Origin of the sequence: Enterococcus lactis (assembly GCF_015751045.1) — a bacterium.
Taxonomy (GTDB): domain Bacteria; phylum Bacillota; class Bacilli; order Lactobacillales; family Enterococcaceae; genus Enterococcus_B; species Enterococcus_B lactis.
Map to the genome: position 1 here is coordinate 1 of NZ_BNJW01000018.1, position 57,671 is coordinate 57,671.

Sequence of the window (57,671 nt, forward strand, 5' to 3'; positions counted from 1 at the left end):
GACAGTAAAGAAGTTCGGTTTTTGATAGGGACTCGTAGTCCTCAAGGCTTTGTTCGAACTTTCTTTCACTCTTCACTATAATCTAAAAATAGAAAATAGAGGAGAACATCATTCGTCAATGATGTTCCCCTCTAATCTTAGTATGTTTGTGTGGAATAGAATTTTTGGATAAGTGAAAATAAAAATAACTATTTAAACCCGAACAAAAAGGAGTAATGCATTAAAAATCATTAGATTTTACAAAAAAATAAGTAAACCACGTTGTCAGTTTCAGAAAGTAGTGTTAGACTATTTTCAATATTTGAAACAACATTCTTTATTCAAATATGTCAAACTGCCTTCACGTGCAAAACAGTTGCAAGAAAATGATTTTACACTATTATTAGTTTTACATACCTACTTATATATCGTCATAATATGGATGACAGTTTCTAGCCAGTACCGTAAATGCTGGACTATAAGTAAAAGATTGGCTATTTCACCCTTCTTTTCTTATGATAAAGTGGAGGGTGTTTTTCTTTAACAGAAACATAGTAGGTTTTTGCACAAAAGCGGTTTTTTGGTATTAATAAATGATAAAGGAGCAAATAAAGTGAAAGAATTAGTTGAACGTATTCAAAAAGACGGACGTATATTAGGCGAGGGCGTACTAAAAGTCGACAGTTTCGTCACTCACCAAGTAGACCCTGTATTGATGGAACAAATGGGACAACGGTTTGCAGAAGTATTTAAAGAACAAGGGATCACGAAAGTTGTGACCATTGAAGCTTCTGGGATCGCACCAGCTTTATTTGCTGCAAAAGAATTAGGTGTTCCAATGATCTTCGCCAGAAAAGCAAAAAGCTTGACGATGGATGAAGAATTATTGACGGCTTCTGTTTATTCTTTTACGAAACAAGTGACAAGTACGATTTCTATTTCTCGTAAATTCTTATCTTCAGAAGATAAAGTATTGATTATTGACGATTTCTTGGCAAACGGACAAGCGGCAAAAGGATTGATTGAATTATGCCAGCAAGCTGGAGCTCAAGTAGAAGGAATCGGGATCGTCATTGAAAAGTCTTTCCAAGATGGACGTCAGTTGCTTGAAGAAATGGGATTGAGAGTCGTTTCTCTTGCACGTATCGCTTCCTTGACGAATGGACAAGTTGAGTTTCTTGAGGAGGACGCATAAACGTGGAAAAAGAAACACAAAATGGAAAAGCCGCGGTTTTAGGGCTGCAGCATCTATTAGCGATGTATGCAGGAGCAGTAGCGGTGCCTCTTTTGATCGGTACAGGACTAGGCTTTAATCAAGAACAGATGACTTACTTGATTTCAATTGATATCTTTATGTGTGGATTAGCAACATTATTGCAATTGACCGTTAACCGATTTTTCGGAATTGGCTTGCCTGTTGTTTTAGGATGTGCGATCCAAGCAGTAGCGCCGCTGATCTTGATCGGAACTAATGAAGGAGTAGGAGCTATTTACGGATCTATTATCGCTTCAGGTATCTTTGTTGTGTTAGTTTCAGGTATCTTTTCTAAAATCAAGAAATTATTCCCGCCTTTAGTAACAGGAACGGTTATCACCGTTATTGGTTTGACATTGATTCCAGTAGCAATTGAAAAAATGGGTGGCGGTAATGCAACAGCGGCTGATTTTGGTGACAAAACAAATCTACTACTTGCATTTGTGACGATTCTCCTCATTGTAGGTGTGCAAATGTTGGCAAAAGGGTTCATTCGTTCCATCGCGGTATTGATTGGTTTAGTCGGTGGAAGCATCTTAGCTGCTTTCATGGGAATGATCGATCTGAGTGCGATTGGAGATGCACCGTTGTTCCATGTCCCACAACCCTTTTATTTTGGTAAGCCAACTTTTGATGTATGGTCGATTTTACTGATGATCATCATTTCTATGGTCAGCATGGTAGAATCAACGGGTGTATATTTTGCGCTTGGTGACATTACTGGAAAGAATGTTGGAGAAGAAGAATTGAAAAAAGGATATCGTGCAGAAGGACTTGCCGTTATCTTAGGCGGTATTTTCAATACATTCCCTTACACAGGCTTTTCTCAAAATGTCGGATTGGTTCAACTTTCGGGTATCAAAACGAGAAAACCTATCTACTTCTCTGCGTTCTTCTTGATTGTTTTAGGATTATTCCCTAAAATCGGTGCGTTAGCACAAATCATTCCTGAGCCGGTACTTGGTGGAGGAATGTTAGTCATGTTCGGGATGGTGGCAGTCCAAGGAATCCGTATGCTGTTGGAAGTTGATTTCAGCAATGATAAAAATCTATTGATTGTTGCTGTTTCTGTTGGATTTGGGCTAGGTTTCAATATTACGCCGACATTATTCAGTCAAATGCCTCAAACATTGCAAATGTTCACTGGCAATGGCATCGTAATGAGTAGTATTACGGCGATCATATTGAATCTGATCTTTAATGGTTTAAAAAAAGATGAAGAAATAGTAGAAGAAGCCTTCAAAAAATAATGAAGTAAAAGAAAAGTTGTGAAACCAGCGTTTTGAGTGAATAGCGAGGATCAGCTGATTGAATACCATTTATATTAAAAAAGGATGTGACATCACTTTTGTCACATTCTTTTTTTATGCCTTCGACAAACACGAACAATAAAATGGTTTTCTTTATCAATATTCGAAATTTCTTTGACATCAAAAAATACGATTGTTAAAATATGGGTGTAGAAAAACTGGGAGGAAAAACAATGACAGCAAAAATCTCTGTGATTATGGGGAGTACTTCAGATTGGGAAACAATGAAAGAAGCATGTCAAATATTGGAAGAATTCGGTGTGTCTTATGAAAAAAAAGTCGTTTCTGCTCATCGCACACCAGATTTGATGTTTGAATATGCACAAAGCGCTCGAGAAAAAGGAATCAAAATCATTATTGCAGGAGCAGGTGGAGCCGCCCATCTACCGGGGATGGTTGCGGCAAAAACAACTTTGCCGGTTATCGGCGTACCGGTCCAATCACGAACATTAAATGGTTTAGATTCGCTTCTGTCGATTGTTCAAATGCCTGGAGGCGTGCCTGTGGCTACTACGGCAATCGGAAAAGCTGGAGCAATTAATGCTGGACTACTTGCGATACAGATGCTTTCCATGTATGATTTAGAATTGGAGGCTAAATTGGCTGAAAGACGTTCAATGTTGGCTAAAACTGTTATAGAAAGTAGTGATCAACTTGGTTAAACCTTTGTTGCCTGGTTCAACGATCGGGATCGTCGGCGGCGGTCAATTAGGTCGTATGATGGCGATTAGTGCAAAAGAAATGGGCTTTAAAGTAGGTGTGCTGGATCCTGTAAGTGATTGTCCAGCCGCACAAGTTGCAGATTGGCACATTGAAAGTGTCTATGATGACACCTTTGCGCTGAAAGAGCTTGCTAGAAGAACAGATGTCATTACCTATGAATTTGAAAATGTCAGTGTAGAGGCGCTAAATGCGATCTTACCCATGTCATTTATTCCTCAAGGGACAGACTTGCTTGCGATTACGCAAGACCGCCTATTGGAAAAATCTTTTTTGGAAACGAACAACATCGTGATTGCTCCTTATGCAACGATCGTCAGTCCGACAGATATCCAAGATGCGATTGACGGGATCGGTTATCCTTGCGTTTTGAAAACCACTCGAGGCGGTTATGATGGCAAAGGGCAGTATGTTTTGAAAAGTCGGGCAGACTTGGCCCCTGCAATGGATCTTTTAAGAGAAGGAACCTGTGTTTTAGAAGCTTGGATCCCATTTGAAAAAGAGATTTCGATCATGGTGGCAGGAAATGGACAAGGAGATTTCACAACTTTTCCGGTCGTGGAAAACATCCATCGAAACAACATTCTGCACGAAACGATTGCTCCAGCCGCGATTGCTCAGGATGTGATCGAGGAGGCTGAGCGTATTGCCCGTGTGATTGCAGAAGCAGTAAGCCTTTCAGGTGCTCTAGGGGTAGAAATGTTTTTAACAAAAACAGGCGGGTTATATGTGAATGAATTAGCCCCTCGTCCTCACAATTCTGGGCATTATTCTATCGAAGCTTGTTCTATGAGTCAGTTCGATGCCCATATTCGAGGGATTTGCGGCTGGCCATTAGGAGAAAAAGTGCGTCTGACAAGCAATGCAGTGATGGTCAATGTTTTGGGAGAACAACTGTTGGAAAGCTATCGCTTGATTGAGAATAAGCCAGACTGGCAATTCCATTTCTATGGAAAAAAACAAGCGAAAAAAGGTCGCAAGATGGGACATATCACTATCTTGACAGAAGACATCCAGCAAACGCTGGAAGAAATCAAACAAACGAATATTTGGGATTAGAGGAGAAAAAACATGTTAGAACGTTATACACGCCCTGAAATGGGGAATATCTGGACGGAAGAGAACAAATACCGTGCGTGGCTCGAAGTCGAGATTTTAGCAGATGAAGCTTGGGCAGAACTTGGTGAAATCCCGCAAGAAGATGTGAAAAAAATCCGCGAGCATGCATCATTTGATATCGATCGGATCTTGGAAATCGAAAAATCAACACGCCATGATGTCGTTGCTTTTACACGAGCAGTTTCTGAAACATTGGGAGAAGAAAGAAAATGGGTCCATTATGGTCTAACAAGTACGGATGTCGTAGATACTGCTTATGGCTATCTCATCAAGCAAGCAAATGATATTTTACGGGAAGACTTGAAACGTTTTACGGAAATCATTGGCGAAAAAGCAAAAGAACACAAATATACAGTGATGATGGGTCGAACACACGGTGTCCATGCTGAACCAACTACTTTTGGATTGAAACTTGCCACATGGTATTCAGAAATGAAACGGAACATCGAACGATTCGAACATGCGGCAAAAGGAGTAGAAGCAGGAAAAATCTCAGGAGCAGTGGGGACGTTCGCAAATATCCCGCCATTTATTGAAGAGTATGTATGTAAACAATTGGGGATCCGTCCGCAAGAAATCTCTACTCAAGTTCTCCCTCGGGATCTCCATGCTGAATATTTCTCAGCGATGGCGCTTATTGCTACAAGTATTGAACGCTTTGCAACAGAGATACGCGGATTGCAAAAGTCTGAAACACGTGAAGTAGAAGAGTTTTTTGCGAAAGGTCAAAAAGGTTCTTCTGCTATGCCGCACAAAAGGAATCCGATCGGTTCAGAAAATATGGCTGGTCTAGCCAGAGTGGTGCGCGGACACATGGTCACTGCCTATGAAAATGTCACATTATGGCATGAAAGAGATATCTCTCATTCTTCAGCCGAACGAATCATCTTGCCTGATACCACGATTTTATTGAATTACATGTTAAATCGTTTTGGCAATATCGTTAAAAATCTAACGGTCTTTCCTGAAAACATGAAGCGGAATATGTCTGCAACATTTGGTTTGATTTATAGCCAGCGCGTTATGCTGAAATTGATCGATAAGGGAATGACAAGAGAAGAAGCTTATGATCTTGTTCAGCCAAAAACTGCGTATGCTTGGGACAACCAAGTTCAGTTCCGCCCACTGTTAGAAGAAGATCCGACCATCACATCGGTATTATCTAAAGAAGAAATAGATGATGCCTTTGATTATCATCATCATTTGAAAAACGTTGACGTGATATTCAAACGAGTAGGTTTGGAATAAAGAAGAGTGAGTTGCAAAGTTCAATTAAAATAGAATAGCAAAAATAACCAAAAAAGAAGCAGATCCGTTAGCGGTTCTGCTTCTTTTAGTTTATTATGTTTTCTTATCAATGATAGGAACCTGATTTTAAAAGCGACTACCTCTTTACCGTGCCTCTTTACATACAAAAAAATAGAGGAATTAAGCGTAAATGGCTTGGCTATTATAACTAAAATGCTGGTTATGGAGATATTGCAGCAAATTTTCGAGAAAAGTATATTCCATCTCTTGTCCATTAAATAAGATTTGGATACGATAGTGATTTTTGAAACGTTTCTGCTCGTGGATCTGACTGATTAAAAGTTCGCCTTTGTGTTCTGTCCGATAGCTAAAAGTCCTTTTACGGCATTCAGCGCAACGCTTAGCTGCTCGGCGGATTTTCCGAAAGGTATAAAAACTAGTATCTTTATTGCATAAATAAACGTCTTTGATCGACAACAAATCATTATATAGACAGGAACGTTCTTCAGCCGTTAATTCTGATAAAAAAAGCTGACCTTGTTTTATTGTATCTTCCATCGGCAAGTGCCTCCTCGATCCAGTTATCCAAATTTTTAGTTAATTTTAATATACCATCATTATATATAAATGTAAACGCTTGTTGATGAGGGGATTTTTGTACTTATAACAAAACACGAACATTAAAAGAATCTAATGCCTTTAATGTACATATTTATATTGATTTCTAAAAAGATGATTGTTAAAATTCAAAGTGAAAACACGAACAAAAATCGATGTATTTGCTTTCAATGTAAATAAAAAAGGAGAGTCAGACATGGAGAAAAAAGAACTTCTGTACGAAGGAAAAGCCAAAAAATTATATCTTACCTCTGATGAAAACTTGATTTGGGTAGAATACTTAGATCAGGCGACTGCGTTGAATGGCGCGAGGAAAGATCAGATAAGTGGGAAAGGAGAATTGAATAATCAAATCACAAGTACGATTTTCCGCTATCTGACCCATCGAGGAATAAAAAACCATTTTATTGAACAATTATCTAAAACCGAACAATTAGCAAAAAAAGTACAAATCATCCCTCTGGAAGTGGTTATCCGAAATATTGCAGCAGGAAGTTTCTCAAAACGTCTAGGTGTTCCTGAAGGCAAAAAATTAATCGAGCCAATCGTTGAATTCTACTATAAGGATGATCAGTTGGATGATCCTTTTGTCAATGAAGACCATATCTATTACTTGCAACTGGCAAAACCGGAAGAAATCAGTGAGCTGAAAACCCAAGCATTAGCTATCAATAAAATTTTGATCGAATTATTTGCTAAGGTTGGTCTGGTTTTAGTGGATTTCAAGCTTGAGTTTGGTCGGTCGAATGGAAAAATGTTGCTTGCGGACGAAGTAACACCGGATACTTGCCGATTATGGGATGAACGTACGAATGAACATATGGACAAAGACGTTTACCGCAGAGGCTTAGGTGATCTGATTCCAGTCTATCAAGAAGTATATAACCGTCTATCGGAACTAACTGAAGAAAAGGAGCGAGTATGATGTATTTCGTAAAAGTTTATGTAACCTATAAAGATTCAGTGTTAGATCCTCAAGGAGAGGCAGTAAAAAAAGCAGTCCATCGTATGGGATATGAAACAATCGAAGATATCCGTATCGGAAAATACTTTGAGATACAACTTGCTGATACAGAAGAACCAATCGATACAGTGATTGAAACGATTTGTGACAAGTTGCTTGCAAATGTAAATATGGAAACATACCGATATGAAATCAAAAAAATGGAGGAAGTATAACATGAAATTTGCGGTCATCGTTTTTCCAGGTTCAAATTGTGACGCAGATATGTTATGGGCAGTTCGCGAGATCATGGGCGCTGATGCCGAATTTGTACGGCATGATGAGTCCTCTTTAGAAGGATTTGATGGGGTTTTACTGCCGGGAGGATTCTCCTATGGTGACTATTTGAGATGCGGTGCGATTGCTCGGTTTTCTACAATCATGGAAGAAGTGATTCGTTTTGCTGAAGAAGGGAAACCCGTATTCGGTACATGTAATGGATTCCAGATATTGACAGAAGCTGGACTGTTGCCAGGTGTACTGAGACGAAATGAGTCTTTGCATTTTATTTGTAAAACTGTACCATTGAAAGTCAACCCTAAGACAGCCTTTACTTCAGAATATGAAGCAGATGAAATAATCTCTCTTCCAGTTGCTCACGGGGAAGGAAATTATTTCTGTGACGAAGAAACACTTGAAGAGCTGAAGGAAAATAATCAGATCGTCTTTACTTATAATGACAACATCAACGGCAGCGTGGAAAACATTGCAGGGATTACGAATAAAGCGGGGAATGTGTTAGGAATGATGCCTCATCCAGAACGTGCAGTAGAAGACTTGCTAGGATCAGAAGATGGGAAACGGTTCTTTGCTTCCATTTTAAAAAACTTCGGAAAGGTGACCGTATAGATGAAAACATTGAATGAACCGACAGCTGAAGAGATCAAGAAAAAAAGAATCTATGCCGAATGGGGATTGACTGATGAAGAATATCGAATGATCGAAGAAGATGTCTTAGGAAGAATGCCTAATTATACGGAAACTGGACTGTTTTCTGTTATGTGGAGCGAACATTGTTCCTATAAAAATTCTAAACCGGTTCTACGCAAATTTCCTACTAGTGGACCTCATGTCTTGCAAGGCCCTGGAGAAGGCGCAGGTATCGTCGACATCGGTGATGGACTAGCAGTTGTCTTCAAAGCAGAAAGTCACAACCATCCCTCAGCCGTGGAGCCTTATGAAGGAGCTGCGACAGGAGTTGGCGGAATCATCAGAGATATTTTCAGCATGGGGGCTCGTCCAATTGCGCTGCTAGATTCATTGAGATTCGGCGAATTAGATAATCCAAGAACAAAATATTTACTAGAAGAAGTAGTTGCAGGTATCGGCGGATACGGCAATTGTATCGGTATACCGACTGTAGGTGGCGAAATTGCATTTGATCCTTGTTATGAAGGAAATCCATTAGTCAATGCAATGTGTGTAGGTTTGATTGAACACAAAGATATCCAGAAAGGGCAAGCCGCTGGTGTCGGCAATTCGATCATGTATGTAGGAGCAAAAACAGGTCGCGACGGCATCCACGGCGCAACTTTTGCCTCAGAAGAATTTAGCCAAGAAGAAGAACAGCAACGTTCTGCTGTACAAGTAGGCGATCCTTTTATGGAAAAGCTGCTGCTTGAAGCGTGTTTGGAATTAATCTTGCATCATTCGGATTCTCTAGTAGGTATACAGGATATGGGAGCAGCAGGACTTGTTTCATCTAGTGCGGAAATGGCTTCAAAAGCTGGTTCAGGACTTATATTGACATTAGACGAAGTCCCACAAAGAGAAACTGGAATGACGCCTTATGAAATGATGCTATCCGAATCACAAGAACGGATGTTGATTTGTGTCAAATCAGGAGAGGAGGAAAAAATCCAAGAACTATTTCAGAAGTATGATCTAGATGCAGTCACTATCGGTAAAGTAACAGACGACGGGCAATATCGTCTATATCATCAAAGGAAAGAAGTAGCGAATCTGCCAGTCGATGCGCTGGCTGAAGATGCGCCAGTCTATCATAAAGAGATGAAAGAACCAGCTCGAATCGCAGATTTTCAGCGGTTGGCTCCTTATCAGCCGGTTATTGAAGAACCTGGACAAGTATTGCTTGATCTGCTGCAACAACCGACGATTGCTTCGAAACGTTCAATCTACGAAACTTATGATTCACAAGTACAAACCAATACAGTTGTCTGTCCAGGAAGCGATGCGGCTGTGATAAGAGTCAGAGGGACGAACAAAGCATTAGCGATGACCACAGACTGCAACGCTCGTTATCTCTATTTGGATCCAAAAGTCGGAGGACAAATAGCAGTGGCAGAAGCAGCTAGAAATATCATTGCTAGCGGTGGCAGACCCTTGGCGATCACCGACTGCCTGAACTATGGTTCTCCTGATAAACCAGAAGTTTTTTGGGAATTATCGACTTCAGCTGACGGCATTGCTGCTGCGTGTGAAACGTTAGGAACTCCTGTTATTTCAGGAAATGTCTCTTTATATAATGAAACGGACGGTCAAGCAATCTATCCAACACCGATGATCGGTATGGTCGGATTGATCGAGGATCATGAACATATCACTACTCAGGAATTCAAAAAATCAGGGGATCTAATCTATATATTAGGCAAGACGTTTGCAGATTTTGATGGCAGTGAATTACAAAAGATGCAGCTTGGAAGAATCGAAGGGGTGATTCGAAACTTTGATCTAGCCGTTGAAAAGAAAAACCAGGAGTTAGTATTGACAGCCATCCAAAACGGATTGATCGAAAGTGCCCATGACTGTTCAGAAGGTGGCTTGGCAATTGCACTGGCAGAATCAGCTTTCAAATATCAGTTAGGTTTATCTGTGCAGTTTGGCTTGCCCTCTGCTCAATTGTTTGCAGAAACTCAATCAAGATTTGTATTGACAGTTGCACCGGAAAACCAGACACGATTCGAAGAAATGATGGGAGATGCTGCTGTTTTAGCAGGTAAGGTGACGGATGAAGCGATAATCGAAATTTCAGCAACTGACGGTCAAATCAAAATAGAAACAGCAGTAGCAAGAAAGTGCTGGGAGGATGCAATCGTATGTCTTATGAAGTGAAGAGTTTAAATGAAGAATGCGGGATCTTCGGTGTTTGGGGTCATCCAGACGCCGCTAGTGTGGCATACTTCGGGCTCCATAGTCTTCAGCATCGAGGACAAGAAGGTGCGGGTATCGTGTCCAATGATCGAGGAAAACTCATGGGTCATCGAGATCTGGGTCTACTTTCTGAGGTATTCAAAGATCAAAGAAAATTGCAGCAGTTAACAGGAGAAGCTGCAATCGGACATGTACGTTATGCAACAGCAGGCAATGGAAGTGTGGACAATATTCAGCCTTTTCTATTCAAATTTCATGATCAGTCGATCGGCTTAGCGCATAATGGTAACTTGATCAATGCTCGCTCCCTTAGAAAAGAGTTAGAGGAAAATGGGGCGATCTTCCATTCCAACTCCGATACGGAGATATTGATGCATTTGATCCGACGAAGTGAAGAAACAGATTTTTTAAATAAATTGAAAAGTGCTTTAAATGAAGTCAAAGGTGGCTTTGCCTATTTATTAATGACAGAAACGGCAATGATTGCCGCTTTGGACCCGAATGGTTTTCGTCCATTAGCAATCGGACAAATGAAAAACGGAGCATACGTGATTGCCTCGGAAACTTGTGCATTAGAAGTTATTGGGGCACGTTTTATAAGAGATGTCCAGCCTGGTGAGATAGTGATCATCAATGACGAAGGAATCCAGATTGATTGCTTTACGAAGGACACGCAGCTTTCTATTTGTTCGATGGAATATATCTATTTTGCCAGACCGGATTCAAATATCGCAGGGATCAATGTGCATACTGCACGGAAAAACATGGGACGGAATTTAGCGAAAGAATCGCCAGTAAAAGCAGATATGGTCGTTGGTGTACCTAATTCTTCTTTGTCAGCCGCAAGCGGTTATGCAGAAGCTAGCGGTATCCCTTACGAAATTGGATTAGTAAAAAATCAATACATTGCCCGAACATTTATCCAGCCGACGCCAGAACTAAGAGAGCAAGGCGTCCGAATGAAATTATCTGCTGTACGCGGGGTAGTGGAAGGGAAAAAGGTGATCATGGTTGATGATTCGATCGTTCGGGGCACGACAAGCAGACGGATCGTCCATCTTTTGAAAGAAGCAGGAGCAAAAGAAGTACATGTGAGGATTGCTTCTCCTCCTTTGAAATATCCGTGTTTTTATGGGATTGATATTCAAACGCGTAAAGAACTCATTGCGGCCAATCACACGATTGATGAAATCAAAGAATGTATCGGTGCAGATTCTTTAGGTTTTTTAAGTGAAGAGGGTCTGATCGAATCGATTGGTCTGGAAAAAGATGCTCCGTATTCAGGATTGTGTATGGCTTATTTCAACGGAGATTATCCGACGCCGTTATATGACTATGAAGAAAAATATCAGGAATCACTAAAAGAAAAAGTATCGTTCTTTTAAAAGCAGATCAAGAAGGGAGCATATGAAGCCAATGGCAAATGCATACGCAAAAGCTGGCGTAGATGTCGAAGCTGGATATGAAGTAGTAGAACGGATCAAGAAGCATGTCAGAAAAACGGAACGATTAGGCGTGATGGGCGCTATAGGAGGATTCGGCGGCTGTTTCGATTTATCGGTCTTTCAATTAAAAGAGCCAGTCCTTGTTTCGGGGACCGATGGTGTAGGGACGAAATTAGCAGTAGCAATCGAAGCAGACAAACACGACACGATCGGAATCGACTGCGTAGCGATGTGTGTCAATGATATCTTAGCACAAGGGGCAGAGCCGTTGTATTTTTTAGATTACTTAGCAACGGGGAAAAATGATCCGACACGTTTAGAAAATGTAGTAAAAGGTGTAGCAGATGGGTGTGTTCAAGGAAATATGGCACTGATCGGCGGCGAGACAGCTGAAATGCCCGGTATGTACTCAGGAAATGATTATGATCTAGCCGGATTTGCTGTAGGGATAGCTGAAAAATCTCAATTATTGACAGGAGAAACAATCAACCCAGGAGACGTGTTGCTTGGAATAGCATCTAGCGGAATCCATTCAAATGGGTACTCTCTTGTTCGCAAAATTTTCTTTGAGCAGCAGCAGTTTTCTTTATCATCAAACCTGCCAGAATTGAAAAAAACACTTGGCGAAGTATTACTTGAACCAACGAAAATCTATGTTTCTGCCTTGCTTCCGCTGATCAAAGAAAAGAAAATCAAAGGAGCTGCACATATCACCGGTGGAGGGTTTGTAGAAAATATCCCGCGAATGTTGCCAGAATCTATGGCTGCTGAAATCAAACTTGGCACGTGGCCGATCCTTCCGATCTTCGGCTGTTTACAAAAATATGGTGAGATTCCTATGATGGAGATGTACGAAATATTCAATATGGGCATCGGTATGGTCTTAGCAGTCGAGGAAGCAAAAGTAAAAGAAATCGTGCACGAGATTGAGCAAGCTGGCGAAAAAGTTTATGAAATCGGGAAAGTGATCGCCAAAGAAAAACATCGTGTGGTGTTTACAGGAGAAGAACGATGAGGATCGCTGTTTTTGCTTCTGGAAACGGAAGCAACTTTCAAGCGCTAGCCGATTATCTATCGAAAAAAGGAATGGAAGCTTCGATTGACTGGTTGTTTTGTGATCAGCCTGCAGCATATGTTTTGAAACGTGCAGTCGCATTGGATGTACCGGCAGATTGTTTTTCGCCTAAAGAATTTGACTCCAAAAAAGAGTATGAAGAAGCGATTTTGTATAAATTGAAAGAAAAAAAGATCGATTTGATCGTATTAGCTGGATACATGCGAATCATTGGACCAGTATTGCTGGAAAATTATGATAAAAGAATCATCAATATCCATCCATCTCTTTTACCTGCATTCCCTGGTTTGCATGGCATTCGTGATGCATTTGAAGCTGGAGTAAAAGAAACGGGTGTCACAATCCATTATATCGACCAAGGTGTAGATACTGGACCAATCATCCGGCAGGAAAAAGTGAGGATCGAACAGGAGGACACGTTCGATTCTTTAGAAGAAAAAATCCATAGAGTAGAGCATCGGATCTATCCAGAAGTGATTAGTGAAATTATTGAAAATGGAGGCTATCTGAAATGACAAGAGCATTGATCAGTGTATCAGATAAAACTGGGATTGTAGCATTTGCCCAAGGTTTGGTTGAACAAGGAGTAGAAATCATTTCAACAGGAGGAACAAAGCATGCGTTGGATCAAGCTGGGATCAAAACGCTTTCGATCGAAGAAGTGACAGGGTTTCCTGAAATGATGGATGGCCGTGTCAAAACACTGCATCCTAAAATCCATGGTGGTCTTTTAGGAAGACGCGATCTCCCTAGCCATATGGAGGCAATGGAAACGGAAAATATCCAACCAATCGACTTTGTTTGTGTCAATTTATATCCTTTCAAAGAAACGATTATGAAACCAGATGTCGAAATAGCAGAAGCTATTGAAAACATTGATATCGGTGGTCCTAGTATGCTCCGTAGTGCAGCAAAAAACCATGAATTTGTCACCGCTGTTGTTGATCCATCTGACTATGAAGAAGTACTTTCAGAATTACGTCAGTATGGGCATACTTCACTTTCTTTCAGACAAAAACTAGCGGCAAAAGTCTTTCGTCATACTGCTGCATATGATGCACTGATCGCTCAATACTTGACGGATTGGGTGGAAGAAAAAGAACCGGAAAAATTGACACTTACGTATGAACGAAAACAAACGCTTCGTTACGGTGAAAATAGCCATCAAGCCGCTGCCTTTTATCAGTCCGCTCTTTTGGAAAAATATTCGATTGCAGCAGCAAAACAACTCCATGGGAAAGAACTTTCTTATAATAATATCCGAGATGCAGATGCTGCGTTACGGATCATGAAGGAATATGACGAACCAACGGTAGTCGCCTTGAAACACATGAATCCTTGTGGTATTGGGACAGCATCTACGATTTTAGAAGCGTGGGAAGCAGCATATGAAGCAGATCCTGTTTCAATCTTTGGTGGGATCATCGTTTTGAATCGAGAAGTAGATCTGCCAACAGCAGAACAGATGCATAAGCTGTTTCTAGAAATCATCATTGCCCCTTCTTATACACAAGAAGCTTTGGAATTACTGCAAAAAAAGAAAAACATCCGATTACTGACAGTAGACTTTGTGCAAGAAGAAAATCAAAATCGAGAAGAAACGGTCTCAGTCTTAGGTGGACTTCTTGTACAAGATCAAGATCTGGCAATGGAAAACGAAGAAGAATGGAAAGTCGTGACAAAACGTAAGCCGACTCCAGCAGAAGCAAAAGCATTAGCGTTTGCTTGGAAAGCTGTCAAACATGTGAAATCTAATGCGATCGTGCTGGCAAACGAACGTCAGACAGTAGGAATCGGAGCCGGGCAGATGAATCGAGTCGGTTCAGTAAAAATTGCGATTGAACAAGCGCAAGAGAAAATGGAAGGTGCAGTTTTAGCTAGCGATGCTTATTTCCCAATGGATGATTCAGTTGAATATGCAGCCAAACATGGTATAAAAGCAATCATTCAGCCAGGTGGAAGTATCAAAGACCAAGATTCTATTGATATGGCGAATAAATACGATCTAGCAATGGTCTTTACTGATGTTCGGCATTTTAGACATTAGAGAGGAGTCGGATAAATGAACATTTTGGTGATCGGTGCAGGTGGTCGTGAACATGCAATAAGTAAAAAACTTTTAGACAGTCCGAAGGTGGATACTGTGTATTGTGCGCCAGGAAATCCTGGAATGACAAAGGATGGCATCAATTGTGTCGCTATCAGTGAACAAGATCATTCAGCATTAATTCATTTTGTTAAGAATGAGGCGATTGATTGGAGTATCGTTGGTCCTGAAGTTCCTTTATTAAATGGGATCGTCGATGATTTTATGGCGGAAGGATTGAAAATCTTCGGTCCGACAAAAGCAGCAGCTCTGATCGAAGGTTCGAAAAGTTTTGCTAAACAATTGATGGAGACGTATCAGATCCCGACAGCTAAATCCAGAAGTTTTGAATGTTACGAAAAAGCAGCAGCGTATATCAAAGAAAACGGTGCGCCAATCGTAGTGAAAGCGGATGGCTTAGCAGCTGGAAAAGGTGTAGTCGTGGCTACAACAGTGAAAGAAGCGCTGGATGCGGCAGAACAAATGTTGAACCAGCATCGATTTGGGAACAGCAGCAAAAAAATCGTCGTAGAAGAGTTTTTGGCAGGAGAAGAATTCTCCCTTTTGGCGTTTGTCCGTGATACCAAGGTGTATCCGATGGTCATTTCGCAAGATCATAAGCGGGCATTCGATAACGATAAAGGGCCAAATACAGGCGGGATGGGTGCTTATTCACCAGTACCGCAAATTCCAAAAAAGATGATTGAAAAAGCTGTGGAAGAAGTTTTAAAACCAGCGGCTTTGGGAATGAAAGAACTAGGACGCTCTTTCACGGGTGTTTTATATGCGGGTTTGATTGCTACGAAGGAAGGACCAAAAGTGATCGAATTCAATGCGCGTTTCGGTGATCCTGAAACGCAAGTCGTTCTTTCTCGGTTGAAGAGTGACTTTGCACAAGTAATCGATGATTTATTAGAGAATCGTGCAGTAGAGTTAAAGTGGCAGCAAGAAGGATACAATGTAGGCGTTGTGGTGGCAGCTGCCGGTTACCCCGAAGAATATGAGACAGGAATGGTTCTACCAGATTTTCTGGAAGAAGAGCTTTCTGTTTACTATGCTGGAGTTTCCTCAAATAACGGCAAACTAGTTGGAACAGGAGGACGCCTTTATCTAGTAGAAGCATACGGTGAGACGATCAAAGAAGCACAGGAAAAAATCTACACCGCGTTAATGGATAAAACGACAGATGGAACATTTTATCGTACAGATATTGGAGAAAAAGCTGCCAATAGCGAACTGGTCGTGAAGTAAATCAGCTGCTTCCATTTATAAAAAAATACAACAAATATAGTCGGAAGCGCCGATTTTAGTGAAGCCTTTTCATAAAGAGTGTGGTACACTTTTGTTGTGTATATAAATAAGGAGGAGTTCAGATGAAAAAAATTCAATTAGGTACTTCTGATCAGAAAGCAGCTGCAGTGATCTTAGGCTGTATGCGTATCAACAATGCGGAAGATCCAGTAAAAGTGATTGAGACAGCTTATGAAAACGGCATTGATTTTTTTGACCATGCAGATATTTATGGGAACGGTGAATGTGAAGAAATCTTTGCAGATGCTCTAGCAAAAACATCAATCAAACGAGAAGATCTTTTTATTCAAACAAAATGTGGAATCGTTCCAGGTGTGATGTTTGATTTTTCTAAAAAACATATCATTGAATCTGTGGAAAAAAGTTTGACCCGTCTGAAAATGGATTATGTGGATGCTTTACTTCTTCATCGTCCAGATACATTGGTGGAACCAGAAGAGGTAGCTGAAGCGTTTGATGAATTGGAACGATCAGGTAAAGTCCGTTATTTTGGTGTCAGCAATCAAAAACCAATGCAAATCGAATTGCTGAAAAAATATGTTCGTCAACCATTAGTAGCTAATCAGCTGCAATTTGGCTTGAAACATACTGGAATGATCGATCAAGGAATTCATGTCAATATGACAGATGAAGCAAGTATCGACCATGATGGTAGTGTACTTGATTATTCCCGTCTGCATGATATGACGATCCAAGCGTGGTCGCCATACCAGTATGGATTTTTTGAAGGTGTATTTATCGGGAACGAAAAATTCCCTGAATTAAACCAAACATTAGAAGAACTCGCAGCTAAATATCAAACGACACCAACTGGCTTGGCTTCTGCTTGGATTTTGCGCCATCCAGCCAATATGCAAGTAATCGCCGGTACGATGAACGTAGGGCGAATCAAGGAAATCGCTCAAGCATCAGAAATTAATATGTCTCGGGAAGATTGGTACGAATTGTACCGTGCTGCTGGAAACATTTTACCTTAAAAGTTGTCATAAGCAACGGTGCGATCAATTAAAAAGGTGGAATATCTTGAAAGCTATTTTCAGCTTCGAGATATTCCGCCTTTTTTTTATTGCCAACGGGAAAGAGTATCGCTATACGGATTTTATTTATTATTTATTTTTGTTTTCAAGGAAAAGCTGTGTCCGATATTCTTTTGGGGAAATCCCTTGTTTTTTCTTAAATAAATAACTGAAATAGTTAGGGTCATTATAACCAATCTCAAAAGCAATATCTGAGATACGATAGTCTGATTGCTGCAATAATTTTTTTGCTAATTCGATTCTTTGTTCTGTCAGATAATCGATGAATGTTTGGTTAAACGATTGAGAAAAAATCGTACTGAAATGAGAGGGGCTTAATGCAACTTGTTGAGCGACCCAAGTTAAGGACATATCTGGATCGGTAAAATTTTCTTTGATAAAATCCAATGCATGGTTCAAAATTGGCTGATATTTGTTCCTTGAAGGCTGTGAGGGCAGAGCAGTTAAGAAAGAAATGAACATATAAACAGTCGAACGGTAAAGCGAGTCGTCGGCGCTGATTGCTAAGCGTTGGCTAGTGGATGTGCAATGAACCATTTCTTGCGGGATTTCCTTTTCTTTCAGGCGGACATGCTGGAGTAGCTTAGTCAAGACAAATAAACGATATAATCGTGTTCGGATTGGTGTGCCTTGTGGTTTCGTCAAGTGTTCGATGTACTTAGATACTTCGTTTTTCGATAATGAAGACAAATCAAGTGAGAGATCAAAGTAAAAGACAGAATCAACTGGAAGTTTTGCTTCTTTAATCAAATCCTCATAGCTGATAATTTGATCTTTAAGGGAACTGGCAGTTTCAAGTATCATCTGCGTGATCTCAAAAGATGCAGGTAATTCGCTGATTCTTTCTGCGACAGGACCGATGGCGACTGAAAAATTATTTTTTTGTCCCTTTTCTAATTCATGGACCAACGTTTGGGCTACCTGATAACTGGTCTCAATCACATTTTCTTCAAGAGGATCAACTATTAAAAATTTGATGAATCGAGAGGAAACAGCAGAAAAAATCACTTGTTGATTCTCCCTAAATAAAAACTTCAAATAATCACTGAGATGAGCGTAATCTTCAAAGTCTGTACTGACTTGGTTTGCTGCTAATAATACGGTCATTTTTTTCCCTGCTAAAGAGCGATTGAAAGATTCAGCAAGTTTCAATGTTTCACTGATCGTAAGTGAGCCTTTGAACAAACCGTTCAAGAAATGATTTTTTTCAATTCGAAAACAAGATCAGAAGAAGGGTGCGTTCTTTTTGCTGCAAGTCTAACGCAGTCACTGCTTTTTCTATTGCTTGTTTCAATTCGTTGCTTTTAATTGGTTTAAGTAGATAATCATCTGCCTGTACTTGGATTGCTCCTTTCATATAATCGAAATCGTCGAATCCGCTAATAAATATGAGGCGAGTCCAAGGAAGCAGTTTCCTTGCTTCTTTTGAAAAAGTCAAACCGTCCATGAATGGCATTTGGATATCAGTCAGAATGATATCGGGCTGTAAGTCGATAATCGAAGACAGTGCCATCTCACCATCTCCAGCTTCCCCGACATAAGTGATTGGATAATAAGAACCAAGGGCAGTTATTTGTTCCCGCAAGTTATTGCGAATGAGGTATTCGTCTTCGATGATAAAAACTTTATACATGTTTGTTTCCTCCAATTGTTTTGGGAGATATAGGAATCGTCAGTGTGACAGTTGTCCCTTCTCGGTATTTGCTGTCAATCGTGATAGGTTTTTGATTATTTCCGTAATAGAGAAGGAGACGCTTGTTTACGTTGTAAAGCCCGTAGCCGATACTGAAATCTGAATCGATCCCTTTGGCTAACTCTTTACGTATTTCTGTTAGTTTTTCTACAGGAATGCCAATACCGTTGTCTATGACTTTGAATTGGATCATTTCGTCGATTTTGCATGCAGTAATACGAATAAATCCTTTGTGACGAACGTACTTTGTTCCATGGTACACAGCATTTTCGATCAATGGTTGCAAGATCATCTTTAAAATAGAAACAGGAAAAAGTGTTTCTGGTATATCAATCTTATAGTCAAGCATATGTCCGTATCTTATTTTTAAAATGACCAGATAATCATTGATATGGCTGATTTCTTTTTCAAGAGGAATCCAGTCTTGTCCTTTGCTTAAAGACGTACGAAAAAAGCCGGAAAGTGCATGGGTCATAGTCAGAGCTTCTTCAAAGCAGTCTTGTTCGATCAAAGAAATGATGGCATCCAAACTGTTATAAATAAAATGAGGAGTGATCTGAGCTTGCAATACACGAACTTCACTTTGTGCTAAATGGTATTGTTTCAAAGCGTTCTCCCGTAAAGACTGGTTTAGATCTTCCGCCATTTTGTTCATACTAGCGGTAAGTGTCTGTAGTTCTTGTGTTTCTGGCATGTTTAAACGAAATCCAAGATTTCCTGAAGAAAGCTGTTCGGACATTGTGATCAGCTGATTGATCGGCTCTTGGACCTTCTGCTCTAAAAAGCGGCGATTCTTTTTCGCATAGAAAAAAATAGTACTAAGAACCCCCAATTCGACTATCGTTAATAAAATGAGCGAGCGGACAAGCGTCGTATTTTTTTGACTTGCTAAGTCGATTTCCACACGAACAAAATCCTGTAAAATATCTGACAGTAGTTGAGTGACAGAATCGACCTGATTGATGATCTGTTCATTGGTATCCATAAAATCTTCTGCCAAGATATGATGAATGAGCTCAGCTTGATAATCTTCCAATGTATCGATCGTACGTAACGATACATCTAACGTACTAATTTCTTTAAGTGTATTTGTATTATTTTTGATCTCTCGAATATCATTCCTAAGTTCTTCTAGGATATTTTCCTCATTGAACTCATCTACGGTTACTTGGCCAGAAATCAAGTCCCACATACTTTCCAAAACTTTTTGATCAACCTTCAAAGCAATTGCATCTGCTTTTTGGATATTTGCGATCGTCTGTTGATAAATCAAAAGCTGTTGCGAATATAACAGTATGCTCAGTAGCAAAGGGATAACAGCAAATAGAAGCATGGCTTTGTTTGCTTGGGCAAAAATCTGTTTTATGCTTAAATTTTTGGTCATGATACTTCTCCAGTCAATAATTTCTGGTTGGGATGTTAGCTATATTCTGCTGGGAAAAGACAGTCTCGGAAATAAAAATATCTTTAGGTAGTGTTTTTCCTGTTTGAAGATTTCCAAAATAACGAGTAACGGTATTGGCTACATACCAGCCGACATCAGGTTTACACTCGACTACGCAATTGACGATTCCTAAGCGTAGCTTCTCGATCATATCTTCTTGTCCATCAATCGTTACAATGATCAAATCTTCTCCAGGTTTGATTGATGTTTCTTTTATCGCAGCTAAAGCACCGTGAGTCATTTCATCACTATGGCTGTATAATACATCAATTTCGGATAAATCATTTGTTTCTAAATATCGTTTCATCTGGTCTTTTCCTTTCATCCGAATAAAATCACCGACAATTCGGTGAACAATAGTCATTGGAGGTTTATGGTCGATGGTTCCATCTTTTATTAGGGTTGGTTTACGATTGATTGATTCCAAAAATCCTTCGGAGCGTAGCTTGGTCGGTGTGGAGTTCTCTGAACCAGCAAGTTCTAGGATTCTGATTTCCTGTTTCTTTGAATTTGTGAAGTGATTGCTGACAAATAAACCCGCCCGATTTCCTTCTGCTTTGAAACTGGGACCGATGTGGGTGACGAAAAGCTCGGGATCATTCGTTTGAATATGTCTGTCGACAAGTATGACAGGGATCCCTGCTCGCTTGGCTTCTTTTAATACAGAGTCCCACCCGGATTCTTGCAAAGGAGTAAAAATGATCATATCTACTTTATAGGCAATGAACGTCCGTATATCTTGGATTTGCCGTTCCTGATTCATGTAACCATTTCGGTAGAGAACTTGGTAATCTTCTTTTTCAAGCGCAGTGATAATTGATTCAGTATGCTTTTTCCGCCAGCTACTCTCCGTTCCTGATTGCGAAAAACCAACGACTAGTGGGTCAGGTGCTTCCTTTGTACTAGGTGTACACCCCATCATTTGGTAAGCGATTACAATAAGAGCTAAAAAAAATAAAACACGTTTCACTTTAGATCACTCCATCTGGATTTGTTAGTACTATCTTATCAGATAAAAGGGAAAATCAAAGTCAAAAGGAATCAATCGAAAAAAATCCAAGAAACTTAAAAAAATCCAAGACAAAAAAAGTACACCTAAAAAATTTAAAGTAAATCCCATAAAAAAATCAATGTTAACGCTTTCTTTATTAGCTATACTCGGTGTATCAATCGGAATGGGGGATAAAAAATGAAAAACAAATTTAGAAAGATTCTTGGGAGTATCGCTATTTTGACCGCAAGCATTCTATTAAGTGCGTGTGGCAATTCAGGATCTGCAGATGATAGTACGGGGTATGTAGGAATCGCTATGCCGACCAAATCAGCAGAAAGATGGATCGCTGATGGGAACAACATGGTCTCGGAATTAGAAAAACTGGGTTATAAAACAGATCTTCAATATGGAGAAGATAAAGTAGAAAATCAAGTAGCACAAATCGAAAATATGATTACAAAAGGGGTAGATACACTTGTGATTGCTTCTATCGATGGTTCGGCTTTAACTGATGTGTTAGCTAAAGCAAAAGAAGCAGATATCAAGGTGATTGCCTATGATCGTTTACTGATGAATTCAGAAAATGTCGATTACTACGCGACTTTTGATAATTTTGGAGTAGGTGTATCGCAAGCAGCTTATATTGAGGAGCACTTAGGATTGAAAGAAGGAAAAGGACCATTCACGATTGAATTATTTGGTGGCTCGCCTGACGACAACAATGCACTAATTAATTACAACGGAGTGATGTCTGTTTTACAACCATATATGGACAACGGTCAGTTGGTCGTGCCATCTGGACAGACGAGTTTCAGTCAAATCGCTACGCTTCGCTGGGATGGTTCTACGGCGCAAGCAAGGATGGATAATCTGTTAAGCGCAAATTATACTGACCAAACATTGGATGCTGTTTTGTCGCCATATGACCCAATAAGTTTAGGGATCATTTCGTCATTAAAAGGCGTGGGGTATGGGAGTGAAAGTAAACCTTTACCTGTGATTACTGGACAAGATGCGACAGTTGCTGGCGTCAAATCGATCATTGCCGGGGAACAAACACAAACGATCTTTAAAGACACACGTATCTTAGCAAAAAATACGATTGAAATGATCAAAGCAATCAGTGATGGAGAAGAGGTTCCGGTCAATGATACTGAAACTTATGATAATGGGGTGAAAACTGTTCCTACGTATTTAGCAAATACAGTATCTGTCGATAAAGATAATTATCAAGCAGAGCTGATCGACACAGATTATTATAAAGAATCCGATCTGAAAAATTAAGAGGAACCAAACAAGGAACTAAAGAGATCTAAGTCAGAGAGAGGATAAGAATTATGGCGGATTGTATTTTAAAAATGGCAGATATCACCAAAAAATTTTCTGGAATCCGAGCGTTAGATTGCGTGAATCTGATGATTGAACGTGGGGAAATCCATGCATTGTGCGGAGAAAACGGAGCGGGAAAATCAACATTGATGAATGTCTTGAGCGGCTTGTATCCGTATGGCTCCTATGACGGGGAAATCTTTTATGATGGAAAGCTGTGTCAATTCAAAGATTTGAAAGATAGTGAAGAAAAAGGCATCGTCATCATTCATCAAGAATTAGCACTAAGTCCTTATCTTTCAATAAAAGAGAATATTTTTCTCGGAAATGAACAAGCAGAAAGAGGCGTGATTGATTGGGAATTGACAGAAAAGAAAACGTATGAATTGCTGAATAAAGTCGGTTTGTCTATCGACCCGAATCTTCTAGTATCCCAGATCGGCGTAGGGCAACAGCAACTAGTTGAAATAGCTAAAGCATTATCAAAATCCGTCCGTCTGTTGATTTTGGATGAGCCTACCGCTGCATTGAATGAAGAAGAAAGCGCGAATTTGCTGAGATTGATCCGAGAATTGAAAGAGCAAGGTGTAACCTCCATCATTATTTCACATAAGCTGAATGAAATCGTGGATATCGCAGATCGAATCACCATTTTACGGGATGGACAGACGATTGAGACGCTAGAAAATGAAATGATCAGCGAAGAGCATATTATTCGCGGGATGGTGGGCAGAGATTTAGTTGATCGTTATCCTGAAAGAAAACCGGATATTGGAGAAGTTTATTTTAAAGTAGAAGACTGGACGGTCTATCACCCTCTTGATCATGAGCGAATCATAAACGACCATATCAACTTGCATTTGAAAAAAGGAGAGATTGTAGGAATAGCTGGACTGATGGGAGCGGGCAGAACTGAATTCGCTATGAGTCTATTTGGACATTCTTATGGAAGCAAGATATCCGGACGTATATTAAAGGAAGGAGCAGAGATATCAGTTAAGACCGTTCCTTCAGCCATTGCAAACGGACTCGCTTATGTCTCGGAGGACCGAAAATCTTTAGGACTGAATCTGCTGATGGATATTCGGGAAAACGTGACGCTGAGCAGTTTGGATAAAATAAGTCAAAAAGGAGTATTAAATAAAGAAAAAGAAGTAACTGAGGCAGAAAATTTCCGGAAAAAGATGCGTATAAAAACAAACTCCATCCATCAAATTGTCAGTAGTCTTAGTGGTGGGAATCAACAAAAAGTCGTTTTATCCAAGTGGCTGATGACACAACCCGATATTCTTTTTTTAGATGAGCCAACCCGAGGGATAGACGTTGGGGCAAAATATGAGATCTACACGATTATCGAAGAAATGGCAGCAAATGGCAAAGCTGTCTGTCTTATCTCTTCTGAACTTCCTGAAATCTTAGGAATGTGTGATCGAATCTATACGATGAACGAAGGACGTATTACAGGAGAAGTCTCGCGAGAAGAGGCAGATCAAGAAGTCTTGATGAAATTAATGACGAAAGAAGAGGTGGGTTAAGTTGGAACAAGCAAAAAATCTTACGGATAAAAAAGAGAAAAAACTAAATTTGAAAAGTAGAGCAGCTGATCTTTTTGGTCGCTACAGCATGGTGATCATTTTAGCGGGACTACTTATTGCGTTTCAATTGATGACGGATGGTATTTTCTGGCGTCCGTTGAATATAACTAACCTTGTTTTGCAAAATAGTCATATATTAGTACTAGCTGCAGGGATGTTATTAGTTGTGCTCTTAGGTCATGTGGATTTGTCGGTAGGGTCAGTGATGGCGTTTGTTGGTGCAATTGCGGGCATGATGATGGTCAATCGCCAAATGAACCCGTGGGTGACAGTCATCGCTTGTCTTGCAGTAGGCGGGCTGATCGGCGCATGGCAAGGTTTTTGGGTAGCTTATGCTGGGATACCGGCGTTTATCGTGACTTTAGCAGGATTGCTGATGTTTCGTGGACTGACACAAGTTGTTCTAGGAGGCCAATCTCTAGCACCTTTTCCAGCTGTTTTCCAAAAAATGTCTACGGGTTATTTACCAGACTTAAGCAAAGGAAGCAACCTTCACTTCTTGACATTGATTTTAGGAATGATCATCACCATCGTGTTAGTTGTTGGACAATGGCGAACAAGAAATCGTCGGAAAAATCATTTATTTGAAGTGGAATCTCCAGCAGCTTTCTTGGTAAAGGCGGTATTTACAGCAGTCGTTGTACTAGGGATAACTTATATCTTTGCCTCTTATCAAGGATATCCGATCATTTTGATCATTCTCGGTTTGATCGTCGCAGCATATGGGTTTTTGACAAATAAAACAGTAGTAGGTCGCCAGATTTATGCGACGGGCGGAAATCGAAAAGCGGCTGAACTATCAGGAATCAAAACAAAGCGGATCACGTTCTGGGTTTTCGTCAACATGGGAGTCATGGCAGCTTTAGCTGGATTAGTTTTAGCTGCTCGGTTAAATGCGGCGACACCTCAAGCGGGTACTTCGATGGAACTAGATGCGATGGCGGCAGTATATTTTGGCGGTGCTTCGACATCAGGCGGCATCGGAACGATTATGGGTGCGATTGTCGGTGGCTTGGTCATGGGTGTATTGAACAATGGCATGTCGATTTTAGGCGTTGGGGTAGATTGGCAGCAGGCAATCAAAGGGTTGATCTTGCTTTTAGCCGTTGTATTAGACTTGTATAACAAGAAAAAACGGACAGCGTAGGAGAACACCGTTTATTCAGAAAAAAAGACTGTGACAAGACGTTTGTCACAGTCTTGTTTTCGCTAAAAGCGAACATTCATTGCTTCGTTTGTTTAGACTAAAAATAATGTATGTTTTTTTACCATTCGTATAAATTCTCTTTTTGCTCTTGATTTTTTCGCTTAATTGAGTTAAATTACATAGGGCGCTAAAAAAAGCCTTGATTAAATTAATAATGTTCGTGTTTTGCTGGATGTGAACATCAGGAGGATAATGTAATGAAAGTATTTGATTACGAAGATATTCAATTAATTCCTAATAAATGTATCGTAAATAGCCGTTCTGAATGTGATACAACGGTCACATTAGGTAAACATACATTCAAAATGCCAGTAGTGCCTGCCAACATGCAGACGATTATTGATGAAACGATTGCAGAATTCTTAGCGGAAAATGGTTATTTCTATATCATGCATCGGTTTGATGAAGCAGCTCGAATTCCGTTTATCAAAAAAATGAAAAAGCGCGGATTGATTACCTCGATCAGTGTTGGTGTCAAGAAAGAGGAATATTCCTTTATAGAGAAGTTGGCAGAAGAATCGCTAAATCCTGATTATATCACTATCGACATCGCGCATGGACATGCTAACTCAGTTATTGATATGATTCAGCATATTAAAAAATATTTGCCTGAAACTTTTGTGATTGCCGGTAATGTTGGTACACCGGAAGCCGTCCGTGAATTGGAAAATGCGGGCGCAGATGCAACAAAAGTCGGGATTGGTCCAGGAAAAGTATGTATTACAAAAATCAAGACAGGCTTTGGAACTGGAGGCTGGCAACTGGCCGCTCTTAGATGGTGTGCGAAAGCAGCTCGCAAGCCGATCATCGCTGACGGTGGGATCAGAACACATGGCGATATTGCAAAATCTGTCCGTTTTGGAGCGACAATGGTTATGATTGGCTCATTGTTTGCCGGTCACGAGGAATCTCCTGGCGAAACAAAAGTCGAAAACGGAATTGTATATAAAGAATACTTTGGTTCTGCTTCAGAATTCCAAAAAGGTGAAAAACGAAATGTTGAAGGAAAGAAAATCTGGATCCAACATAAAGGATCTTTGAAAGATACACTAGTGGAAATGCAACAAGACCTTCAATCATCTATTTCGTATGCTGGAGGAAGAGATCTGGAAGCCATTCGGAAAGTTGATTATGTCATCGTGAAAAATTCGATTTTTAACGGAGATACGATCTAAATAATGAGCAAAATATCAGCGGAAGGTTCATAACAGAACCTTCCGTTTTTTATGTTTTGCAAAAAAAGCTTTTCTTTTTTCTCGTAAATTCGGTAAAATCAATAGAAAGAATGGACAACAGAAAAGAGAGGACTATGTGGGAAAAAGTAGAGAAAAAACAAGGACCGATTTATCGTCAAATCATGGAACAGATCATGAGAGAAATCGAAAGTGGAAGAATCAATCCTGGAGATCAACTTGAATCGGAACGAAAACTAGGGCAATTTTTTGGTGTAAATCGTTCCACCGTTGTTCATGCATTGGAAGAACTTAGAGAGCTTGGCGTATTAACAAGTAAACGTGGTAGCGGTTGGTTCGTCAATCAGACTGAATGGGGGAAATTCGCCGTTCCAAGAATCGATTGGCGACAAATGATCTCACCTCGCTATGAACAGACGGATTGGTATGAGCAAAAAATAAAAGAAGCAAAGCAGAGCCAAAAAACATTGTTCCTTGACTTATATGCGAGTGAGATGCCAAATGAGCTTTTGCCGAATTTTGAGTTTCCTTCTTATTCTCTTGAAGAAATCTTAGCGGAAGAAAAAGAAATGGATCTTTTAGGCTATACTCCGTTACGTAACAAAATCAAACGGTATTTGGAAAGTAAATTTGAACTGACCTTTTCCCTAAACCAGCTTCTGGTGACTGGTGGTGGCCAGCAAGCAATCTTTTTGATCTTACAAACGATTCTTTCTGCTGGAGAGGGGATAGCTGTAGAGTCACCTTCTTTTTTTTACCGATTACCTCTTTTCAAAGCTTCAGGAACGCGTTTATTTGGGATACCGATGGATGAAGAAGGGATCGACTTAGAAAAACTGAAAGAATCGATCCATAAAAATAAATTGAAAGCAGTGCTTATCAACCCGAATTTTCAAAACCCTACAGGAAAGGTGATGAGTCAAAAGCGACGAGAAAAGCTAGTAGAATTGTGTCGGCAGTATCGGCTTCCGATTATTGAAGACGATGTATTTACGGACCTTTCATTTCTAAAGCAAGATGAAGTTCTTCCTATACGGACGATTGATCCGGATAATGTATTATATGTCGGTTCGTTATCTAGGATTTTAGGAAAAACAACGAAAATCGGTTGGTTGATCGGACCAGAGACCTTTATCTTGCAACTCGCTAAAGCGCAAGAAATGATGGAGTTTCCGATGAACATCCTTACACAAATCACGGCCGCTAATGTATTTGATGAAGCAATTGATTTGAAAATGTTGGATGTAAGAAAAAAATTGAAAGAAAAAAGCCAACTGATAAGTATTTGGGCGGAGTCTCAATCGTTTTTCAAGCTTCATTCGATTCTAGGTGGTTATTATGCTTGGATCACTTGGGATGGAAAAAAGCTGGACCCCCAACTAGCAGAAAAAGTAGTAGATATGGGTCTAGGAATCGCACCAAGTCTACTTTTTGGGCAAGATATAAATGGAATCAGAATCAATTACAGTCGTCTAGATGAAGCCAACATATCGTTGTTTTATTCAAAGATGAAAATTTTAGAACAGTGGTTAACAGAATAATTTCACAAAGTAAAAAGATTAAAGAATATAACAGCTGGGATTTAAATTTCCGGCTGTTTCTTTTTTTTCTTAAAAAGAAGACGAGACAAAGTATTAGGGAAAAAAGCACTTTTTGTACAACCGTTCACGATGTCTTAAGAAAATAAATAGTTGTAGCAAAACTGTATAACACCAGCGTTTCTAAATAGAAACAGATCATTATAAGTTTGATTAGAAAATAGAAAAAACACAGTCTAAATATAAAACGCTTTCCTTATTGTGATTATATTCACTAATACTGTTAATATGCGGATTGGCATAATTTCCTTTCATCGTGAAAATTTGTGCTTTTAGCTTGTATTTCTCATAAATCCATGATAATTTATTAATGAAGACGGTTAAATAGTGATACAGTTTTATTCGCTGTTTCAATCGCAGAATGAAGAGATTTTCTTATAGATGAGAGAGGAATGTGTGACAAATGGCAAACAAAAAAGCACCGATCGACTTCCAAGCACTGCTAGATGAAGTCAATGCAGATTTCCCAGTATATCAAGCACTTGATCAAGATGGAAACGTAGTTAACAAAGATTTAGTACCTGATTTATCCGATGATGAACTCGTTGAATTAATGACTCACATGGTATGGTCTCGTGTATTAGACCAACGTTCCACAGCGCTGAACCGCCAAGGACGCCTAGGCTTTTTTGCACCAACTGCCGGACAAGAGGCAAGTCAGCTGGCCAGTGCGTATGCATTTGATAAAGAAGATGTTCTTCTTCCAGGTTATCGAGATGTCCCTCAATTAGTAAAACACGGCTTACCTTTATCACAAGCATTTTTATGGTCTAGAGGACATGCTGCAGGTAATTCTTATCCGGAAGAATTGAAAGCTCTACCACCACAAATCATCATCGGTGCACAATATGTACAAGCAGCCGGTGTTGCATTAGGTTTGAAGAAACGCAACAAGAAAAATGTTGTCTTCACTTATACTGGTGATGGCGGTTCATCACAAGGTGATTTTTACGAAGCAATCAATTTCGCTGGTGCTTACCATGCAAATGCTGTATTTTATATCCAAAATAATGGGTATGCGATCTCTACACCTCGTGAAAAACAAACCGCAGCAAAAACACTTGCACAAAAAGCTGTCGCAGCTGGGATTCCAGGAATTCAAGTCGATGGAATGGATCCGCTTGCAGTATATACTGTATCTAAAATGGCACGGGAATGGGCAATCAGCGGAAATGGACCAGTCCTAATTGAAACACTGACTTATCGTTACGGACCACATACACTATCTGGGGACGATCCAACCCGCTACCGTACAAAAGACACAGATGACGAATGGCAGAAAAAAGATCCATTGATCCGCTTCCGTAAATATCTGACGGAAAAAGGACTTTGGTCTGAAGAAAAAGAAGAACAAGTGATTGAAGCAACTAAAGAAGAAATCAAAGCAGCTATCGCAGAAGCCGACAAAGTTCCAAAACAAAAGGTTTCAGATTTCTTGAAAAACATGTTCGAAGTATCTCCACAATCAATCAAAGAACAAATTGCAATTTATGAAGCGAAGGAGTCGAAATAATCATGGCACAAAAAACAATGATCCAAGCAATCACCGATGCCTTAGCACTTGAACTAGAAAATGACGAGAATGTCGTTGTTTTTGGTGAAGATGTTGGGAAAAACGGAGGAGTTTTCCGGGCAACTGAAGGATTGCAGGAAAAATTCGGAGAAGACCGAGTATTCGATACTCCTTTAGCTGAATCTGGAATCGCAGGGTTGAGTTTCGGACTTGCGTTGGAAGGATTTCGTCCAGTTCCTGAAATCCAATTTTTTGGTTTTATTTTCGAAGCAATGGATGAAGTAGTAGCTCAAATGGCTCGTACAAGATACCGAATGAGCGGTACTAGAAATCTACCAATCACGATTCGTTCACCATTTGGTGGCGGTGTTCATACACCAGAACTGCATTCAGATAATTTAGAAGGTTTGATTGCCCAGTCTCCTGGTATTCGAGTAGTGATCCCATCAAACCCTTACGATGCAAAAGGACTATTGATTTCTTCTATTAGAAGTAACGATCCAGTTGTTTTCCTAGAACACATGAAACTATATCGCTCATTCCGAGAAGAAGTGCCGGATGAAGCTTACGAAGTTCCTTTGGACAAAGCAGCAGTTACTCGTGAAGGAACAGATGTATCTGTTATCACATACGGGGCAATGGTGCGTGAAGCAATCAAAGCAGCAGACAATCTTGCAAAAGAAAATATCTCTGTTGAAATCATTGATCTTCGTACAGTTGCGCCATTAGATGTAGAAACGATCATTCAATCCGTGGAAAAAACAGGTCGCGTAGTCGTTGTCCAAGAAGCGCAACGACAAGCGGGTGTTGCTGCGCAAGTAGTTTCTGAGATCTCAGAACGCGCTATCCTTTCATTAGAAGCCCCAATCGGACGAGTTTCTGCACCTGATACAGTCTTCCCGTTTGGACAAGCAGAAAATGTTTGGTTACCAAACGCAAAAGATATCGAAGACAAAGTAAAAGAAATCGCGGAATTTTAAGAAAAGAAGGGACGAAACAAAGTCATGGCTTATCAATTTAAATTGCCGGATATCGGTGAAGGAATTGCAGAAGGTGAAATCGTCAAATGGTTCGTCAAACCAGGAGATACGATTAATGAAGATGATACATTATTAGAAGTTCAAAACGACAAATCAGTAGAAGAAATCCCCTCACCTGTAACAGGAACGGTTAAAAATGTCATTGTTCCAGAAGGTACAGTAGCAAATGTTGGGGATGTATTGGTAGAAATCGATGCACCAGGACATGAAGACAATGAAGGGGACAGTGGTGTAGCCGCAGAATCCCAAACTCCAGCTAACCCGGCTGCTGAACCAACTGTTGATACAGGATCAGCTGGATCGTCAAGCGAAGGAGTCTTCCAATTCAAGTTACCGGATATCGGTGAAGGAATTGCAGAAGGTGAAATCGTCAAATGGTTCGTCAAACCAGGAGATACGATCAATGAAGATGATACATTATTAGAAGTTCAAAACGACAAATCAGTAGAAGAAATCCCGTCACCTGTAACCGGGACAGTTAAAAACGTGATTGTCCCAGAAGGAACAATAGCAAATGTTGGGGACGTGTTAGTAGAAATCGATGCTCCTGGACACAATGGTGCACCATCAACTAGTGCGCCATCAGCTGAAGCACCAAAAGAAAAAGTAGAAACATCAGGTTCAGCAAGTGTCGTTGAAGCTGCCGATCCAAATAAACGTGTATTGGCTATGCCATCTGTTCGTCAATTTGCCCGCGAAAAAGATGTAGATATCTCACAAGTAACTGCAACTGGAAAAGGTGGCAGAGTAACAAAAGAGGACATCGAAAACTTCTTGACAGGTGGTCCAAGCAGTGCACCAGCGAAATCAGAAGCGCCAGAAGCGGCAGCGCCGAAAGAAGCAGCTCCTGCAGCAGAAAGCAAACCATCTGCACCAGCAAAACCATTCAAGTCCAACTTAGGAGACTTGGAAGAACGTGTAGCAATGACACCAACACGTAAAGCTATTGCTAAAGCAATGGTCAACAGTAAGCATACAGCTCCACACGTGACATTGCATGATGAAGTAGAAGTGTCTAAACTATGGGATAATCGGAAACGATTTAAAGAAGTTGCTGCTGCAAATGGTACGAAACTTACTTTCTTGCCATATGTCGTGAAAGCTTTAACAGCGACTGTTAAGAAATACCCAGTATTGAATGCATCTATCGACGATGCAAACCAAGAAATCGTTTATAAACATTACTACAATATCGGTATTGCAACTGATACGGATCACGGACTATATGTACCAAATGTGAAAGATGCAGACCGCAAAGGAATGTTTGCTATTGCAGACGAAATCAATGAGAAAGCAAAATTAGCTCATGACGGCAAACTATCTGCAGAAGATATGCGCAATGGAACGATTACGATCAGCAATATCGGATCTGTAGGTGGCGGTTGGTTTACACCAGTCATCAACTATCCAGAAGTAGCTATTTTAGGTGTAGGAACGATTGCACAACAACCAATCGTAAATGCTGAAGGCGAAATCGTTGTCGGTCGTGTGATGAAACTGTCATTAAGTTTCGATCACCGTATCGTAGATGGAGCAACTGCGCAACAAGCAATGAATAATATCAAACGTCTTTTAGCTGATCCAGAGCTATTAATGATGGAAGGATGATAAACAAATGGTAGTTGGAGATTTTGCTGTAGAATTAGATACAGTTGTAATCGGTGCGGGACCTGGTGGCTATGTAGCTGCCATCCGCGCTGCTGAAATGGGACAAAAAGTAGCAATCATTGAAAGAGAGTATATTGGCGGTGTTTGTTTGAATGTCGGCTGTATTCCTTCAAAAGCACTGATAGCTGCAGGACACCATTATCAAGAGTCACTAGATTCTGAAATGTTTGGAGTAACTAGTGAAAATGTCAAACTAGATTTTGCGAAAACACAAGAATGGAAAGAAAACAAAGTTGTCCATACGTTGACTTCTGGTGTTAGTTTCCTATTAAAAAAACATAAGGTTGAAACAATCGAAGGAGAAGCGTTCTTCGTAGATGATCACACACTACGCGTCATCCATCCAGATTCAGCTCAAACTTATTCGTTCAATAACGCAATCATCGCAACAGGTTCCCGTCCTATCGAGATTCCAGGATTTAAATTCGGAGGACGTGTGTTAGATTCTACTGGCGGATTAGCATTGAAAGAAGTACCTAAGAAATTTGTGATCATCGGTGGCGGTGTGATTGGTGCCGAATTGGGCGGAGCGTACGCAAACTTAGGAGCAGAAGTAACGATCCTTGAAGGTTCACCACAAATTTTACCAACTTACGAAAAAGATCTAGTAAAATTAGTAGAAGATGATTTCAAGAAAAAAGGTGTAACAGTCGTAACGAATGCAATGGCGAAAGAAGCAGTCGATAACGGTGACAGCGTGACAGTGAAATATGCAGTGGACGGGAAAGAAGAATCCGTTACTGCTGATTATGTGATGGTCACTGTAGGTCGTCGTCCGAATACGGATGATATGGGCTTAGAACAAGCAGGAGTCGAAGTAGGAGAACGAGGATTGATTACGGTAGATAAACAAGGACGTACGAACGTACCTAATATCTATGCCATCGGTGATATCGTTCCAGGGGCGGCATTAGCACACAAAGCCAGTTATGAAGCAAAAATCGCTGCTGAAGCAATCTCTGGCAAAAAAGTAGCTGTAGATTATAAAGCAATGCCGGCAGTAGCCTTCACTGATCCTGAATTGGCTTCTGTAGGTATGACGATCAAAGAAGCAAAAGATGCTGGTATCGAAGCAAAAGCATATAAATTCCCATTTTCAGGGAACGGTCGGGCATTATCGCTTGGTAAAACAGAAGGATTCATCCGTCTAGTTACGACGATCGAAGATAACGTGCTGATTGGTGCACAAATCGGGGGAGTCGGTGCAAGCGATATGGTTTCTGAATTAGCTTTAGCAATCGAATCAGGAATGAACGCTGAAGATATAGCCTTGACGATTCATCCGCATCCATCTCTTGGCGAAATCGTCATGGATGCTTCGGAATTAGCATTAGGCTTGCCAATCCATATTTGATTTGAATAATACAGGCGAAACGCAACTGAGAAATCGGTTGCGTTTTTTTCTTTTTTATTATCAATAATTTAATTATGTAAACTTAATAATACGACTACTTCTTGGTTTATTACCGTCTCCTATGCTACACTAAAGAAGAATATGAAATAGGAGAGTTGAAGATGCAAGAATATCAGTATCCACTTGATTTAGACTGGACAACAGATGAAATGGTCATTGTAATGAAGATGTGGGAAGATCTGGAACGTGCGAATGAAAAAGGGATAAACAATGAAGCTTTTTTGAAGACCTATCAGCAGTTCAAAACAGTTGTCAAATCCATCGGAGAAGAAAAACGGTTGGGACGGGAATTTGAAAAAGCTTCCGGGTACTCCTTATATCGAACAGTGCAGCAAGCAAAAAAAAATCCAAACAAAAATTTGAGAATGAACGGGTGAGATAAATGGAACAGATGATTGATCATATCAAATCCTGGCTAGAAGAAGCTGGTGAGAAAATCAAATCTTCTCAACAAACATTAACGATCTCGCAAAAATCAAATCGAACGGATCTAGTGACAAATGTCGACCGAAACATCCAGAATTTTCTAATCGAAAAAATCCATTCCTATGATCCAGAGGCGAAAATATTGGCAGAAGAAGAAGGGTGTAATCAACTAGCAGATCTCGATGGAAGAGTCTTTATCATTGATCCTATTGATGGCACATTGAATTTCGTGATTGAAGGGGAAAATTTTTGTATCATGCTCGCTATTTATGAATCCGGTGTTGGAAAACTTGGTTTCATTTATGACGTCATGAGAAATGAGCTTTTTTGGGGTGGAAAAGGAATAGGTGTCTATAAAAATGATAAACCAATGCCTAGACCAGCAAATAAATCTTTATCAGAAGGCTTACTTGGTGTGAATAGCTATCTTTTCGGTCATAATAAATATGGAATCCGAGAGATTGCGGAAAGCAGCATGGGAACACGTATGTACGGGTGTGCAGGGCTTGAACTAGCCGCAATCTTGAAAGGAAACCATATTGCTTACATTTCGAACCTCAGCCCTTGGGATTATGCAGCGGGAAATGTTTTATTGGAAGAGTTTGGTATGGTAACAAGCGGTCTTTTTGGCACTCCATTGACCTTTGATAGAAGGGAATACTATTTAGCAGGGACTCCTTGTGCATATGCAGAAATCGCAGACCTTTTGAAAAAAGAAGGCTAAAAAAAGGTAGAAATCATTCACAAAAATGATAAAAACGGGCAAAAGATTAATTTTCTCGAAAAAATGAAAACATTTTACTATATTTCATGAAAAAAGTCTGCTATAATTAGCAGTCGAGTAAAATTTGCCCTGTCATAAAGAACCAATAAAAAAGGAGTTAGTTACATTGAATTATAGAAACGATATCCGTAACGTCGCAATTATTGCCCACGTTGACCACGGAAAAACAACATTAGTTGATGAACTATTAAAACAATCAGATACATTAGACGCACATACGCAATTGCAAGAACGTGCGATGGACTCAAATGCGCTAGAAAAAGAACGTGGTATCACGATTTTAGCCAAAAACACAGCTGTAGACTATAAAGGAATTCGCGTAAACATCATGGATACTCCAGGACACGCGGACTTTGGTGGCGAAGTAGAACGGATCATGAAAATGGTTGACGGCGTTGTGTTGGTCGTAGATGCGTATGAAGGAACAATGCCTCAAACACGTTTTGTATTGAAAAAAGCATTGGAACAACATATCACACCAATCGTTGTCGTAAACAAGATTGACAAACCTTCTGCTCGTCCTGAGCATGTTGTAGATGAAGTTCTTGAACTATTCATCGAATTGGGAGCAGATGATGATCAATTAGACTTTCCTGTGATTTATGCGTCTGCACTGAATGGTACGTCAAGCTTATCAGACGACCCAGCAGATCAAGAACCAACAATGGCGCCTATTTTTGACACGATTATTGAAAAAATTCCTGCTCCTGTCGATAATAGCGACGAACCATTACAATTCCAAGTTTCATTACTTGACTACAACGATTATGTAGGTCGTATCGGAATCGGACGTGTATTTAGAGGAACAATCAAAGTAGGCGACCAAGTAGCATTAATTAAATTAGACGGAACAGTTAAGAAATTCCGTGTAACGAAATTATTTGGTTTCTTTGGACTAAAACGTCTAGAGATTCAAGAAGCAAAAGCTGGAGACTTGATTGCTGTCTCAGGTATGGAAGACATCTTTGTCGGTGAAACAGTTACTCCTGTGGATCATCAAGATGCGTTACCTATCCTTCACATTGACGAACCAACATTGCAAATGACTTTCTTAGTTAATAATTCACCATTTGCCGGTCGAGAAGGGAAATACGTAACTGCTCGTAAAATTGAAGAACGTTTGATGGCAGAACTTCAAACAGATGTATCTTTGCGAGTTGAACCAACAAACTCTCCAGATGCTTGGACTGTTTCTGGTCGTGGAGAATTGCATTTGTCTATCTTGATTGAAAACATGCGTCGTGAAGGATACGAATTGCAAGTATCTCGTCCAGAAGTTATTGAAAAAGAAATCGACGGTGTAAAATGCGAACCGTTTGAACGCGTACAAATCGATACACCAGAAGAATACATGGGTAGTGTCATCGAATCCTTGAGCTTACGTAAAGGTGAAATGCAAGATATGGTCCATACAGGAAACGGACAAATCCGTTTGACATTCTTGACACCTGCCCGCGGTTTGATCGGTTATTCAACTGAATTCCTTTCAATGACACGCGGTTACGGAATCATGAACCATACTTTTGATCAATACTTGCCAATGCTTCCTGGTCAAATCGGTGGACGTCACCAAGGTGCGCTTGTTTCGATCGATACCGGAAAAGCAACGACCTATTCTATCATGAGTATCGAAGAACGCGGTACAGTCTTCGTAGAACCAGGTACAGAAGTATATGAAGGAATGATTATCGGAGAAAACAGCCGTGATAATGATTTGACTGTCAACATCACAAAAGCAAAACAAATGACAAACGTACGGTCTGCTACTAAAGACCAAACATCTGTCATCAAAAAACCAAAACAATTGACGTTGGAAGAATCTTTGGAATTCTTGAATGATGATGAATATTGCGAAGTAACACCAGAAAGCATTCGCTTGAGAAAACAAATTTTAGAGAAAAATGCTCGTGAAAAAGCATCTAAAAAGAAAAAATAATCTGTAAAAGGATGAAGAGAGAAACCAGCTTGTTATAAAAAATAGCTGGTTTCTTTTTTTGTCCAACTTATTTCTGTGGAGAAGTCATCTTTGTCAATGGACTTAAATTCAGAAAATACGCCAAAAGACATTTAAAAGACTTTTAAAGAACTTGAATCTGGTGTGATTTTGTTTCATATCGTGTGTATGTTTCACAAGAGGGATCAACTTGTCCTTCGGAGAAAACCGAAGTAAAATGGCAAGGGAAAGGAGCGGGAAGATGAACGACTTATTAAAACAATACTTTGGTTATGATGAGTTTAGACCTGGTCAAAAAGAAATTATTCAGAAAGTCATTGATCAGGAAAATGTATTAGGGATCATGCCTACCGGCAGTGGGAAATCAATCTGTTACCAGCTTCCATCTTTACTATTAGATGGGCTTACTGTGGTTGTATCCCCTTTGATCTCTCTGATGAAGGATCAGGTGGATGCAGCGAATCAATTAGGTATACCCGCCACTTTTATCAATAGCTCGTTAGATGGTTACGAAACAGCTAGACGCTTCCAAGAAATCGATAGGCAGCAGTATCGTTTACTTTATATTGCTCCAGAACGTTTTATCATGCCGGATTTCATTCAAGCGATGAATCGATGGAACGTCTGTATGATTGCCATTGACGAGGCGCATTGTATCTCTCAGTGGGGGCATGATTTCCGTCCAAGTTATTTACAAATGGCGAAACAGCTAGATCAACTGCCAAATCAACCTGTTATTGTTGCACTGACAGCTACAGCAACTATACAAGTAGCCGCTGACATAAAAAGACTTTTAAAAATCCCTGACGGCAATCACATCCAGACTGGTTTTGAACGGGAAAATCTCCGCTTTCAAGTAGTGAAAGACCAAAAAAAAGAACAGTATCTAGTCGAGTATTTGAAAGTCAACAAAAATCAATCGGGCATTATTTATGCAGCGACGAGAAAAGAAGTAGACCGAATCTATCATTTGCTTAAAAAATTTGGTTTTTCTATAGGCAGATATCATGGTGGCCTAAAGGAGAATGAACGAACGGCAATGCAAGAGGCCTTTTTATACGATCGCTTACAGCTAATCGTAGCGACCAATGCATTCGGCATGGGCATAAATAAAAGCAATGTCCGTTTTGTTATCCATTATCAAATTCCTGGCTCTCTAGAAGCATACTATCAGGAAGCTGGTCGTGCGGGAAGAGATGGTCTTTCCAGTGAAGCCATCCTGCTTTTCGCTCCTCAAGATATTCAGGTCCAAAAGTTTTTTATCCAGCAGTCCCAAAGAGAAGAGGAGCAAAAGCAAAAAGAATATGAAAAATTAAAAGCGATGACAGAATATGCGTATATAGAATCCTGTCTTCAGCAATACATCCTAAACTATTTTGGCGAGACAAGCAGTCCGTGCAATCGTTGTGGTAATTGTTTAGATGACAGAGAAATAGTAGAAGTAACGACACAAGCACAGATGGTCCTTTCTTGTTTGAAACGTATGGGGGAGAATTATGGCAAGCAGATGCTAATGAAAGTCTTGGCAGGATCGAAAGAACAAAAGCTGCGAGCCTTGGGGTTTGAACGTTTATCTACCTATGGACTGATGAAAAACCAATCGCAAAAAGAAACGATGCAATTGATTGAATATTTGATATCGAATGGCTATCTTCTGACCGTTAATGGAGAATATCCTATCTTGAAAGTAACAGAAAGAGGGATCCAAGTATTAAAAGGACAAGAAGCTGTTTATCGAAAGGAACCCAAGAAAGTCCAGCAGCTGTCGGATGAAGAGACCGATACACTATTTGAAGTGTTGCGGGAACTTCGAACGGATCTAGCATCAGAAGCAGGCGTTCCCCCGTATGTCGTATTTTCAGATTCCACCTTGAAAGAAATGAGCCGAATACGTCCATCAAGCAGACTGGAGATGCTTCAGATAAAGGGAGTTGGTCAAAGCAAGCTTGATAAATACGGAGAAGCCTTTTTATCTCGGATAAAAAATACGGATCCTAACGTTCTGGACAAGTAAGAAGGACCATTACGTAAAAATGAATAAAAACAACTGGTTAAATCTGTTTTTTTGCTCCCTATGAAAATCAAATATGTTATAATTAAGGAATTAGAACGGGAGGTAAGCACAGATGGATTCTTTGTCGAAAAAACTTGCGATCCAAGTATTAAATGATGAAGCAGAACGGATCAAACGATTAATCCGAAACCAAAATAACAGTCTCTGTATCTCGCAATGCAAAGCCTTCGAAGAAGTGGTAGATACACAGATGTACGGTTTCTCCCAGCAAGTCGGGTTTGCTGTTCGTATAGGAGTAATCGAAAAAAACGAGGGACAGCTGATGTTAAGTGAGCTGGAACGAGAATTGAATCAGTTATACAGTGAGGTTTACCAAGAAAATTATGATAAAAAAGAAGTTGGCAAGGAGGAATAGACTTGCCTAAGAAAGTAAAAAAAAGGCATCTATTAGACTATAGTATCTTGATTCCCTATTTGATTTTATGTGTTTTGGGTTTGATCATGGTATATAGTTCTACGTCGTATCTATTATTAGAAAACGGACAAAATCCGTCCGCATCAGTCATTAACCAAAGTATTTTTTGGGTGCTCAGCTTGATTGCTATCGCACTACTCTACAAAATGAAAACAGATGTTTTAAAAAACCAGCGTTTGATTATGGCAGCCATCGCAGTTTTGACGATTTTGCTGCTGATCGTTGTGTTTTTCGGTAAAGAAATCAATGGTGCAAAAGGTTGGCTTCAAATTGCAGGATTTTCGATCCAACCTGCCGAATACCTAAAGATTATTTCTATCTGGTATCTGTCTCTGACTTTATCTAAAAGACAAAACAGTGTGCAAAAAGATTTCCTAGGGACTGTAAAACGTCCACTTGCAATGGTTATCGGACTGACTGCTTTGGTCGCTATTCTTCCTGATTTTGGGAATGCGGCAGTTATCTTTTTGATTATTTTGGTTCTGCTTTTAGCCAGCGGAGTCAATTATGTGTATACTTTGATTGTAGGAGTAGGGGGTTTTTGTTTAAGTACTTTTACGATCTGGCTAATCAATATTACAAACGGAAAAATCTTGCCTGGACGTTTACAGTATATCTATAATCGCTTTGCTATTTACCAAAATCCTTTCTCGGATGAATTAAATAAAGGCCATCAATTAGTTAACGGCTACTATGCCATGTTCAATGGCGGGTTATTTGGCAGAGGATTAGGTAACAGTATCCAGAAAAAGGGATTTTTACAAGAAGCACAAACCGATTTTATCTATGCAATCGTAGTGGAAGAGCTCGGAGTGATTATGGGGATTTTGATATTAGCGTTGCTATTCTTTATGATCGTGCGCATTATTCTTGTAGGGATTCGTTCAAGAGATCCGTTCAATTCGCTTTTGTGCATTGGGATCGGCGCAATGTTTTTGATCCAAGTGTTTGTCAATCTGGGAGGAATCACTGGTGTCATTCCTTTGACAGGGATCACGTTCCCATTCTTAAGTCAAGGAGGATCCAGTTTGCTGATGCTTTCGATCTGTGTCGGCTTTGTCCTCAACATTAGTGCGGATGAAAAACGCAAGAGCTTAGGTTTATAATAAAAAAAGATGTAGGAGTGGTTCGATGAAAAAAGTTTTAGTTGCTAACAGGGGTGAAATCGCTGTACGTGTATTTCGTGCTTGTACAGAATTAGGAATTAAAACTGTTGGAATCTATGCAGAAGAAGATGAATATTCCGTACACCGTTTTAAAGCGGATGAAGCATATTTAGTAGGACAAGGGAAAAAACCGATTGATGCGTATCTAGATATTGAAGGGATCATTTCTATCGCGAAAGAATGCGGGGCTGATGCCATTCATCCTGGTTATGGTCTTTTATCGGAAAACTTGAATTTTGCGCAACGGTGCGAGGAAGAGGGCATCACTTTTGTTGGACCCAAACTGCATCATTTGGATATTTTTGGAGATAAAATCAAAGCAAAAGCTGCAGCCATCGAAGCAGGAATTGCTTCAATTCCAGGCACAGATGGTCCAATCGCTTCTGTAGACGATGCATTGGAATTTGCTGAACGATTCGGTTATCCGATTATGATTAAGGCAGCTCTAGGCGGCGGAGGTCGCGGAATGCGTGTGGCTCATGATGAAAAGAGTGCAAGAGAAGGTTACGAACGTGCAAAAAGCGAAGCAAAAGCTGCCTTTGGTAGCGATGAAGTGTATGTTGAAAAATACATCGCCAACCCTAAGCATATCGAAGTACAGATTCTTGGTGACACACATGGAAACGTCATCCATCTTTTCGAAAGAGACTGTTCTGTTCAGCGCCGCCACCAAAAAGTAGTAGAAGTAGCGCCTTGTGTCTCTATGAACGAACAGCAACGTCAAAAAATTTGTCAGGCAGCTGTCCAATTGATGAAACATGTTGGGTATGTCAATGCGGGTACGGTAGAATTTCTTGTTGAAGGAGATGATTTTTACTTTATCGAAGTCAATCCTCGCGTCCAAGTGGAACATACGATCACAGAAATGATTACAGATATTGATATCGTGACAACACAACTATTGATTGCCCAAGGGTTAGATTTGCATAAAGAAATCGGATTGCCTCAGCAAGAAGAAATCAAATTGAATGGGTCAGCTATTCAATGCCGAATTACTACGGAAGACCCGTTGAATAACTTTTTACCAGACACAGGAAAAATCGATACGTATCGTTCACCTGGCGGATTTGGCGTACGTCTGGATGTAGGGAATGCTTACGCTGGCTATGTGGTGACGCCGTATTTTGATTCATTGTTAGTAAAAGTATGTACGCATGGCGCTACTTTTGAAACAGCCATTCAGAAAATGGAACGTTGCTTGAAAGAATTCAGGATCCGTGGAGTAAAAACAAATATTCCATTTATGCTAAATGTCATCACACATCCTGAATTCCAATCAGGAAATGCAAAAACAACTTTTATCGATAGTACAGCAACATTATTTGAATTTCCTCGACTACGAGACCGCGGAAATAAAACGATGAAATATATCGGTGAAATTACTGTCAATGGTTTTCCAGGTATCGAAAGTGGCGAAAAACCATTTTATGAAGAACCACGTATGCCTAAAGATCTAATCACAAGAACTGATTATGTAACGGCTAAGAACGTATTAGATGCGAAGGGTGCCGATGCTTTGGTTGAATGGATCAAAGGACAGGAAAATTTATTGTTGACGGATACGACATTTAGAGACGCTCATCAAAGTCTGCTAGCAACTCGTGTTCGGACAAAGGATTTCAAGCAGATTGCACGCTTAACGGGAGAAGGTCTTCCTGAACTCTTTTCAAGTGAGATGTGGGGGGGAGCAACATTTGATGTGGCTTACCGCTTTTTGAATGAAGATCCTTGGCAACGATTGAGAAAAATCCGTTCTTTAATGCCTAATACATTGCTGCAAATGCTTTTCAGAGGTTCAAATGCCGTTGGGTATTCTAATTATCCTGACAATGTACTGGTGGAATTTGTCAAAGAAGCAGCAGCACAAGGGATTGATGTTTTCCGAATCTTTGATAGTTTGAACTGGACTCCTCAAATGGAAAAAAGTATCCAAGCAGTACGGGATACTGGTAAAATCGCAGAGGCAGCTATCTGCTATACTGGCGATATCAACGATCCAAGCCGAGCAAAATACAATGTTCAGTATTATAAAGACATGGCAAAAGAACTAGAACAACTGGGTGCGCATATCATTGCAATCAAGGATATGGCTGGATTGCTTAAACCGCAAGCAGCTTATCGTTTGATTAGTGAATTGAAAGAAACGACGGATCTGCCAATCCATCTGCATACTCATGATACTAGTGGAAACGGGATTATCACTTATTCCGCTGCTTCAAAAGCAGGAGTAGACATCGTTGACGTAGCAATGAGTGCAATGAGTGGGAACACGAGTCAGCCTAGCATGAGTAGCTTGTATTATGCGCTGGTCAATGGCCCACGGCTGCCAGAAATCACAATTGAAAATGCACAGAAATTGAACCATTATTGGGAAGATGTGCGTATGTATTACAAACCATTTGAAAATGGCTTGAATGCTCCTGAAACAGAAGTGTATATGCATGAGATGCCGGGAGGACAGTATTCAAATCTGCAACAGCAGGCAAAAGCTGTCGGACTAGGTCATCGCTGGGATGAAATCAAACAAATGTACCATACTGTCAATTTGATGTTTGGCGATATCGTGAAAGTAACTCCATCATCTAAAGTCGTAGGAGATATGGCACTATTCATGGTCCAAAATGATCTCACAGAACAAGACATCTATGAAAAAGGCGAAACACTAAGTTTCCCTGAATCTGTAGTGACTTTCTTCCAAGGAGAACTAGGACAACCAGTCGGCGGATTTCCTGAAAAACTGCAAAAGATCATTCTTAAGGGCAGACCCGCGTTGAGTGAACGTCCAGGACTGTTGGCGAAATCAGTCGATTTCAACGAAGTGAAAAAAGAATTGGCAGAAAAAATCGGCTATGAACCAAAACAAGACGAAGTATTAAGTTATTTGATGTATCCGCAAGTCTTTTTGGACTATCAAAAAGCGTATAATCAATTTGGCGATGTTACATTACTGGATACACCAACATTCTTCCAAGGGATACGTTTAGGTGAAACGATCAATGTACAAATCGAACGTGGAAAAACGCTTATCATCCGGTTAGATGAAATCGGAGAACCCGATATCGAAGGAAATCGCGTACTGTTCTTCAATCTGAATGGGCAAAGACGGGAAATCACTATCAAAGATAATTCAATCATCAGTGCGGTTCAAACTCGATTGAAAGCTGAACCAACAAACCGAGAGCAAATCGGAGCAACGATGTCTGGTTCTGTGCTTGATGTATTAGTGAAAAAAGGCGATAACGTCAAAAAAGGCGACACGTTGATGATTACTGAAGCAATGAAAATGGAAACAGCCATCGAAGCACGTTTTGACGGAGAAGTTGCACATGTATATGTATCTTCAGGCGACACGATTTCGTCTGGCGACCTTTTGATTGAAGTGACTGAAAAATAATAAGTGAAAGGTGGGGAAACATGAAAAGACTGGGTTTGTTTTGGCTGATTCTGCTATTAGTTATTGCGGCATTCTATATGGAACCAGTCTTGTTCCCGCCAAAACTTGAAGTGAAGGAAAACTCTGATCAACAAATCTCAAATCAAATGACAACGTGGAAATACCAGGAGCTTAAAGCAACTGGTTTTTCTACTTATATTGGAAAACCGATTGAACAGCTAGAAAAAGATTTTGGACAATCCTATGATCGATTAACTAGTGGGTTTGGTTTTGAAACAAGATATTATGAAAACAAAGCCAGTCATCTCACTTTTGAAGTGAATGTCCAAGATAGCATGGTCACAACTGTTAAAGTACTGCAAACAGGACCTGCTGATATCACGCCGTTTTATTTAGGGATGACGATGCAGGACCTAACGAAACTCACGACTATCTATACTAATTTCACTTTTGAGTATCACGACACAGAAGTTGGAATCGAACTGATGGAAGAGGATATGAATTATCGTCCACTGATTGCTTTTGATAACGACACTTTTGCTATTTTGTTTTTTGATCAAACAACTAACGGTCTGTTTTCAGTTGTATATTTAGATAAAGATAGTCTTTTGAAACTTTTACCGTATCAAGTGTTTGGTGAAGGTCTCCCACATTATGAAGCAGATAAATCGGCTGACTGGGAATCGATCAATCGCGGTAAAGAACGAAAAAGTACGACTATACTAAACATGCTTAGAAGAGAAGACGAACTTCCTATATACAACCAACCACTTGCCTTTCAAAGCCACAGTCGGCTGCTGCTACATGATTTCTTGACAAAGCCTGAAGAAATCTTGTCAGACGAACGTATGGCTGATTGGCAAAAATCGCTAGGCAGTGGACAAACGACAACGAAATTCTCCTTGACGAATGATGAATTGGAGAAGTTAATCAGTAAACAGAAATTAGAAAATACTAGTGGACTGTTTATTCATCCAGCAATCGACGCTACTTTTTCGTTTTTATATTGGTACAGCGATCCATATAATCATGACCGCTTTATGGATCCGGGAACGGATTCATTAGGCATTGCTTTTTCTAAAGAAAATATGTTAGTCTTATTGCAAGAAGAAAACGGAGAAAGTAGTGATAGCAGTGATCGTTAACGAAGAGCTGTTTCAACTGGAGGATCAATGCCTCCGAGTCGCTGAAATGATAAAAAAGAGTAAAACGATGACTTCTTATTTCAAACATAAACAGTCAATGAAAGAATCTGCAGAAGTCTGCCAATTAAAAGAGGCGTTCCTGTCGAAGAAAAAGGCGTTTGAAAATGTAGCGGCATATGGCGAATATGCACCTGATTATCGTGAAAAAAAACGTGCTCTTCGAAAAGCAAGAAGACAGCTTGACCTGAATGAGCATGTCGCAGCTTTTAGGTATAGTGAAACACAGTTACAAAGTCTATTGGATCAAATTGTCCAAGCACTTGCCGAAGAAGTTTCTAATGAAATCAAGGTAGATGCAGGTAGTCCGTTCTTTGAAACGAAAAAACACTTTGGATGCGGAGGGAATTGTCATGCAAGTTGACAATAGTGAATTTGAAATAATAAAACGACGCGGGCTGATCGTATGGGTCTACAGCTTAAAACAATTAAAGAATCTAAAAAAGTTCGGCTTGTTGCATTATGTCTCAAGAAGAATGAAATATGTCGTCCTTTACTTGAATGAAGAGACATTTGAAGAGACAGAAGAACGAATCCGTAAATTACATTTTGTTCGAAACGTAGAACGTTCTTACCGACCAGATATCGAAATGAATTTTGCTGATAAAATAGGTAATAAAACGGTATTAAAAGAAGAAGGTTTCGAAATCGAAGAGCTGAATACAGAAATCAGATTAGCTGAACATCTTTAAAAATCTCTTATGAGCAGTTTTTTAATAAAAAAATAACTTGGACAACTATCAAAAATTGATCATTGTCCAAGTATTTTTTTGTCTTTTTTTTGGTATACTAGTACCAGTACCATTTCTAAGGAGTGAGTAGATGCGGATAATATCAGGAAATTATGGCGGACGCCGCTTAAAAAGTTTAGCAGGGGCGAACACCAGACCAACTACAGATAAAGTAAAAGAATCCATATTCAATATGATTGGACCCTATTTTGATGGAGAGACAGTATTGGATCTGTTTGCAGGAAGCGGCGGTCTAGCTATCGAAGCCGTATCCAGAGGCTGTAGTTATGCAGTATGCGTAGACAAAAATTACCAAGCGCTAAAAATCATCAAAGAAAACATCGAGATTACGAAAGAACCAGAGAAGTTTACAACAATAAAACTTGATGCAGACAAAGCAATCGAACGGTTAGCAGCAGAGAAACAACAATTTGATTACTTGTTTCTTGATCCGCCGTATGCAAAACAAAAAATCATTGATCAAATCCATAAAATGGAAGAACTGGGACTTTTTTCTAAAACCGCAGTTATCGTATGTGAAACGGATAAAACAGTCGAATTGCCAGAATCTGTGGCTGGATTTCATCAAATAAGAAAACAGATTTATGGCATAACAGCTGTGACTATCTATAGAAAAGAGGGAAATCGATGAAACGTGCATTATTCCCAGGAAGTTTTGATCCTTTTACAAAAGGACACTTAGATACAGTGGAGCGTGCGGCTAAATTATTCGATGAGGTGGTAATTGGTGTTTTTATCAATACTTCAAAGAAAAGTTTGTTTCCTCCAGAAGAAAGAATGACATTGATCACAAAAGCTGTGGCACATCTTCCTAATGTAAAAGTCATGCATCAGGAAAATCAATTGACAGTGGAAACGGCAAAAGAAATCGGCGCGGATGCCTTGGTCAGAGGAATACGGAGTATCAAAGACTTCGAATATGAACGAGAAATCGCTCAGATGAACCGTCATCTAAACGAGGAATTGGAAACGGTGTTCTTATTGGCAAAACCAGAATATAGCCATGTCAGTTCCAGTATTTTAAAAGAAGTACTGCACTTTGGTGGAGACGTGAGCAGTTATTTACCGCCAGTTATCAACGAAGCTTTAGCTGGAAAGCGTGAATCAAATGAAAGCTAAACAATGGTTGAAAACAGTACTGATTATCATATTTGGAATGTTGATCATCGGATTTGTAGTAGTTCCTCTGCCATATTATGTGGAATCACCAGGAGCAACGATTGATCTGAAAGAATTAATTACAGTCAATGACAAAGAAGACAAAGGTTCTGGCTCTTTCTCTCTTACATCCGTCGGTATCAGGCAAGCTACCGGATTTTTGGCGCTAAAGGCTAAACTAGCCCCCTTTGAAGAATTAATCAGTAAAGAAGAATTGACTGGTGGGGCAACAAATGAAGAATATAATCAAATGCAACAGTATTATATGGATTCTTCCCAAAACGCAGCCATCGAACAAGCGTTGAAACTTGCAGGCAAGCCTTATAAAATGGAATTCAAAGGCGTATATGTCATGAGAGTAGAGAAAACATCGAACTTCTTTGGCAAGCTTTCAGTAGGAGATACAGTAACAAAAGTAGACGGCAAAAGCTTTCAAAGTACAGAAGCATTTATGGATTATGTAAAAAGCCAAAAAGTTGGACAAACAATCGAAATCAGTTATTTGCATAATGGTGAAGAAAAAACAGCATCTGGTGATCTGATTGAGTTGCCAACAGATAAAAAGGCAGGAATAGGCATCACACTTACTGATCATACAGAGATCGAATCAGATACAGACGTTCGCATTAATTCTGGCTCTATTGGTGGACCGTCAGCGGGATTGATGTTCACTTTAGAGATCTATGAACAGGTCACTGGTAAAAATTTGCGACATGGTAAGCAAATTGCCGGAACTGGAACGATCAACAGCGAAGGAGAAGTCGGCCGAATCGGAGGAATCGATAAAAAAGTGGCAAGCGCGGATAAAGCCGGCGTAGAGATTTTCTTTGCACCAGATGATACGATCTCAGATGATGTTAAGAAAGAATATCCTGAAATAAAAACCAACTACGAAGAAGCAAAAGCCGCTGCCAAAAAATTGAATTCCTCCATGAAAATCGTACCAGTAAAAACAGTACAAGATGCGCTTGACTATCTAGAGAAAATGAAATGAACCAACTAAAAAAATTGTGAAAAAGCTGCTCTGTATCAAGTAATAAGAATAGCTAAGCAAAAACAGCTTCTCCTCTTTTGTTTGGATTTATTTACCGCAGATGCAAGCTTTTGAGCTAATTGAATACTATTTATTTTGAATAAGGGATTGTGACATATTTTCTGTCACAATCCTTTTTTTTCGTCAAAATATCTTTCTGCTAAAAAAAAAGAAAAAATTGACGTAATTAGATGTTGAAGGGACGATTTTGCCAGAGCACACTGTTTCTTCGATTTCAAATGAAAGGAGTAATGAATGGTTTTTACTGATCATTCTTTGTAAAAAGAAATAATGATAGAAAAAATCAGCAAGAAAATACTCACCTCACCTAAGTTAATCGTTTGTATGTCTACGGTAGTTCTTATTTTTTGTATAGCCAGTGGTTTTTTATTGTCAAATCTGTTATTTCATAGAGAACCAGAAGAAATCGCTGCAAAAGAAATGCTTTCTCCATTTAGTTCCAGTGAAGAAAATCAATTGCCTGAAGAAAATACTGTAGAAGAGGATGCTCGTCCAAAGGTTATGTACACCGATATCAAAGGAAGTGTGAAGGAGCCTGGTATCTATTCGTTTTCTTCAGAAGAACGGGTCTATGATGTACTAAAGCGCGCAGGAGGATTATTAGAAGAAGCGGATAGCGATCGAATCAACTTTTCTGCGAAAATAGAAGATCAGCAAGTCCTATACATCCCTGCTGTAGGTGAAGAGCTGCCAGAACATCTTGATCAGTTGGCATCCTCAGAAGGAAAACAATCTACAGCAGATTCCGAGCCTTCAAAAATAAATATCAATACAGCCAGTCCCTCAGAACTCCAGCAGATTCCTGGGATCGGATCAGTCAAGGCGCAAGAAATCATTCGATTTAGAGAAGAAAACGGATCCTTCCAGAAAGTGGAAGACTTGCAGGAGATCTCTGGTATCGGTGAAAAGACAGTTGAAAAACTAAAAAACTTCGTTACAATTAAATAGAATGATTCAGAATCAACTGAAAAGAGCAATAAATGGAGGCTAATGGATGACGGACTTCATTTCGGCAGTGAAGGATATGCTCTTTTGTCAGACATGATGATTCGGTATATTTAAAGAATATTTTGTTTAAGCAATGGAGTGCTTTTTTGATCAACTTGAAAAAACGGAGGAATGTAAACCATGTTAGAAAAATCTTCAAAACCATGCGATACGAACAAAGAAAAAATTACTGATAAGACTCAAAACAAACGCATTCCCTGGGACCAGTACTTTATGGCTCAGGCAGTATTGTTATCTTTACGCAGCACATGTACACGTTTAGAAGTAGGAGCGACACTTGTTAGGGAAAAACGGATCATTGCTGGCGGCTATAATGGAGCAGTCAGTGGAGATGTCCACTGCATAGATGAAGGCTGCTATGTTGTGGATGGACACTGTTTGCGAACGATCCATGCAGAGATGAATGCGCTGCTACAGTGCGCGAAACTCGGTATCCCAACGGAAGGTTCGGAAATCTATGTCACACATTTTCCATGTTTAGCTTGTACAAAAGCTTTGCTGCAAGCTGGTGTCAAAGGGATCAATTATCTCCATGACTATCGAAATGATCCGTATGCTCAAGCGTTGATTGAACAATTAGGCGTATCTGTACACCAAGTTGCTTTAGACTCGCAGCATTTTTCAAAACTTCAAAATGAATTAACAGGAAAACATGTCTAGCGTTTTAGAAAGGCATGTTCGAAATCGGTTGATTTTTCCGGCAATTACGTCGATGATTATTTGTTTGTTGTATGATACGAACAATTGGATTTATCGTTTGTTTCTTGCCGGAATTTTTTTGTGGTTTTCGCTAAAAGAAGGACGTTTTATCGCGTACTTCTGTATTGTTGGTAGCATAATGGTATCCGTTTCTTATAAGCTACAAGAATATTCATTTTTAGAGGAAAAAGAAACTTCTGCGCAAGTGACTTTATCTACAGATACGATTCGTGCAAATGGCAGTTTTTTGACAATGGAAGGAAGGTTGTCAGAGAGTAAACAGAAGATACAGCTTTCTTATCAAGCAAACACCGAAGAGGAATTGAAAACTTGGCTTGGGTTCCGAGGGAAGGGGATAGAATTGACAGCTGAAGGCGAGTTTATTTCTCCCGAAAAAAAGCGAAATCCTTATACTTTTGACCAAGAAGCTTACTTCAGGAACCATAGAATCTCTGGTCGATTCCAAATTCAAAGGGTCGATAAAATCAACATACAAAATCATTGGCGAAATTGGCTCCAGAGAAAAAGAGGCGCTTTTATTTCTTTTGTCCAATCTGAATTTCCGCAAAAAACAAGTGTATATATCAATTCTTTATTATGGGGTTATAAAGATTCAGGATTCAGAGAATCAGAAGAAATTTTTAGAGAGAGTGGTTTGCTGCATCTATTCAGCCTATCGGGATTACACATCCAATTTTATTTAGGGTGGCTGTATTATTTGTTTCGACGTATCGGATGGCCACTGCACGTCAGCATCATTCCGTTGAGTCTGCTAACTATCTGTTATGTTTCTCTTGCAGGCAGTTCTATTTCTGTCTTGCGTGCTAGTCTGTTGTTTTTATTGCGGTTGCTAGTCAAATTATTGAATAAACGTTACTCCTCTATGGACTTATTTGCAGTTGTCTTTTGGCTTCTTTTGCTATTTGATCCTCGATTTCTTTTTCATGCGGGCGGGCAGCTTAGTTTTTTCATGAGTTTTTTGTTTATCCTGATTTCTTTTGATGGAGATTGGATGAAAAAAACGGCTTCTCATGTCCTATTTACCATGATCACGATGCCATTGATTGTATGGCATTTTTATGAGTGGCCTCTTTTAGGCAGTCTTTTTACATTACTGGTTGCGCCGGTATTCAAGTTTCTTTTTCTTCCTAGTGTGTTCTTTCTGACGCTTTTCAATCGCTGGTTGCCGAAAACCTTACTTTTGCTGATAGAAGAGGGACTGATCTTGTTTGAACGAATGATCGATTCGTTTTCAGGATCGCCTCTTGTTATAGGGCGTCTACCTCTTATGCTATCAGGGGTATATATTTTCGGATTGCTGATTTGTATGGATAGATTGAACGAGCAGCCGATGAAACTCTTGTTTTATGTTGGTCTGTTTTCTTTGATGCTATTGACTTTGCCATTTTTACGTTTTTCTTCAACGATCGCTTTTATCGATGTTGGCCAAGGAGACAGTATCTTTTTGCAAAGTCCTTTTCGAAAGGAAACGATTTTGATTGATACGGGTGGTAAGTTGTACTTTGAAAGGGAAAAGTGGGCGCAAGGTATTGCACGACCTCCTGCTGAAAGGAATATCGTTCCATACCTAAAAGGACAGGGAATAAGTGTGATCGATAAACTCATCTTGACACACGACGATACGGATCATGTGGGAGAATTGTCCACATTATCTCAGCATTTCACCATCAAAAAAATTTATATTGGCTGGGGCGCTGGACGAAATGAACCGTTGCGAAGGCATTTAACAGAAGCTCAAAAAAATGGCACTAAAATCATTGAAGTCAAACATGGCGACAGGATCAAAGGCTATTATGATCTTTATGTATTGACACCTTTTGAAAAGGGAGAAGGAAGAAATGAAGATTCGATTGGTTTATGGCTGGACTATAATAATCAACGTTTTTTGTTTTTAGGCGATTTGAATCAAGCGATGGAAGAACAGTTGCTTTCTATTTATCCTAATTTGAAAGCCGACGTAGTCAAATTAGGTCACCATGGTAGCCGCACATCAAGTAATACGGATTTTCTTTCCCGTATTGAAGCGAAACATGGAATTATATCCTGCGGAGTAAATAATCGTTATGGTCACCCTCACAGCGAAGTATTGGAGGCATTAGAAGAAAATCAGATAAGAACATGGCGAACCGATCAGCAAGGAATGATCACCTATCGCTGGCATCCAGTTTTTCATCCTCATGGTCTAATGGAAACAATGATAGACTAGTAATTCTCATCTTCTCATGGTAGGATAATTTTGAAAGTGGTGAGTAATTTGAGTATACAAGCAGAGTTACAAAAAATACGTAAAGAAAAACTTGCATCTTGTTACTTGATCTTAGGAACAGAAAAGTTTCTCCAAGATCAAGTTCGGGCAGAAATAGTTAAAAAAATCAAATTAGAGGGCGAAGATGATTTAAATTTTTTAAGTTTTGACATGGAAAATGCAAGTTTAGAGGAGGTAGTGGCTGAAGCAGAGACATTGCCGTTTTTCGGAGATCAACGATTAGTATTTGTGGAGAACCCATATTTTTTAACAGGTGAGAAAGTAAACAACGGGATCGAACAAAATACTGATTTACTGACAGCTTATTTGAAAGAACCACTAGAATCGACTGTATTAGTATTTTTTGCGCCATATGAAAAGTTGGATGAACGGAAAAAAGTAACGAAACAATTGAAAAAAACAGCAACCATCATCAACGTCCAACAGCTGAATGAAAAAGAAGTACGTCAATATCTGATGAATACCTTAGAGAACTCTTCCATCAAAATGGAACGAAACGCCATTGATTTATTCTTGCGGTTGACCGACTTAGATTTATCCAAAATGATGAGAGAGTTACAGAAATTAATTCTTTATGGACAAAATCAACAGCAAATCACTGTTCGAGAAGTAGAACAATTAGTTCCTAAAACATTGGAACATAATATTTTTGACATGACCCAATATATTTTAAAAGGGAAGACAGAACAAGCCTTGCGTTTATATGAAGATTTAGTCATGCAAGGGGAGGAAACAATCAAAATCAATGCGATTTTACTTTCTCAATTACGTTTGTTTTTACAGACAAAATTTCTTGTAAAGATTGGCTATCAGCAGGCCAATATTGCAGAAACATTAAAAATCCATCCCTACCGTGTAAAACTTGCCATGCAAGAAGTAAGGAAATTCGATGAACAGTTGCTGGTACAATTATTTGATCAATTAGTCGAAATGGATTATCAAATCAAAACGGGGCAAATCGAAAAAGAATTAAGTTTTCAACTTTTCGTTTTGCGCACAGGGCAGTTGTTGAGAAATCGATAGGAAGAAAGAAGAAGCCAAAAGCATGCAAGAATACCGGTTGCTTTTGGCTTTTTTTGCCAAATAAAAAAACCGGCCGAAGCCGATTCTTTTACTTAGCGATTTTTTTGCTTAAACGAGATTTGTCGCGGTTAGCTTTGTTTTTGTGGATTAGACCTTTTGATTCAGCCATATCAATAGCTTTAACAGCTTCTTTATATAACGCATCTACGTTGTCAGCACCTGAAGCTACAGCATCTTCAAATTTTTTGATTGCAGTACGCATAGCGCTTGTTTGAGATGAATTTTTCACATTAGCGTTTTCGCTTGTACGAACACGTTTGATTGCAGATTCAATGTTTGGCATTAGTTTCACCTCCGATAACTTAAGTTCTTACGCGTGTGACCGCATAATTCAACATTCATTATTATACCTAAAGGCAGCGCGCTTTGCAATATGAACATGACAAGTTTTTTTCCTTAACAGTCTTTTATTTAAACTTTTTTATCAGTAAAAACAGATAAATCAAGCTGAAAAAATCAAAAAGACGCTATTGTGGGAGGCAATAGCGTCAAACCAAACTAGATTTTTATTTATCTATTTAAACAAAGATTGAATGGGAATGTTTGGTACTAAGTCATTATATAACAAAGAGAACCGTTTGCAAAGTTTTTTTTGAAAAGGGATACGATTCCCTGTTGTTCTTTGTTTTTCTATTAAGAAACTGCAGTTATTTTATAACCAGTCACCTTTGATCGGTAAAGGTTATTCTGGTGTACCGATTATTTTAATGTATTCATCAATATTTTTTATCAACATTTTTTTAATGACTAACTGATTCCGACGGTTCCATTTGCCACTTACTTCCAGTACATATTTATTTAGTGGCAAACGTAAGATGTACTTTGCCAAATAGCGATCTTTAAGCAGGCCATTGATCACACGGTCCTCAAGCTGCAAGTTGATTCCAGTCAGCATCATTGGCTGTTCTTGTAAAACATACGTATCAATTAAAAGACCTTCAAAAGTTTCCACAAGCGTCTTCCTTTCTTTCCAAAGTAACCTGAGAACAGGTACTGTTTCTTCCATTTTGATATTCGTTAAAGTGGATGCAATCATACCTTCTTTTGTCCACTGTAATCTAGTATAACAAAAAAGAGGAGAAGAGCCAAAAAGAAAAAAGTGCATCGATTTCAATAGGAAGTCTCATTCGCTCGGTCATTGTTTAAAAAAAGCTCCTGCATCGCAGGAGCATCCCCTATATCATTCTAATAGGTCAATCAAAAGCAGTATCTAACACATTTTGTATCAAATCAGGAAATAAAAGATAAGCTAATCCCAGAATCAAAAGTACCGCTAAAAGAAACCAGCCAATTGTTCCTATGAAATACTTCAATTTTTCGAACATTGTATCACCTCGTTGTCAGTATATCACGGATCAGTAAATTGGGGGTGTTAAGAATCTCCTAAAAATAGGCAAAATTTGATCTATTTTCCTAAAGCAAATACTTGTAAGATACAGTAAGTAATGCCAGAAGCAATGACTGGTCCGGCGGCGATTCCTCTTAAGAAGACAACTCCTAAAATCGTGCCAAAAACAAGCGCAACAGTGATTTGCGGATCAGAAGCAATCAATCCTACGCCCTTGGAAGATAAGACAGCCACTAGCCCACCGCAAAAAACAGCTACCCAGCCGATAGGGGATTTAAAGGCTTCTAATAAATCACGTAGACCGATTTCTCCTGTTGCGATAGGGATCAGAATCGCTGCAGTGATGATCGTCACACCAATATTGATTCCTTTGCCTTGAAGCCAAGGGAAAAAGGAACGGGAGGCTGGTACGAGCTTCATAATCAGCACAAAAGCTGCCGCTATCATTAGACTTTGATTCTTAGCTAAAATTGCTACAAGTAAAATAATACCTAAAAAAAGCCAACTTTCCATGAAATAATTCCTCACTTTCTTCGAAACAATCATAACATGTTTTTAGAAAGTTGCAAAAGCAGGAATTTATCCTTCGAAATCTATTCATACGCTGATCTTTTCATAAAATAAACAAAATCATAAAAAACTTCACTTATTTGGCAGAAGACAGCCGTGCTTGGTATAGTGGACAAGGCTTACATTTTTTTGAAGAATCAGAAAGAGCAGGTAAAGGTCTTAGTAAGCGCAAGCCATTCAGAATAACCAATATCGTGCTTCCTTCGTGTCCTACTACTCCAAGAGGTAGATTTAAAAATTGCAAGAAGTTAGAAGCAATCAACAAGAGAATAACAAGAACCGAAAAAATGATATTTTGTTTGATGATCCGCCGCATTTTTAAAGATAGCCGATGACTGTAGACGAATTTATCTAAGTCATTTTTCATTAAGACGATGTCTGCGATATCCATTGCGGCGTCTGTTCCTTGTCCCATAGCGATACCTAATGAAGCAGCTGCTAAAGCAGGCGCATCATTGACTCCATCACCAACCATCGCATTTACTTGGTAACGTTCATTTTCTTTTTTGACTAGTTGTGTTTTTTCTTCCGGAGTACAGCTTGCATAGTAATGTTCGATTCCTACTTGTTCAGCAATAGCCTTTGCTGTGCCAGAATGGTCGCCAGTTATCATACTTGTATGGATGTTTTGGGATTTAAAGTAGGAAATCACCTGTTGGGCATTTGCTTTTGGAATATCCAACAGACCTAAAACAGCGATTAACTGTTGATCTTTAGAAAGATAGATTACAGTTTTTCCTTGATTTTCTAAACGTTCGATCATTTCCTCAATCTCTTTGCTGATTCTCATCGTCTCAGGATCATATGCGTGTTTGCCAACTTTCCATTGCGCCCCTAAATAGGTAGTTTGTAATCCAAAACCAGTAATTTCTTCTATTGATAGGCATTGGATTGCTTCGGGTATTGTGCAATCGAAATATTGTAAAATCGCATGAGCAAGAGGGTGTGTCGTTTTTTGTTCCATAGCAACAAGAAGTTGTTGTGCCAAATCCTTCTCATCAAAGAAAAAGCTGTCAGTCACAACTGGTTTTCCTTTAGTGAGTGTTCCAGTTTTATCAAAGGCAATCGCTTTTAATTCAGAAAGCTTCTCTAAATGGATCCCGCCTTTGATTAGAATCCCATTTTTTGCAGAATTTGAAAGAGCAGCTAGAGAAGCAGGAGTAGCAGATGCGACAAGCGCACAAGGAGAAGCCACGACTAATAATACCATTCCTCGATAAAAGCTTTCATCCCAACTCCAACCTAAGAAAAAGTGGGGGAGAAGGATCATTAGAGTCACAGCAAGCAAAATCAATTTTACATAATTGTTTTCGATCCGTTCGATAAATGAAGCTGTTTGAGTTGGCGTATTCTGCGCTTCTTCCACTAATTGGATGATCTTAGCAAAGACAGTTTCGGCACTCGTTTTTGTTACTCGAATCGTAATGGGATTTCCTTTATTCAGCGTTCCTGCAAACATCTCATCTCCTAAATATTTTTCTACAGGTACAGATTCACCGCTTAATGCAGACTCATCGATCGTTGCCTGTGTGCTTTCTAAACAACCGTCGATCGGAACAGCCGCTCCTTTAGCGACGAACACCAAGTCATCCACCTTTAATTGCGAAACATCTACTTCTTGCATTTGTCCGTTTTCTTTTAGTAACTGAGCTTTTTGTGGCTGAAGATTCATCAAAGCGGTAATTTCTTTTTGACTTTTATTGGTCGTGTATTCCTCTAATGCACCGCTTAAACAAAAGATGAACGTCAACATTGCTCCCTCAAAGTAATTACCAATCAAATAGGCACCAATAGCGGCTAAAGCCATCAATAAGTCCACATTCAGTGTTCGGTCATTCCACAATTCTTTCAAGCCTTCCGATGTTTGTTTGTATCCACCGATGATAATAGCGCTGATATAAAAAAGCGGGGTGATGGTGAGAGAGAATCGGTCGAAAATAAAACCGGCAATCATAAATAAAAGACAGCCAATTGTTGCTGTAAAAGCTTTTTTCTGATTAGTCATCGTTATCAGTCCTCCTTGTCAAAACAAGGATAGCATAATAAAAATGTAATTGATAATAAAAACAGCTAAATGAGAACGATAATAGTTATCATTTGACTATGGAGCTCGATGGAGTTTTTATTATTTATAATAATTATCATTAAATAAAATAAAAAAACGGAACATTTCTCATACAAGAGAAGTGTTCCGTTTTTTCTTACATTGCAATAAACCAATAACCAATTAAAATGATACCAAGGATAATACGATACCAGCCAAAAGCGGTAAAGTCGTTTTTCTTCAAATAA

50 protein-coding genes, 1 pseudogene and 1 riboswitch (1 of these 52 running past the window's edge) are annotated in these 57,671 nt (G+C 39.5%); of the genes and pseudogenes, 41 read left to right on the forward strand and 10 right to left on the reverse strand.

The genetic code is table 11. The features are described from left to right. Positions 1 to 380 precede the first annotated feature (380 nt). Positions 381 to 478: riboswitch (purine riboswitch) on the forward strand. A gap of 114 nt (positions 479 to 592) precedes the next feature. The 5 genes from KFO35_RS09995 to purB all read left to right on the forward strand — a co-directional run bounded on the left by KFO35_RS09995 (position 593) and on the right by purB (position 5,631). Then, positions 593 to 1,174, forward strand: a complete 582-nt coding sequence (locus KFO35_RS09995) for a xanthine phosphoribosyltransferase (protein WP_002292242.1) — start codon at positions 593 to 595, stop codon at positions 1,172 to 1,174. 2 nt (positions 1,175 to 1,176) lie between these two features. Beyond that, positions 1,177 to 2,484, forward strand: coding sequence for a nucleobase:cation symporter-2 family protein (locus KFO35_RS10000; protein WP_002292241.1), 1,308 nt, complete (start codon positions 1,177 to 1,179; stop codon positions 2,482 to 2,484). A 233-nt stretch (positions 2,485 to 2,717) separates the two neighbouring features. Beyond that, positions 2,718 to 3,206, forward strand: a complete 489-nt coding sequence (purE, locus tag KFO35_RS10005) for a 5-(carboxyamino)imidazole ribonucleotide mutase (RefSeq protein WP_002315162.1) — start codon at positions 2,718 to 2,720, stop codon at positions 3,204 to 3,206. After that, positions 3,199 to 4,323, forward strand: a complete 1,125-nt coding sequence (gene purK / locus KFO35_RS10010) for a 5-(carboxyamino)imidazole ribonucleotide synthase (protein ID WP_002315161.1) — start codon at positions 3,199 to 3,201, stop codon at positions 4,321 to 4,323. Before purE ends, purK begins: the two co-directional genes overlap by 8 nt. A gap of 12 nt (positions 4,324 to 4,335) precedes the next feature. After that, positions 4,336 to 5,631: an adenylosuccinate lyase gene (gene purB, locus KFO35_RS10015; RefSeq protein WP_002306865.1), complete on the forward strand. Its 1,296-nt coding sequence runs from the start codon at positions 4,336 to 4,338 to the stop codon at positions 5,629 to 5,631. 180 nt (positions 5,632 to 5,811) lie between these two features. Here purB and KFO35_RS10020 read toward each other — a convergent pair whose 3' ends face one another. Continuing rightward, positions 5,812 to 6,189 carry a hypothetical protein gene (locus KFO35_RS10020; protein ID WP_002315160.1) on the reverse strand — a complete coding sequence of 126 codons (378 nt, stop codon included), beginning with the start codon at positions 6,187 to 6,189 and terminating at the stop codon, positions 5,812 to 5,814. A 256-nt stretch (positions 6,190 to 6,445) separates the two neighbouring features. Between KFO35_RS10020 and purC the strand changes: the two genes are divergently transcribed. The 10 genes from purC to KFO35_RS10070 all read left to right on the forward strand — a co-directional run bounded on the left by purC (position 6,446) and on the right by KFO35_RS10070 (position 17,257). Next, positions 6,446 to 7,174: a phosphoribosylaminoimidazolesuccinocarboxamide synthase gene (purC, locus tag KFO35_RS10025; protein WP_002315159.1), complete on the forward strand. Its 729-nt coding sequence runs from the start codon at positions 6,446 to 6,448 to the stop codon at positions 7,172 to 7,174. Beyond that, positions 7,174 to 7,428: a phosphoribosylformylglycinamidine synthase subunit PurS gene (gene purS / locus KFO35_RS10030; protein WP_002309490.1), complete on the forward strand. Its 255-nt coding sequence runs from the start codon at positions 7,174 to 7,176 to the stop codon at positions 7,426 to 7,428. The genes purC and purS overlap by 1 nt, the downstream gene beginning before the upstream one ends. Position 7,429: 1 nt before the next feature. Further along, positions 7,430 to 8,101, forward strand: coding sequence for a phosphoribosylformylglycinamidine synthase subunit PurQ (gene purQ, locus KFO35_RS10035; RefSeq protein WP_002292228.1), 672 nt, complete (start codon positions 7,430 to 7,432; stop codon positions 8,099 to 8,101). After that, positions 8,102 to 10,324, forward strand: a complete 2,223-nt coding sequence (purL, locus tag KFO35_RS10040) for a phosphoribosylformylglycinamidine synthase subunit PurL (protein WP_002315158.1) — start codon at positions 8,102 to 8,104, stop codon at positions 10,322 to 10,324. Beyond that, entirely contained in the window at positions 10,309 to 11,748 is a 1,440-nt protein-coding gene (purF, locus tag KFO35_RS10045) for an amidophosphoribosyltransferase (protein WP_002309482.1), read from the forward strand. The genes purL and purF overlap by 16 nt, the downstream gene beginning before the upstream one ends. Before the next feature lie 22 nt (positions 11,749 to 11,770). Next, positions 11,771 to 12,823 carry a phosphoribosylformylglycinamidine cyclo-ligase gene (gene purM, locus KFO35_RS10050; RefSeq protein WP_002292224.1) on the forward strand — a complete coding sequence of 351 codons (1,053 nt, stop codon included), beginning with the start codon at positions 11,771 to 11,773 and terminating at the stop codon, positions 12,821 to 12,823. After that, positions 12,820 to 13,398, forward strand: coding sequence for a phosphoribosylglycinamide formyltransferase (gene purN, locus KFO35_RS10055; protein WP_002315157.1), 579 nt, complete (start codon positions 12,820 to 12,822; stop codon positions 13,396 to 13,398). Before purM ends, purN begins: the two co-directional genes overlap by 4 nt. Beyond that, positions 13,395 to 14,930: a bifunctional phosphoribosylaminoimidazolecarboxamide formyltransferase/IMP cyclohydrolase gene (purH, locus tag KFO35_RS10060; protein WP_002315156.1), complete on the forward strand. Its 1,536-nt coding sequence runs from the start codon at positions 13,395 to 13,397 to the stop codon at positions 14,928 to 14,930. Before purN ends, purH begins: the two co-directional genes overlap by 4 nt. Positions 14,931 to 14,945: 15 nt before the next feature. Continuing rightward, on the forward strand, positions 14,946 to 16,220 hold the full coding sequence (gene purD, locus KFO35_RS10065) for a phosphoribosylamine--glycine ligase (protein WP_002292221.1): 1,275 nt from the start codon (positions 14,946 to 14,948) through the stop codon (positions 16,218 to 16,220). 122 nt (positions 16,221 to 16,342) lie between these two features. Further along, on the forward strand, positions 16,343 to 17,257 hold the full coding sequence (locus KFO35_RS10070) for an aldo/keto reductase (RefSeq protein ID WP_002288005.1): 915 nt from the start codon (positions 16,343 to 16,345) through the stop codon (positions 17,255 to 17,257). Between the two features lie 129 nt (positions 17,258 to 17,386). On the opposite strand, the pseudogene KFO35_RS10075 reads toward KFO35_RS10070, so the two are convergent. The 3 genes and pseudogenes from KFO35_RS10075 to KFO35_RS10090 all read right to left on the reverse strand — a co-directional run bounded on the left by KFO35_RS10075 (position 17,387) and on the right by KFO35_RS10090 (position 21,424). Continuing rightward, positions 17,387 to 18,950, reverse strand: a pseudogene (locus tag KFO35_RS10075) (response regulator). After that, complete coding sequence (locus KFO35_RS10085; protein ID WP_002315153.1) at positions 18,943 to 20,394, reverse strand: sensor histidine kinase; 1,452 nt, start codon at positions 20,392 to 20,394, stop codon at positions 18,943 to 18,945. The pseudogene KFO35_RS10075 and the gene KFO35_RS10085 overlap by 8 nt, the downstream one beginning before the upstream one ends. 13 nt (positions 20,395 to 20,407) lie before the next feature. Continuing rightward, positions 20,408 to 21,424: an ABC transporter substrate-binding protein gene (locus tag KFO35_RS10090; RefSeq protein ID WP_002315152.1), complete on the reverse strand. Its 1,017-nt coding sequence runs from the start codon at positions 21,422 to 21,424 to the stop codon at positions 20,408 to 20,410. Positions 21,425 to 21,643: 219 nt separating this feature from the next. On the opposite strand from KFO35_RS10090, the gene chvE reads away from it, so the two are divergent. From chvE to holA, 26 genes are all read left to right on the forward strand, one after another. Beyond that, positions 21,644 to 22,732, forward strand: coding sequence for a multiple monosaccharide ABC transporter substrate-binding protein (gene chvE, locus KFO35_RS10095; RefSeq protein ID WP_002306852.1), 1,089 nt, complete (start codon positions 21,644 to 21,646; stop codon positions 22,730 to 22,732). 53 nt (positions 22,733 to 22,785) lie between these two features. Next, positions 22,786 to 24,312, forward strand: coding sequence for a multiple monosaccharide ABC transporter ATP-binding protein (gene mmsA / locus KFO35_RS10100; RefSeq protein ID WP_002315151.1), 1,527 nt, complete (start codon positions 22,786 to 22,788; stop codon positions 24,310 to 24,312). A 1-nt stretch (position 24,313) separates the two neighbouring features. Further along, positions 24,314 to 25,519 (forward strand): multiple monosaccharide ABC transporter permease, encoded by a 1,206-nt coding sequence (gene mmsB, locus KFO35_RS10105; protein WP_002315150.1) that lies wholly within the window; start codon positions 24,314 to 24,316, stop codon positions 25,517 to 25,519. A 257-nt stretch (positions 25,520 to 25,776) separates the two neighbouring features. After that, positions 25,777 to 26,754, forward strand: a complete 978-nt coding sequence (gene guaC, locus KFO35_RS10110) for a GMP reductase (protein ID WP_002287992.1) — start codon at positions 25,777 to 25,779, stop codon at positions 26,752 to 26,754. A 134-nt stretch (positions 26,755 to 26,888) separates the two neighbouring features. Continuing rightward, positions 26,889 to 28,313: an aminotransferase-like domain-containing protein gene (locus KFO35_RS10115; protein WP_002292210.1), complete on the forward strand. Its 1,425-nt coding sequence runs from the start codon at positions 26,889 to 26,891 to the stop codon at positions 28,311 to 28,313. A 460-nt stretch (positions 28,314 to 28,773) separates the two neighbouring features. Continuing rightward, positions 28,774 to 29,883: a pyruvate dehydrogenase (acetyl-transferring) E1 component subunit alpha gene (gene pdhA, locus KFO35_RS10120; RefSeq protein ID WP_002292209.1), complete on the forward strand. Its 1,110-nt coding sequence runs from the start codon at positions 28,774 to 28,776 to the stop codon at positions 29,881 to 29,883. Positions 29,884 to 29,885: 2 nt separating this feature from the next. Then, on the forward strand, positions 29,886 to 30,863 hold the full coding sequence (locus KFO35_RS10125; RefSeq protein ID WP_002292208.1) for an alpha-ketoacid dehydrogenase subunit beta: 978 nt from the start codon (positions 29,886 to 29,888) through the stop codon (positions 30,861 to 30,863). A gap of 24 nt (positions 30,864 to 30,887) precedes the next feature. Then, positions 30,888 to 32,531 (forward strand): dihydrolipoyllysine-residue acetyltransferase, encoded by a 1,644-nt coding sequence (locus KFO35_RS10130; RefSeq protein WP_002315147.1) that lies wholly within the window; start codon positions 30,888 to 30,890, stop codon positions 32,529 to 32,531. Between the two features lie 7 nt (positions 32,532 to 32,538). Continuing rightward, complete coding sequence (gene lpdA / locus KFO35_RS10135; protein ID WP_002315146.1) at positions 32,539 to 33,945, forward strand: dihydrolipoyl dehydrogenase; 1,407 nt, start codon at positions 32,539 to 32,541, stop codon at positions 33,943 to 33,945. 161 nt (positions 33,946 to 34,106) lie between these two features. Further along, positions 34,107 to 34,382 carry a UPF0223 family protein gene (locus KFO35_RS10140; RefSeq protein WP_024635299.1) on the forward strand — a complete coding sequence of 92 codons (276 nt, stop codon included), beginning with the start codon at positions 34,107 to 34,109 and terminating at the stop codon, positions 34,380 to 34,382. Positions 34,383 to 34,387: 5 nt separating this feature from the next. Further along, the gene (locus KFO35_RS10145) at positions 34,388 to 35,155 is read left to right on the forward strand and encodes an inositol monophosphatase family protein (RefSeq protein WP_156272293.1); all 768 of its coding nucleotides are present in this window, start codon (positions 34,388 to 34,390) and stop codon (positions 35,153 to 35,155) included. Positions 35,156 to 35,321: 166 nt separating this feature from the next. Continuing rightward, positions 35,322 to 37,151, forward strand: a complete 1,830-nt coding sequence (typA, locus tag KFO35_RS10150) for a translational GTPase TypA (protein ID WP_002292204.1) — start codon at positions 35,322 to 35,324, stop codon at positions 37,149 to 37,151. A gap of 259 nt (positions 37,152 to 37,410) precedes the next feature. Beyond that, a complete protein-coding gene (gene recQ, locus KFO35_RS10155; protein WP_002315143.1) occupies positions 37,411 to 39,183 on the forward strand; it encodes a DNA helicase RecQ in 1,773 nt (590 codons plus the stop codon). Between the two features lie 112 nt (positions 39,184 to 39,295). Then, positions 39,296 to 39,598 carry an Fpa/YlaN family protein gene (locus tag KFO35_RS10160; RefSeq protein WP_002292202.1) on the forward strand — a complete coding sequence of 101 codons (303 nt, stop codon included), beginning with the start codon at positions 39,296 to 39,298 and terminating at the stop codon, positions 39,596 to 39,598. Between the two features lie 2 nt (positions 39,599 to 39,600). Beyond that, positions 39,601 to 40,764 carry an FtsW/RodA/SpoVE family cell cycle protein gene (locus KFO35_RS10165; RefSeq protein ID WP_002309450.1) on the forward strand — a complete coding sequence of 388 codons (1,164 nt, stop codon included), beginning with the start codon at positions 39,601 to 39,603 and terminating at the stop codon, positions 40,762 to 40,764. A 25-nt stretch (positions 40,765 to 40,789) separates the two neighbouring features. Beyond that, positions 40,790 to 44,218, forward strand: a complete 3,429-nt coding sequence (locus tag KFO35_RS10170) for a pyruvate carboxylase (RefSeq protein WP_002315142.1) — start codon at positions 40,790 to 40,792, stop codon at positions 44,216 to 44,218. 20 nt (positions 44,219 to 44,238) lie between these two features. After that, positions 44,239 to 45,363, forward strand: coding sequence for a CAP-associated domain-containing protein (locus KFO35_RS10175; protein ID WP_002315141.1), 1,125 nt, complete (start codon positions 44,239 to 44,241; stop codon positions 45,361 to 45,363). Continuing rightward, the gene (locus tag KFO35_RS10180) at positions 45,344 to 45,784 is read left to right on the forward strand and encodes a YlbF/YmcA family competence regulator (protein WP_002315140.1); all 441 of its coding nucleotides are present in this window, start codon (positions 45,344 to 45,346) and stop codon (positions 45,782 to 45,784) included. The genes KFO35_RS10175 and KFO35_RS10180 overlap by 20 nt, the downstream gene beginning before the upstream one ends. Next, a complete protein-coding gene (locus KFO35_RS10185; RefSeq protein ID WP_002292197.1) occupies positions 45,774 to 46,112 on the forward strand; it encodes a YlbG family protein in 339 nt (112 codons plus the stop codon). The genes KFO35_RS10180 and KFO35_RS10185 overlap by 11 nt, the downstream gene beginning before the upstream one ends. Positions 46,113 to 46,242: 130 nt before the next feature. After that, the gene (rsmD, locus tag KFO35_RS10190; protein WP_002315139.1) at positions 46,243 to 46,803 is read left to right on the forward strand and encodes a 16S rRNA (guanine(966)-N(2))-methyltransferase RsmD; all 561 of its coding nucleotides are present in this window, start codon (positions 46,243 to 46,245) and stop codon (positions 46,801 to 46,803) included. Next, positions 46,800 to 47,291 (forward strand): pantetheine-phosphate adenylyltransferase, encoded by a 492-nt coding sequence (gene coaD, locus KFO35_RS10195; protein WP_002315138.1) that lies wholly within the window; start codon positions 46,800 to 46,802, stop codon positions 47,289 to 47,291. Before rsmD ends, coaD begins: the two co-directional genes overlap by 4 nt. Continuing rightward, the gene (locus KFO35_RS10200; protein WP_002315137.1) at positions 47,281 to 48,324 is read left to right on the forward strand and encodes a SepM family pheromone-processing serine protease; all 1,044 of its coding nucleotides are present in this window, start codon (positions 47,281 to 47,283) and stop codon (positions 48,322 to 48,324) included. The genes coaD and KFO35_RS10200 overlap by 11 nt, the downstream gene beginning before the upstream one ends. Positions 48,325 to 48,654: 330 nt before the next feature. After that, the gene (locus tag KFO35_RS10205) at positions 48,655 to 49,332 is read left to right on the forward strand and encodes a helix-hairpin-helix domain-containing protein (RefSeq protein WP_002315136.1); all 678 of its coding nucleotides are present in this window, start codon (positions 48,655 to 48,657) and stop codon (positions 49,330 to 49,332) included. A gap of 180 nt (positions 49,333 to 49,512) precedes the next feature. Continuing rightward, the gene (locus KFO35_RS10210; protein ID WP_002292191.1) at positions 49,513 to 50,052 is read left to right on the forward strand and encodes a ComE operon protein 2; all 540 of its coding nucleotides are present in this window, start codon (positions 49,513 to 49,515) and stop codon (positions 50,050 to 50,052) included. After that, complete coding sequence (locus KFO35_RS10215) at positions 50,045 to 52,318, forward strand: DNA internalization-related competence protein ComEC/Rec2 (protein ID WP_025477259.1); 2,274 nt, start codon at positions 50,045 to 50,047, stop codon at positions 52,316 to 52,318. The genes KFO35_RS10210 and KFO35_RS10215 overlap by 8 nt, the downstream gene beginning before the upstream one ends. A 36-nt stretch (positions 52,319 to 52,354) precedes the next feature. After that, positions 52,355 to 53,401, forward strand: coding sequence for a DNA polymerase III subunit delta (holA, locus tag KFO35_RS10220; protein WP_002335668.1), 1,047 nt, complete (start codon positions 52,355 to 52,357; stop codon positions 53,399 to 53,401). A gap of 88 nt (positions 53,402 to 53,489) precedes the next feature. Here holA and rpsT read toward each other — a convergent pair whose 3' ends face one another. The 6 genes from rpsT to KFO35_RS10245 all read right to left on the reverse strand — a co-directional run. Continuing rightward, positions 53,490 to 53,744, reverse strand: coding sequence for a 30S ribosomal protein S20 (rpsT, locus tag KFO35_RS10225; RefSeq protein ID WP_002292188.1), 255 nt, complete (start codon positions 53,742 to 53,744; stop codon positions 53,490 to 53,492). Between the two features lie 399 nt (positions 53,745 to 54,143). Continuing rightward, a complete protein-coding gene (locus KFO35_RS10230) occupies positions 54,144 to 54,413 on the reverse strand; it encodes a hypothetical protein (RefSeq protein WP_002289125.1) in 270 nt (89 codons plus the stop codon). Positions 54,414 to 54,654: 241 nt separating this feature from the next. Then, positions 54,655 to 54,786, reverse strand: a complete 132-nt coding sequence (locus KFO35_RS14335; RefSeq protein WP_256277988.1) for a hypothetical protein — start codon at positions 54,784 to 54,786, stop codon at positions 54,655 to 54,657. Between the two features lie 80 nt (positions 54,787 to 54,866). Continuing rightward, on the reverse strand, positions 54,867 to 55,322 hold the full coding sequence (locus tag KFO35_RS10235; protein ID WP_002315133.1) for a DUF441 domain-containing protein: 456 nt from the start codon (positions 55,320 to 55,322) through the stop codon (positions 54,867 to 54,869). A gap of 133 nt (positions 55,323 to 55,455) precedes the next feature. Continuing rightward, positions 55,456 to 57,384: a heavy metal translocating P-type ATPase gene (locus KFO35_RS10240; protein ID WP_156272291.1), complete on the reverse strand. Its 1,929-nt coding sequence runs from the start codon at positions 57,382 to 57,384 to the stop codon at positions 55,456 to 55,458. Positions 57,385 to 57,580: 196 nt separating this feature from the next. Next, positions 57,581 to 57,671 carry the end of an undecaprenyl-diphosphate phosphatase gene (locus KFO35_RS10245; protein WP_002309434.1) on the reverse strand. Its footprint extends 743 nt past the window's final position, so 91 of the gene's 834 nt are visible here — the last part of the coding sequence; its start codon lies beyond the right edge, outside the window; its stop codon occupies positions 57,581 to 57,583.

Excerpts from the sequence above, each read along its gene's own strand:
- purE (WP_002315162.1), top strand. The coding sequence starts at position 2,718 with ATGACAGCAAAAATCTCTGTGATTATGGGGAGTACTTCAGATTGGGAA.
- purB (WP_002306865.1), top strand. The coding sequence starts at position 4,336 with ATGTTAGAACGTTATACACGCCCTGAAATGGGGAATATCTGGACGGAA.
- KFO35_RS10020 (WP_002315160.1), bottom strand. The coding sequence starts at position 6,189 with ATGGAAGATACAATAAAACAAGGTCAGCTTTTTTTATCAGAATTAACG.
- purC (WP_002315159.1), top strand. The coding sequence starts at position 6,446 with ATGGAGAAAAAAGAACTTCTGTACGAAGGAAAAGCCAAAAAATTATAT.
- purS (WP_002309490.1), top strand. The coding sequence starts at position 7,174 with ATGTATTTCGTAAAAGTTTATGTAACCTATAAAGATTCAGTGTTAGAT.
- purQ (WP_002292228.1), top strand. The coding sequence starts at position 7,430 with ATGAAATTTGCGGTCATCGTTTTTCCAGGTTCAAATTGTGACGCAGAT.
- purL (WP_002315158.1), top strand. The coding sequence starts at position 8,102 with ATGAAAACATTGAATGAACCGACAGCTGAAGAGATCAAGAAAAAAAGA.
- purF (WP_002309482.1), top strand. The coding sequence starts at position 10,309 with ATGTCTTATGAAGTGAAGAGTTTAAATGAAGAATGCGGGATCTTCGGT.
- purM (WP_002292224.1), top strand. The coding sequence starts at position 11,771 with ATGAAGCCAATGGCAAATGCATACGCAAAAGCTGGCGTAGATGTCGAA.
- purN (WP_002315157.1), top strand. The coding sequence starts at position 12,820 with ATGAGGATCGCTGTTTTTGCTTCTGGAAACGGAAGCAACTTTCAAGCG.
- purH (WP_002315156.1), top strand. The coding sequence starts at position 13,395 with ATGACAAGAGCATTGATCAGTGTATCAGATAAAACTGGGATTGTAGCA.
- purD (WP_002292221.1), top strand. The coding sequence starts at position 14,946 with ATGAACATTTTGGTGATCGGTGCAGGTGGTCGTGAACATGCAATAAGT.
- KFO35_RS10070 (WP_002288005.1), top strand. The coding sequence starts at position 16,343 with ATGAAAAAAATTCAATTAGGTACTTCTGATCAGAAAGCAGCTGCAGTG.
- KFO35_RS10085 (WP_002315153.1), bottom strand. The coding sequence starts at position 20,394 with ATGACCAAAAATTTAAGCATAAAACAGATTTTTGCCCAAGCAAACAAA.
- chvE (WP_002306852.1), top strand. The coding sequence starts at position 21,644 with ATGAAAAACAAATTTAGAAAGATTCTTGGGAGTATCGCTATTTTGACC.
- mmsA (WP_002315151.1), top strand. The coding sequence starts at position 22,786 with ATGGCGGATTGTATTTTAAAAATGGCAGATATCACCAAAAAATTTTCT.
- guaC (WP_002287992.1), top strand. The coding sequence starts at position 25,777 with ATGAAAGTATTTGATTACGAAGATATTCAATTAATTCCTAATAAATGT.
- KFO35_RS10115 (WP_002292210.1), top strand. The coding sequence starts at position 26,889 with ATGTGGGAAAAAGTAGAGAAAAAACAAGGACCGATTTATCGTCAAATC.
- pdhA (WP_002292209.1), top strand. The coding sequence starts at position 28,774 with ATGGCAAACAAAAAAGCACCGATCGACTTCCAAGCACTGCTAGATGAA.
- KFO35_RS10125 (WP_002292208.1), top strand. The coding sequence starts at position 29,886 with ATGGCACAAAAAACAATGATCCAAGCAATCACCGATGCCTTAGCACTT.
- KFO35_RS10130 (WP_002315147.1), top strand. The coding sequence starts at position 30,888 with ATGGCTTATCAATTTAAATTGCCGGATATCGGTGAAGGAATTGCAGAA.
- lpdA (WP_002315146.1), top strand. The coding sequence starts at position 32,539 with ATGGTAGTTGGAGATTTTGCTGTAGAATTAGATACAGTTGTAATCGGT.
- KFO35_RS10140 (WP_024635299.1), top strand. The coding sequence starts at position 34,107 with ATGCAAGAATATCAGTATCCACTTGATTTAGACTGGACAACAGATGAA.
- KFO35_RS10145 (WP_156272293.1), top strand. The coding sequence starts at position 34,388 with ATGGAACAGATGATTGATCATATCAAATCCTGGCTAGAAGAAGCTGGT.
- recQ (WP_002315143.1), top strand. The coding sequence starts at position 37,411 with ATGAACGACTTATTAAAACAATACTTTGGTTATGATGAGTTTAGACCT.
- KFO35_RS10160 (WP_002292202.1), top strand. The coding sequence starts at position 39,296 with ATGGATTCTTTGTCGAAAAAACTTGCGATCCAAGTATTAAATGATGAA.
- KFO35_RS10170 (WP_002315142.1), top strand. The coding sequence starts at position 40,790 with ATGAAAAAAGTTTTAGTTGCTAACAGGGGTGAAATCGCTGTACGTGTA.
- KFO35_RS10175 (WP_002315141.1), top strand. The coding sequence starts at position 44,239 with ATGAAAAGACTGGGTTTGTTTTGGCTGATTCTGCTATTAGTTATTGCG.
- KFO35_RS10185 (WP_002292197.1), top strand. The coding sequence starts at position 45,774 with ATGCAAGTTGACAATAGTGAATTTGAAATAATAAAACGACGCGGGCTG.
- rsmD (WP_002315139.1), top strand. The coding sequence starts at position 46,243 with ATGCGGATAATATCAGGAAATTATGGCGGACGCCGCTTAAAAAGTTTA.
- coaD (WP_002315138.1), top strand. The coding sequence starts at position 46,800 with ATGAAACGTGCATTATTCCCAGGAAGTTTTGATCCTTTTACAAAAGGA.
- KFO35_RS10200 (WP_002315137.1), top strand. The coding sequence starts at position 47,281 with ATGAAAGCTAAACAATGGTTGAAAACAGTACTGATTATCATATTTGGA.
- KFO35_RS10205 (WP_002315136.1), top strand. The coding sequence starts at position 48,655 with ATGATAGAAAAAATCAGCAAGAAAATACTCACCTCACCTAAGTTAATC.
- KFO35_RS10210 (WP_002292191.1), top strand. The coding sequence starts at position 49,513 with ATGTTAGAAAAATCTTCAAAACCATGCGATACGAACAAAGAAAAAATT.
- KFO35_RS10215 (WP_025477259.1), top strand. The coding sequence starts at position 50,045 with ATGTCTAGCGTTTTAGAAAGGCATGTTCGAAATCGGTTGATTTTTCCG.
- rpsT (WP_002292188.1), bottom strand. The coding sequence starts at position 53,744 with ATGCCAAACATTGAATCTGCAATCAAACGTGTTCGTACAAGCGAAAAC.
- KFO35_RS14335 (WP_256277988.1), bottom strand. The coding sequence starts at position 54,786 with ATGTTCGAAAAATTGAAGTATTTCATAGGAACAATTGGCTGGTTTCTT.
- KFO35_RS10235 (WP_002315133.1), bottom strand. The coding sequence starts at position 55,322 with ATGGAAAGTTGGCTTTTTTTAGGTATTATTTTACTTGTAGCAATTTTA.
- KFO35_RS10240 (WP_156272291.1), bottom strand. The coding sequence starts at position 57,384 with ATGACTAATCAGAAAAAAGCTTTTACAGCAACAATTGGCTGTCTTTTA.